A 55907-nucleotide genomic window follows, 5' to 3' on the forward strand; every position below is an offset into this window, starting at 1 on the left:
CATTCGCGTCACCAAAAATAAAATAGTGTTTTATTTTATTATCCAGAAAGCGCGCGGAATAGCCACCATACAAGGCAAAGATTGTTCAAAGTCGTGATGCAGAAAAGCAAAACGCCGGCACAAGGCCGGCGTCTCGACGCGAACTAAGTAATAAATTACTCAGCTACAACGTTTACAACCAGTTTCGCGAATACTTCGCTGTGAACCTGGAAGTCCACTTCGTGCTCACCGGTGGTGCGCAGAACGCCGTTCGGCAGACGAACTTCGCTCTTAGCGACGGCAACGCCAGCTGCAGTTACAGCGTCAGCGATGTCGCGGGTACCGATGGAACCGAACAGTTTACCTTCGTCGCCTGATTTAGACGCGATGGTAACGTTGCCCAGTGCATTGATTGCTTCAGCACGTGCGTTAGCAGCAGCCAGAACGTCAGCCAGTTTAGCTTCCAGTTCTGCGCGGCGCGCTTCGAAGAATTCAACGTTTTTCTTGGTAGCAGGAACAGCTTTACCCTGCGGTACCAGGAAGTTACGAGCATAACCCGCTTTAACGTTAACCTGATCACCCAGGCTACCCAGGTTTGCTACTTTATCAAGCAGAATAACTTGCATTACCTTATCCTCTTAAAGTCGTTAATAGACGGCGGCCAATTACTGATGACGATCAGTGTATGGCAGCAGGGACAGGTAGCGAGCGCGCTTGATGCAGCGAGCCAGCTGACGCTGGTATTTTGCACGAGTACCGGTGATACGGCTCGGGACAATTTTACCGCTTTCGGTAATGTAGTTTTTCAGCGTAGCGATGTCTTTGTAATCAATCTCTACAACGCCTTCCGCGGTGAAACGGCAGAACTTGCGACGACGGAAATAACGTGCCATTTGGCTAGTCTCCAGAATCTATCAATTCAATCTGCTCGGCATGCAGAACCATTTTGCTCAGGCCGTTCTTTGCCTTGTGGCAAGAAATGAACCCCCGAACGATTACTGCACTACCGACCGTTATACTGTGAGTAATGGCCTGGTTTTGGTGTCCGCTAATAATAACGGGCATTTGGCACCATGCCTGCCGGTGAAAACCGGCTTCCTCCTGCACTGAACGATGCTCAAGCACGAACTGGCAGTGTGGAATTCCTGACGGGCTGACCTTACGAATTGGCGTCCTGCATATAATGCCGGACAGCTCCAGACGATTGGTCATCAGGATTACTCTTCAGAATCCCCAGCTTCGGAATCATCTGCGGTTTCGTTTGCGAAATCTTCGCGACGCTCACGGCGCTCGTCTTTCGCTTTAACCATCGGAGATGCTTCGGTAACAGCGTGCTTAGTACGCATTACCATGCTGCGGATAACGGCGTCGTTGAAGCGGAAGTTTGTTTCCAGCTCATCGATCGCTTCCTGCGGGGCTTCAACGTTCAGCAGAACGTAGTGAGCTTTGTGCAGTTTGTTGATCGGGTAAGCCAGCTGACGGCGGCCCCAGTCTTCCAGACGGTGGATCGTACCTTCTGCTGCAGTGATTGCACCAGTGTAACGTTCGATCATACCCGGAACCTGTTCGCTCTGGTCAGGATGGACCATAAAAACGATTTCGTAATGACGCATCGAATTGCTCCTTACGGATTATTCAGCCTCCTGTCTGGGTCAGCCGCGGCCCATGGAGGCAAGGAACGTGGTTAAAGGGCGGCTGAAAAATTGACGCGTCATAATACGTACGAAAGCCAATTAAGACAAGCAAATTGCGCAAATAATTCGCACTATCCGCAAAGCCGTATTAAGTCAGTGATTTAAAATTAATCAACAACGGTAGCGGCGTTTTTTTGAACAACTCCATCAGAAATGGTCGCGATGCCGCGACAGCCAGAGATTACACTTAAGTCAAAGCCATCGATAACCCAAGAGGATCCCGGATTAACGCCAGCATGGCCGACAGAACGTCAGGAGCGTAGAGTATGAAAAACATCATCATTGCTGCATTGGCTGCTGTCTTACTGAGCGCGAGCGCGCAGGCAGCCATCAAGATCGATGGGCGCCAGGCACGGAATATGGACGATGTGCAGAGCCTTGGCGTTATCTATATCAACCATAATATGGCGACTGAACAAGAAGCCGATCAGGCTCTGAATCAGTTGAGCGATGCGCGAGGCGCAAAATACTTCCAGCCAATCCTGATTCACGAACCGGAAAGCAACGGTCTGATACACGCAGAAGCGGTGATTTACCGCTAACCCCTCTGAATCGTTGACTTCGCCCGGCCACAAGGGCGAAGTCTTAATGCGATTGATAATTATTTTATTTATGACTTATCAGCATCACCGTAACCTGATTTAATCCCCTTTTAATCGCATGATTATCCGGAGTCATTCATGGTTTCGCGTTTTGCCACGCTAAGTCGTATCCCCAAAGGCGTGTGGGTTCTTGGTGGCGTTAGCCTGCTGATGGATGTGTCATCAGAGATGATCCACAGCCTGCTCCCGCTGTTTATGGCCACCACCCTGGGGGCCAGCGTCATTATTATCGGGATTATCGAGGGCGTCGCTGAAGCCACCGCGCTGATGCTGAAAGTCTTTTCCGGCGTCATCAGCGATTATGTGGGCAAACGCAAAGGGCTGGCACTACTCGGCTACGGCCTGGGGGCGCTGAGCAAGCCGCTTTTCGCCATCGCTCCCACCTCCGGCGTGGTGTTTAGCGCCAGGATGATCGACCGTGTCGGCAAAGGCATCCGTGGAGCGCCAAGGGACGCGCTGGTCGCCGACGTCACGCCGCCGGAAATCCGCGGCGCCGCCTACGGGCTGCGTCAGGCGCTGGATACCATTGGCGCGTTTCTGGGGCCGCTGCTTGCCGTCGTGCTGATGTTCCTGTGGGATAACGATTTCCAGTCCATTTTCTGGGTCGCGGTGATCCCCGCCGCACTCTCTATCGCGTTACTGGGCTTTGGGTTAAAAGAGCCAAAAACGCCGGTCGCCAAAAAACGCACGAATCCCCTGCGCCGCGAGAATCTAAAAAAACTGTCCGCCGCCTACTGGTGGGTGGTGGCGATCGGCTCAATCTTTACCCTCGCCCGCTTCAGCGAAGCCTTTCTGGTTCTGCGTGCCCAGCAGATGGAAATCCCGTTGTTCGCCATCCCGTTGGTGATGGTCGCAATGAATCTGGTTTACAGCCTGACCGCCTATCCATTCGGTAAGTTATCGGACAGCATGAGCCACAGCAAAATGCTGCAATGGGGCCTGCTGGTGCTGATCGCCGCCGATATCGTACTGGCGCTCAGCAGCCATTGGAGCACGCTTCTTGCGGGCGTCGCGCTGTGGGGCATTCATATGGGGATGACGCAGGGTCTGCTGGCGGCGATGGTGGCACATACTGCTCCGCCGGAGCTGCGCGGCACCGCCTTTGGGATGTTCAATCTGATGAGCGGCATCGCGCTGCTGCTGGCGAGCGCCGGAGCCGGGGTACTGTGGGAAGTATTTGGCGCCGCCTCGACGTTTTATGCCGGCGCGATAATCTGCGTCCTGACGCTGATTGGTATGCGCTGTATGCCATCCGCTTACCAGCAAAACTAAAAATGGCTCCGGAGCAGACCGGTTAATTCATCATAAAGATGAAACGCTCCGGAGCACATGCTTCACTTTTGACCGTAGTAGGCGTCAGGTCCGTGCTTACGCATAAAATGCTTGCTCATCAGCCAACTATCGATGGGCTTCAGTTGCGGGTTAATACCGCGAGCCATCCACGCCATCCGCGCGACCTCTTCCATCACGACCGCGTTGTGCACCGCATCATGCGCATCTTTTCCCCAGGCAAAAGGCCCGTGCTGATACACCACAACCCCCGGCGTATGCAGCGGCTCTGTCTCACCCAGCGTTTCAACGATCACATGTCCGGTATTCAGCTCGTAAGCTTCTTCGACCTCTCTGGCGCTTAACGCCCTGGTGCAGGGAATATCGCCAAAGAAGTAATCCGCATGAGTCGTTCCAAGTGCGGGAATAGCCAGACCCGCCTGCGCCCAGGCCGTCGCGTGCGTCGAGTGGGTATGCACCACGCCGCCGAGACTCGGATAGCGACGATACAACGCCAGATGCGTGGCGGTATCGGAAGAAGGACGGTACCGCCCTTCCACCACATTACCTTCCAGATCCACAACCACCATATCGTCCGCAGTCATGGTCTCGTAGGTGATGCCGCTCGGCTTAATCGCCACCAGCTCCCGTTCACGGTCGATAGCACTGACATTTCCCCAGGTAAAAGTCACCAGGCCATAACGCGGCAAATCCATATTGGCTTCAAAAACCTGCTGCTTAAGCGTTTGCATTATGCCACCTCCACCAGGCCGGCGCTGACCATCCGCGCCGTCACCCAATCACGTGCTTTTGCTACCTCAGCAGCCGGATCCTCTGTCGTTTCGCTCCACATCTCGATAAGGTATGGCCCGCAGTAGCCGGTTTGTTTGAGGGTTGCGAAACAACGCTCAAAATCGACAACCCCTTCGCCAAACGGCACGTTTTTAAATACGCCGGGTTTCGTGTCTTTTACATGCACCGCGACGATATGCCCCATCCCAGCCTGTAGTTCCATCTGCACGTCGTTATCCCATGCGGACAGGTTGCCGATATCCGGATAGAGCTGGAACCATGGATTATTCAGGTAATGGGCGTAGCCCAGCGCCTTGCTGATCGAGTTCATCAGCGGATAATCCATGATTTCCATCGCCAGCGTCACTTGCGCACGGCTCGCCATTTCCACGCTCTCTTTCAGCCCATCACGGAAACGACGGCGAGTTTCGTTGTTGGCTTTCTGATAGTAAACGTCGTAACCCGCAAGCTGGATAACGCGAATGCCGACATCCTGCGCCAGCTGAATCGCTTTGCGCATAATCTCCAGGCCCTGTGCACGCACCGCGTCGTCTTCACTACCGAGCGGGAAGCGCCGGTGAGCGCTCAGGCACATTGAAGGTACGCGAACACCAGTTTCGGCAATCGCGTTGACCAACGCGAAACGCTGCTCCCGACTCCAGTCGAGCCGTGCCAGGCGAACGTCTGTTTCATCCACAGACATTTCAACAAAATCAAAACCGAGTGTTTTTGCCAGTTGGAGACGATCCAGCCAGCACTCCCCAGCGGGGAGCGCTTTTTCATAGATGCCGAGCGGTATTTGTTTCGACAACATAGCCGCTCCTTAGCCCCACAACTGGGCAATAGAACGCTTAAACTGCCGTGCAGCCTCTACCGGAGAATCTGCGTCACGAATGCTGCGGCCAGCGATGAAGACGTGAATCGGAATCTGCCGGAACAGCGGCAGATCTTCCAGCGCCAGTCCGCCGGTGACGGTGACTTTAAAGCCCATATCGCACAGGCGTTTGATAGCGCTGATGTCTGACTCACCCCACGCGACGCCAGCGGCCTGGGCATCGCGGCTGCGGTGATAAACCACCTGTTGAATGCCCGCTTCACGCCACTCGCTCGCCTGCTCCCATGTCCAGTAGCCGGTCAGTTCGATCTGTACGTCGCCGTTAAACTCTTTCGCAACATCCAACGCACCTTTGGTGGTGTTGATATCCGCGCAGCAAATCACGGTTACCCAGTCGGCGTTGGCTTCAAAACACATGCGGGAGAGAATTTTACCGGCATCGGCAATTTTAGCGTCCGCCAGCACAATCTTATGTGGATAGAGCGCCTTAAGGTCACGGACGGCGCGTACACCTTCGGCCACGCAAAGAATGGTGCCAACTTCAATAATGTCCACTTCATCGGCGATCAGGCGCGTGGTTTCATAGGCGGAAGACATTGACTGGTTATCCAGCGCAACCTGCAACATTGGTAATGACATTTGATGTTCCTTTTAATAAGCAGCTGCCGCAGTGGCGTTATCAATTAAATCCAGCACTTCCTGCACGGTGCGGCAGGCGCGTAAACGGTCAAAATTGGCTTCATCTTCAAACAGATTGACGATCTGCATGATGCCGACTTCCTGGTGGGTATTGGCATCCACGGCCGCCATGGTGATCAGAATATCGACCGGGTCGTTATCCTCATGATTGAAAACCAGCGGCGTTTTCAGCGTGACCAACGCAAAGCCCGTTTTCTTCACCCCCTCTTCCGGGCGACCGTGCGGCATCGCCAGACCGGGAGCAATCACAAAGTAGGGACCGTGCTGGGCAACGCCATCCAGAATGGCCTGGTAGTAGCGCGGCTCCACCACATCAGCCTTCACCAGTAAATCTACGCCTAGCTGTACCGCCTCCTGCCAGCTGCTGGCGTCGGCCTGAAGAAGAATGGCGTTATTCTCGACAAGCGAATCACGTAATTTCATGCGGTGTCCTTACTTCACGTCCTGCGGGAAATGCGCTTTGATCACTTCCAGCAGTTTTGGGCCAAAATCAGCGGGTGATAGCATGTTGCGCACGCCAACCACGTGTTTGTTGCCGGAAACCGTAATCTCACCGGCGATATGGGTGGAAGCGATGATAATATCCGCGCCGCTTAGCTCACTTTTGTATTCACCTACCGCGCAACTGTTCACCGTGTGATCAATATTTGACTGGGTCAAAAACTGGTCCACTTTCATCTTCATGATCATGGAACTCCCCTGTCCGTTACCACATACAGCCAGAATACGTACCGTCATAGTCAAAACTCCTTATTGCGCAGAAGCATCTGCCAGTTGTTTTTCCGCGTCCTCTTCAGCACGCAACGTGCGTCCTGCGAAGAACATGTAAGCCAGTGAAATAACGATGATGACGGCCATAAACGCGATGCCAATAGAGACAAATCCCTGCATCATCGGCGGTGCCAGAATTGACCAGTCCGCCATGCCCATCCAGGCGCTCATGCCGGTCAGTTTCACCGCCCAGACGCAACCAAAGATTTCAATCATCCCCATCACCAAACAAATCTTGAGCGCCGCGCGCCAACCACCAAAGTGGTTAGCAAAGACACCGATGGTGGCGTTCGAGAAAAACATCGGAATAAAACCCGGAATAATCAGAATGGAAGACCCGACACCCACCAAAATACCCACCGCAATCAGTTGGCCGATGGTCCCCCACATAAAGCCCCAGACCACGGCGTTTGGTGCAAAGCTATATATTGCTGCGCAGTCGATCGCCAGTACGGCACCGGGGATCAGTCGCTGGGAGATACCGTTGAACGCTTCAGAGAGTTCGGCGACAAACATGCGAACGCCTTGGGTAATAATGAAAATAGCGACGGCGAACGAGAAACCAGTCTGCAGGATATAGACCGTCCAGTGGGTGTTGCCCGCCATCGCCTGTACGGTGTCGATGCCGAAGGAGAGCAGAATCGCACCGAAGAAAATGGTCATCACAATGGCCGTGGAGACGATATTGTCATGGAAGATATTCAGCCAGCCCGGCAGCTTAAGATCCTCAACGCTCTCTTCTTTTTTCCCCAGAAACGGCGCAACTTTGTAAGCCATCCATGAAGCAAACTGCTGTTGGTGCCCGATGGAAAAACCGCAGCCGTCGGTCACTTCCTGGGTCGGCTTGTACATCATGTTGGAGGTAATACCCCAATAGAGCGACACCAGCACCGCCGTGCAAATAATGGTCGTCCACATCGGGTAACCGAAGATATAGAAAGAAACCGCAATCAGCCCCGCCTGCTGGAACATGATGTGCCCGGTCAGCATGATGGTGCGAATCCCGGTAATACGCCGCAGCAGGACATAGCAGATGTTCAGTGCCAGCGCTAACAGCACGGCATACCCCACCCAACTGTAGGCATCCTCCATCCGCTCTATGGTCGCCATCATGGAGGCATAGGTATCGGAGATAGCACCGTTAATGCCGTAAACCTCAGACATCTTCGCGACCACCGGTTTAAACGTGCTGGTCAGGATGCCGGATCCGGCCTGCAACAGCATAAAACCGATAATCGTTTTAATCGTACCTTTCACAATAACGCTGACGCTTTTGCGCAGCAGGATATAGCCAAAGCACGTCACAATACCCAGCAGCAATGGCGCGTTAGTCATCACCTGATTGAAGAAAACGGTAAAGATGTTGTAGAGAATCTCCATAACACACTCCAGAAAGTGGAAGATCTGAACGCACACTGCGCCCAGACTTTGTTGCCGGGACCACTCTAATAATCAAAAATAATCACAACAAGATTGAATTTGATTAAATGTGACGCGCGCCGCAAATAATCATTTAATCCCTTATTGTATTAATTCTCATTTTCACAAAACATAAAATAATCAATGTAAATCAATGAAATAATTAAATTTAAGTATCATAAATCAAGCATATACCTCTTTTTTATCCTCTACGCACGCCCTATTGCGGATAAAATTCAGGATTGCAATCCTGAAAAAACGATGCCAACATCCATCAAAACAAATCACCATATGATTATTTTTGATAAAACATGAGGGCGAGTTAAATGAATAAAGTACAAACCATCACCAGGGAGTCATGGATCCTGAACACGTTTCCAGAATGGGGTAACTGGCTGAATGAAGAAATTGAACAAGAGCAGGTTGCGCCGGGCACCTTTGCCATGTGGTGGTTGGGGTGTACGGGTATCTGGTTGAAATCAGAAGGTGGCGCCAATATCTGCATCGATTTCTGGTGCGGTACCGGCAAACAAAGTCACGGGAACCCGCTGATGAAAACAGGCCATCAGATGCAACGGATGGCCGGTGTGAAAAAGCTCCAGCCAAATTTGCGCACGACGCCTTTTGTTCTGGATCCCTTCGCCATTCGCCAGATCGATGCGGTGCTGTCCACACACGATCATAACGATCACATCGATGTGAACGTCGCAGCCGCCGTCATGCAGAACTGTGCTGATGACGTACCGTTTATCGGCCCGCAAACCTGCGTCGACCTGTGGATTGGTTGGGGCGTACCGAAAGAGCGCTGCATCGTCGTGAAGCCAGGCGATGTCATCAAGATTAAAGATATTGAAATCCACGCGCTCGATGCTTTTGACCGTACCGCCTTGATTACCTTGCCTGCGGATCAAAAAGCCGCTGGCGTGCTGCCGGATGGAATGGATCAGCGCGCCGTTAACTACTTATTCAAAACGCCAGCAGGCAATCTGTATCATAGCGGCGATTCTCACTACTCCAACTACTACGCCAAACACGGCAATGAGCACCAGATAGACGTAGCGCTGGGTTCCTATGGCGAGAACCCGCGTGGTATCACCGACAAAATGACCAGCGCCGACATTCTGCGTATGGCCGAGTCGCTGAATACTAAAGTGGTCATCCCATTCCATCACGATATCTGGTCAAACTTCCAGGCTGACCCGCAGGAAATTCGTGTTCTGTGGGAGATGAAGAAAGACCGACTGAAGTATGGCTTTAAGCCTTTCATCTGGCAGGTGGGCGGGAAATTCACCTGGCCGCAGGATAAAGATAACTTCGAATACCACTATCCACGCGGATTCGACGACTGCTTCACCATCGAACCGGACCTGCCCTTCAAGTCCTTCCTGTAAGAGGTCTCCGGCGAGCGGTATACGTTGACTCCTCGCCGGAAATTATCCCTGTCAGCATTAGTATTTTCACCTGATTTCAAATATCATCTTTGCTTATCACTTTTAATCGGATTTGCTCATGACGGAAGCGCAAAGACATCAAATTTTACTGGATTTGCTGGCACAAACGGGATTTGTCACCGTTGAGCAGGTGATTTCCCGACTGGGAATTTCTCCGGCGACGGCACGACGCGATATCAATAAACTCGACGAAAGCGGCAAGCTAAAAAAAGTCCGCAATGGGGCAGAAGCTATCAGCGAACAGCGCCCTCGCTGGTCGCCGATGAATATTCACCAGGCGCAAAACCACGATGAGAAGGTACGCATTGCACGTGCGGCTTCGCAGCTGGTTACCCCAGGTGAAAGTATTGTCATCAACTGCGGTTCTACAGCATTCCTGCTTGGGCAGGAGCTATGCGGTAAACCGGTACAAATCATTACTAACTATCTGCCACTGGCCAATTACCTGATCGATCAGGAACACGACAGCGTCATTATTATGGGCGGGCAGTACAACCGTAGCCATTCCATCACCCTTAGCCCCCAGGGAAGCGAAAATAGCCTGTATGCGGGGCACTGGATGTTCACCAGCGGCAAAGGTCTGACCGCCGAGGGGCTCTATAAAACCGATATGCTGACGGCGATGGCGGAGCAAAAAATGCTGAATGTCGTTGGGAAACTCGCCGTGCTGGTCGATAGCAGTAAAGTTGGCGAACGGGCCGGAATGCTATTCAGCCAGGCCGGGCAAATCGACCTGGTGATCACCGGAAAGCTGGCGGATGAAACGATCCTCAAGCAACTTGAGGATCAGGGTGTCCAGGTGATTCGCGTTTAAAGATGACGCTGGAAAAATTCCACCGTTGCCGTTAACGCTTCCGGCGTGATCCGATGGCCCACGCCTTTCTGCCAGACGCAGGTCAGATCCGCGCTGTGCTGCAGCGCCTGCTGCAGGCGGAACGTCCCTTCAGGGGGCACAATATCGTCCTCCTCACCGTGCCACAGCAGCAGCGGTCTGTCAGCCACCGAGCTGAGATCGTGGTCAACGTCCCATTCCGCTAGCTGCTCAACATCAAATTCCGGAGACGGAAACAGGCTCTGCGAGAGCGAGGTAAAGTAGCCGGATCCCATCAGACAGGCCACGCTTTTCAGCTCCCGATGATGGGTCATGATCCCCAGTGCCGCCATTCCGCCCATCGACGCCCCACCGACACCCAGCCGCTCGCCCTCGACCCAGCCTTGTGCGAAAACCGCCTCGCGCAGCGCAGGAAACTCGCTAAAGCTTTGCAGCAGAATCGGCCAGAAACGCTGCATCCGCCCGCGTTCATCCCCATCGTAACGCGCACCATGCTCCGCAGCATCAGGCATGATCACCCGAAAACCGGCCTCCGCCAGCGCCACGGCGAAGTAGCTATATACCCACTTCGAGGAGGTAAAACCATGATAAAATATGATGCAGGGCAACGGTTTATCCAGCGCATCCTGCGGGCAGGCGTGCAGCACTTCTCCCCCCGCGAGCTGACGTACTTCAAGAGCAATCATTGACCATCTCCTTTCACTCAAGGGGTGACATGCCCGGAAGCGACATATTCACCAGAAAACCAGGTTCACGGTGATTCATAATGTTGAGAACCAGATTACGCTTTCACGATATTTTCATTCGAAATTCGCGTTCGAGATAACACTTCGGGAACATTCCCCGGAAATGACATTCAGGCTACCACTACACTATGACTATCAGGAAACGAGATATGGTTATGCGTAGGTTTACACCGTGGTTACTGGTTCTCGCCTTAACTGGCTGTAGTGCCCTACAGGGAACGCCAGAAGCGCCGCCACCCGCAACCGACCATCCGCAAGAGATCCAGCGTAATCAGACGCAGGGTCTACAGAAGATAGGTACAGTGAGCGTCTTACTGTATGGCTCACCGATGGATGTAGAAGCTGCGCTAAAAGTCAAAGCAGAGACAGCGAAAGCGGATTACTACGTCATCATTATGATTGATGACACCATGGTTCCCGGCCAGTGGTATTCGCAGGCGATTTTATACCGTAAGTAACGGTTAAAATCTAACCCAGGTTTACACTGCTTTGCATCCATTCACGTTCTCCTGTGCATAATAACGTTCGGACAGCCAGACCCTGGCAGAACGTTAGCAACGGACTGCCCTCAGGACTACGTGAAATGGAGCTGACGATGAAACGATCTTTTACCCTACCCAGTCTGCTGCTAAGCACAGCAACTGCCAACACCACGGCACAATCAGCGGAATTCGCCAGTGCGGATTGCGTCACTGGCCTGAATGAAATTGGCCTGATTTCCGTGAATAATATTGCCGGCAGCCAGCAGGACGTTGAACACGCCATCGCCGTGAAGGCCGATGAGCAAGGCGCGTCGTGGTACCGCATCGTACAGATGTACGAAGAGCAGCAGCCGGATAACTGGCGGGTACAGGCGATTCTCTACGCCTGAGGCGCCTGACGCCCACGTCCCATCGCACGTAGCAATAAATCGTCCAGCGTCGGCGCATCCAGACGCATACCGCCGCGCGTGTCGAGCATCATCCGACACCAGGCTTCCGCCAGCGGCGGTGAGGCGTAACGCAGCATCTGCGCTCCGACACCGAGCATATACACCAGACGGGTAATCTCTCTGCCCTGCTCTTCAGCGGGCCGCCGTAACAGCTGCTGCAGCTGCCGCCAGGCGCGGTCAAAGTGACGATTCCGCCCTTTCACCTCCGCACACTCTGCCGCCAGCAGCTCCAGCGCCGCCGGATGCTTGCTCAACACCCGCATCACGTCCAGGCACATAATATTGCCGGAGCCTTCCCAGATGCTGTTGACCGGCATCTCGCGATACAGACGCGGTAGCTCACTCTCTTCGCAGTAGCCAATGCCGCCCAGCACCTCCATCGCCTCCGCAACAAACGGCATCCCGGCTTTACAGATGGCAAACTTCGCCGCCGGCGTCCACAACCGGGCCCACAGCACCTCGTTAACATCATCACGGCGATCCCACGCCCGCGCCAGGCGGAACAACAAGGCGGTTTGCCCCTCCAGACGCAGCGCCATCTGACCCAGCACCTGACGCATCATCGGCTGATCGACCAGGTGCTTACCGAAGGCCTGGCGTTGCAGCGCATGATACAGCGCCACCGAGTACGCCCGGCGCATTAAGGCGTGGCTACCCAGCGCACAGTCGAAACGGGTCAGGCCGCCCATTTTCAGGATCTGCCGCACACCATCACCTTCATCGCCAATCAGCCAGCCATGGGCCTCACACAGCTCCACTTCGCTGCTGGCGTTAGAGCGATTCCCCAGCTTATCTTTTAGCCGTTCGAGGTGTAGCGCATTACGCTGCCCGTCGGGAAGCAGGCGGGGCACGAAAAAGCAGGAGAGACCTTCCGGCGCCTGGGCCAGCACCAGATGCGCATCGCTTTGCGGAACCGAGAAAAACCACTTATGTCCGGTCAGAAGGTAAAAACCTTCCGCCGTTTTTTCTGCCCGGGTGGTGTTAATCAGAACGTCAGATCCCCCCTGCTTTTCCGTCATTCCCATACCAATTAACACCCCACGTTTCTGCTGGCCTGGGGCAAGATGCGGATCGTAGCGGTCGCTTAGCAGCGGTGACAGCCAGTCGCTGAACGGTTCAGGCACCGCGCGCTGCAACAGCGGCGTGGCGGCGAAGGTCATGGTTATCGGGCACAATGTCCCTGCCTCCACCTGAGCGTGGAGCAAAAAGCGGGCGGCACGCGCGACAAACGCCCCGCTGCGGACCTCGTCCTGCCAGGCGAAGTTATGAACCTGGTTTGCGCAAAGCCCCTGCATCAACAGGTGCCAGGCAGGGTGAAAACGGACATCATCCAGCCGGTTGCCGCTGGCATCGTAACGTAGCAACTCCGGCGGATTACTGTTCGCCAGCCTCCCCAGCTCCAGCGATTCCGCGGTCCCCAACTGCTGGCCGATACTGGCCAGTAAATCGCTATCCCATCCCGCGCCTTCGCGCCCTACCGCTTCGCGCAGGGCGGTATCCGACAGGAACAGGTTGCTATTGCACAGCGGCGTGGGTTGGTTAAAGACGGTGTGCGTCTGCCAGTGCATGGTGTTTCCCTCCCTCAATGGCGTTGCCATTAAGTATGGTCACCCTGAACCAACCTCGCCCGCGAAAGCAGTCACAAAAAAACCATCCCGAGGGATGGTTTTGCATTTTTGCGGTTAGCGAGACAAGGTGTTTAGCTACGCTGGCGCACCGCTTCAAACAGGCAAATGCCGGTCGCAACCGAGACGTTCAGCGAAGAAACGCTGCCGGCCATCGGGATGCTGATCAGCTCATCACAATGTTCGCGGGTCAGACGACGCATGCCTTCGCCTTCTGCACCCATCACCAGCGCCATCGGGCCGGTCATTTTGCTCTGGAACAGCGTGTGGTCAGCTTCACCGGCGGTTCCGACGATCCAGACGTTCTCTTCCTGCAGCAAACGCATGGTGCGTGCCAGGTTTGTCACGCGGATAAGCGGGACATTCTCTGCCGCGCCACAGGCAACTTTTTTCGCCGTCGCGTTGAGCTGTGCAGAGCGATCTCTCGGCACAATCACCGCATGAACGCCGGCGGCATCCGCGCTACGCAGGCAGGCGCCCAGGTTGTGCGGGTCGGTGACGCCATCCAGAATCAGCAGGAACGGCTGATCGAGGGAGGCCAGCAGGTCCGGCAGATCGTTCTCCTGGTACTGCCGTCCTGGTTTCACGCGGGCGATGATCCCCTGATGTACTGCCCCTTCGCTTTTCTCGTCAAGGAACTGACGGTTAGCGACCTGAATCACCACACCCTGCGCTTCCAGGGCGTGAATCAACGGCAGCAGACGTTTATCTTCACGACCTTTCAGAATATAAACTTCCTGAAAACGCTCTGGAGCGCGTTCAAGCAGGGCCTGCACCGCGTGGATGCCGTAAATCATTTCACTCATTGATGTACTCGTTACGTGTTGGTATTGCCGTTTCGGCTTTGCAGACCGGGCGCCCCGGCCTGCAACATTGATCGATGCTTATTCAGCGACTTTTTTCTTCGCCGCGCGCTTCGCCTTGGTCGCCGCCGCGATTTTCTGCGTCTTGGTTGACGGCTTTTTAGCGCTCTTGTCTTTCTTCGCTTTCGCCGGCTTCGGTTTACCCTTGTCACCACGGAAAGCACTGTCTGGCTCGAAGTTCACCTGCTTGCCCGCCTGGCGACGACGGCCGGAAGGTTTGCCTGCGGTGTTCGCCTTTTTGGTCTTCTCCCGTGCGGTCTTACCGACGTTGCGCGGACCGCGCTCGCTGGAGATCAGTGAGAAGTCGATCTTGCGCTCGTCCATATTGACTGCTTCCACGCGGACTTCCACGCGATCGCCCAGACGGTAAGTCTGGCCACCGGATTCGCCAATCAAGCGTTGCCCGACCTGATCGAAACGATAGTAGTCATTATCGAGGGAAGAAACATGAACCAGGCCATCGATAAACAGTTCATCAAGACGCACGAAGAAACCAAAACCGGTGACGCTGGCTATCACGCCTTTGAAGACGTTGCCCACCTGATCCAACATGAAATCACATTTCAGCCAGTCAGACACTTCACGGGTGGCCTCGTCGGCACGACGCTCTGTCATCGAACAGTGCGCGCCCAGCTGCAGCATTTCATCCATGCTGTAGTGCCAGCCACCGGTTTCGGTGCTGTTGCCCTTATGACCCTGCTCTTTCGCCAACAGATACTTGATCGCCCGGTGCAGCGACAGATCCGGGTAACGACGAATCGGTGAAGTGAAGTGGGCATAGGATTGCAGCGCCAGGCCAAAGTGACCACGGTTTTCCGGATCGTATACCGCCTGCTTCATGGAGCGCAGCAGCATCGTCTGCAGCATTTCATGATCCGGACGGTCAGCAATCGAAATTAGCAGCTCGGCATAGTCTCGCGGTTCTGGCTTATTCCCGCCAGGCAGCTCCAGCCCCAGCTCCGCCAGCACGGAGCGGAACGCGGTGATCGCTTCGGTGCTCGGCTTATCGTGAATACGGAACAGCGCGGGCTCCAGCGCCTTCTCAACGAAGCGCGCGGCGGAGATGTTCGCCAGAATCATGCACTCTTCAATCAGCTTGTGCGCATCGTTACGCTGCGTCTGCTCAATGCGTTCGATACGACGTTCAGCGTTGAAGATGAACTTCGCTTCTTCACTCTCAAATGAGATCCCACCGCGTTCTTCACGGGCGCTATCCAGCACTTTATAGAGAGTGTGAAGTTCTTCAATATGCTTCACCAGCGGCGCATAGTGCTCACGCAGTTCCTGATCGCCCTGCAGCATATGCCACACTTTGGTATAGGTCAGGCGCGCGTGTGAACTCATCACCGCTTCATAGAATTTATATCCGGTCAGGCGCCCTTTGGAGGAGATGGTCATCTCACACACCATGCACAGGCGATCGACCTGCGGGTTCAGGGAGCACAGGCCGTTGGAAAGCACTTCCGGCAGCATCGGGACAACCTGAGACGGGAAGTAGACCGACGTTCCGCGGCTACGCGCTTCCGCATCCAGCGGCGTGCCGGGGCGGACGTAGTAGCTGACATCGGCAATAGCAACCCACAGGCGCCAGCCGCCACCGCGTTTTTTCTCGCAGTAGACCGCATCATCGAAATCGCGGGCATCTTCGCCATCGATCGTTACCAGCGGCAGGTCACGTAAGTCTACGCGGCCCACTTTGGCTTCTTCCGGTACCTGTTCTTTCAGCACCGAGACCTGTTTTTCCACCGCCGGTGGCCAGGTATAAGGGATTTCGTGGGTACGCAGCGCCATATCGACCGCCATGCCGGTGCCCATGTTATCACCCAGCACTTCAACGATTTTGCCGATGGCTTTGGTACGACGGGTCGGGCGTTGGGTCAGTTCAACCACCACCACAAAGCCCATCCGCGCGCCCATTACCTCTTCCGGCGGAATTAAGATATCAAAGCTCAGACGGCTGTCGTCGGGCACGACGAAACCGACGCCGGCGTCAGTGAAGTAGCGGCCGACAATCTGGCTGGTTTTCGGCACCAGAATACGCACCACGCGCGCTTCACGGCGGCCTTTACGATCGGCACCCAGCGGCTGCGCCAGGATCTGATCGCCATGAATACACATTTTCATCTGCTCGGAAGAGAGATAAAGGTCGTCTTTGCGTCCTTCGACGCGCAGGAAGCCGTAGCCATCGCGGTGGCCGATAACGGTGCCTTTAAGCAGGTCAAGACGTTCCGGCAGCGCGTAGCACTGGCGGCGGGTAAAGACCAGTTGTCCGTCACGCTCCATCGCGCGCAAACGACGACGCAGCCCTTCGAGCTGCTCTTCTCCTTCGATATTCAGTTCTATCGCCAGCTCTTCGCGGCTGGCCGGTTTTTCACGTTTTGTTAAATGATCGAGGATAAATTCCCGGCTTGGGATTGGATTCGCATACTTTTCAGCTTCGCGGTCCTGGAAAGGATCTTGTGACATGTCGGTTCCTCCGTTGTCATCTCTGATGTGAGTTTACGTCACTCCACCAGTAATAATTTATAAAGCGGTTGATTTTCTTCAACCAAATCAGCAAGCGTGTAGTTATCTAGTTCCTTAAGAAAACTTTGCGCAGCTTCAGCAAGCGCCTTTTTCAGGCGGCAGGCGGGAGTAATATGGCAAAATTCGCTGCTGCAATTGACCAGCGATAACGGCTCCAGATCGCGGACAACATCACCAACACGAATAGCTTGCGCTGGTTTACCCAGGCGAATCCCCCCGTTTTTCCCCCGCACGGCCATAACGTAACCAGCACGGCTTAACTGATTGATTATTTTAACCATATGATTACGGGAAACGCCGTAAACCTCCGTCACTTCGGAGATACTCGTCATTCTTCCATCCGGCAACGACGCCATGTAGATCAGCGCACGTAATCCGTAATCCGTAAAACTCGTTAACTGCACATCAACCTCAGGGTAAGGGGGAACGGTCAGCACTCTGGCTTCAGTTGCTGCGCGAACTGGCGCATCCTGAATGCTTTAGAGCATTGATCCTCGGGTAAAAACGATATTGATACTGTATTGATGATAAACCAGCCAGCGCTCAGGCCGCTAATTTATTTGAAATGGGGCGGGTGAACAGCAAAAACAAGGGCGCCTGAACGGCGCCCCAGGTTATTGATTATGCGTCGAACGGGTCGCGCAGAATCATCGTCTCAGAACGGTCAGGACCGGTAGAGATGATATCAACCGGTACACCGGTCAGCTCTTCAATGCGAGCGATATAGTTCAGCGCCGTCTGCGGCAGGCCGCTACGTGCTTTCACACCGAAGGTGGTTTCAGACCAGCCCGGCATGATTTCATAGATTGGCTCAATGCCTTCCCAGTTATCAGCAGCCAGCGGCGTGGTAGTCACTTCGCGGCCATCTGGCATACGGTAACCGACGCAGATTTTCACTTCTTTCAGGCCGTCCAGCACGTCCAGCTTGGTCAGGCAGAAGCCAGACAGGGAGTTGATCTGCACCGCACGACGGATCGCCACGATATCCAGCCAGCCGGTACGACGACGGCGGCCAGTGGTGGCGCCGAACTCGTTACCCTGCTTGCACAGGAACTCGCCGGTTTCATCGAACAGTTCTGTCGGGAACGGACCTGCACCAACGCGAGTTGAGTAGGCTTTGATGATCCCCAGAACGTAATCGACATAACGCGGACCCAGACCGGAACCTGTCGCCACGCCACCAGCAGTGGTGTTGGACGAGGTCACGTACGGATAGGTACCGTGGTCGATATCCAGCAGAGTACCCTGCGCGCCTTCGAACATCACGAAGTCGCCACGCTTGCGCGCCTGGTCCAGCAGATCGGACACATCAACAACCATCGCCGTCAGGATGTCGGCAATCGCCATCACATCATCCAGCACTTTCTGATAGTCAACCGCTTCTGCTTTGTAGAAATTCACCAGCTGGAAGTTGTGATATTCCATCACTTCTTTCAGCTTGTCAGCAAAGGTGGCTTTATCAAATAGATCGCCCACGCGCAGACCGCGACGTGCGACTTTATCTTCGTACGCAGGGCCGATACCGCGACCGGTAGTACCGATAGCTTTCGCACCACGTGCTTTCTCACGAGCCACATCAAGTGCTACGTGATAATCGAGGATAAGCGGGCAGGCTTCAGACAGCAGCAGACGCTCACGAACAGGGATACCACGGTCTTCCAGACCTTTCATCTCTTTCATCAGCGCAGCTGGAGACAGCACAACGCCATTACCGATAATGCTGGTAACGTTTTCGCGGAGAATACCTGATGGAATAAGATGGAGGACGGTTTTTTCACCGTTGATTACGAGAGTATGGCCAGCGTTGTGACCACCCTGGTAGCGCACAACATATTTAGCCCGTTCAGTCAGGAGATCGACGATCTTCCCTTTACCTTCGTCACCCCATTGGGTGCCCAGTACGACGACGTTGTTACCCATTTTTCAAAATCACCGTTTGCTTAAAAATGGATTCTACCATCGCTTTTTCAGAGTTACAGCACTTTTTGCAGCCAATATCAGGCAAGTCTGACCACTTTTTGATCAGTTTAACGATTTCGTCAACATGTAGTAGATGACGAACCCAGCGACCACAAGACCACCGCCAAAACGGCGTAATAAATTATCCGGAAGCTGGGTCATTGTCGCAATCATTCGCCGCCAGGCACGTGGATAAAGCAGCGGCCCGAGCCCTTCCAGAACTAAAACCAGCGCCAGTGCCAGCCAGATTGTTGAATTCATTATTGACCCTTATCTGTAAAACGAACCAGCCGCGATGAAGAAGCCCCGCTGCATATCATTGTTGTGTTCACCCTCACTTCATATTGTCTGGTATTTCCTCCATTTTATGAACTGCTTTTATGAAACAAAATTCATAACTCATTGTATTGAAGGTTATTTTCAAAATTGCAACTATGCCATCGCGTATCCATGGGGGTGCGCGCATACCATAACTAATTAGGATGATTAGCATGAGAGAATTAACTGCGATTGAAATCGATGCCGTAACCGGTGCTGGCTGGCTGCAGGACAATCTGGCTGCTCTGGGTGAACGACTGGGCGATAAGATATGGACTCAGGTTGGCGGCAACGGCATAGTGATCGACGTGCCGGTTATTGGCCCGGTCAACATTTCAGACATTGTGCCAGACCTTGGCAAAACCATCGGCCAGACGGCAGGATCGGCTATCGGCGGCGCCATTGAAAGCGCACTGGGTAGCATACCGGTGATCGGTGGGTTATTTGATCGTATTTTCGGCAACTAATCCGTCGCAAAAATAAAAAAGGCGCCTGTAAAGGCGCCTTTTCATCATATCATCCGCGAATCAACGAGTAGTCGCCGCTGGTGATTTCATATAGCGGAAGAAATCGCTATCCGGGCTGAGCACCATCACATCCTGGTTGCTCTGGAAGCTGTTCTCATAGGCACGCAGGCTACGGATAAACGCATAGAAACCTGGATCCTGGCTGAATGCATCAGCAAACAGCTTAGCGGCATCTGCATCACCTTCACCACGCATGATACGGCCCTGACGCTCCGCTTCTGCCAGCGTCTTGGTGACTTCATAGTCCGCGGTAGCACGCAGCTTCTCAGCCTCTTCCTGACCTTGTGAACGGTGGCGACGAGCAACCGCTTCACGCTCGGCGCGCATACGGTTGTAAATCGCTTCAGACACTTCCGCCGGCAGGTTGATCTGCTTGATACGCACGTCAACGACTTCAATACCCAGTGCCGCCATACTGTTCGGGTTAACAACCGGGACTTTACCGTTGGTTTCTGTCGCCACGCGCTCCGCCGCTTTGGCGATAGCATCGTCGGCAGCCGGGGTGCTGACTTCATCTTCAGTCCCTGCAGAACCGGAGTTCAGGGCATCGCGTACTTCCAGGGTCAGACGACCACGGGAGTCGGTCACGATATCTTTCACGTCCAGGCGACCAATTTCAGAACGCAGACGGTCAGAGAACTTACGCTTCAGCAGTACCTCGGCCTGGGAGACGTCGCCGCCGCCGGTTGCCAGGTAGTAGCGGCTGAAGTCGCTGATACGCCATTTAATATAGGAGTCAACGATCAGGTCTTTCTTCTCTTTAGTAACAAAGCGATCGGCCTGGTTGTCCATGGTCTGAATACGCGCATCCAGCGTTTTCACTGATTCAATGAACGGGATCTTGAAGTGCAGACCCGGCGCATAGACCAGCGGTTTATTTTCGCTATCGCGCAGGACTTTACCAAAGCGCAGCGTAATACCACGCTCGCCTTCTTTGACAACAAAGACAGACATGTAAAGCACGACCAGCACGATAACAACTATCGCAATAACAGGTTTACGCATCGTTATTCCCCCTGACGCTGGTAGTCGTTACGCTGCGCGTTAGCGCGGCGTTGGTCCATGATATTGCCGTCCGTAGTGGTCGACGTCGTGCTGGCGCTGCTTGAACTTGACGCAGGCGGCAAGCGCAGCAGATCGCTGGCACCACTGCTACTGTTCTTTGCCGCTGGGGTACCAGCGCCTTTCAGCATCTGGTCCAGAGGAAGAACCATCAGGTTGCCGCCTTTATCGTTAACCAGCACTTTGCGGGTGTGGCTGAGCACTTTTTCCATGCTTTCGATATACAGACGTTCACGGGTAATTTCCGGCGCAGCTTTATACTCTGGCAGGATTTTCGCAAAGCGAGCAACTTCACCCTGCGCTTCGAGTACGGTCTGAGTCTTGTACGCACGCGCCTCTTCGAGGATACGCTGCGCCTGACCATTGGCTCGCGGCTGCACTTCGTTGGTGTACGCTTCAGCTTCACGGATGTACTGCTGTTCGTTCTCACGCGCGGCAATCGCATCATCAAATGCGGCTTTCACCTCTTCCGGCGGACGAGCCGTCTGGAAGTTGACGTCCAGCAGAGTGATACCCATGTTGTACGGACGAATCGTCTCTTCCAGCTCGCGCTGGGTATCGCTACGAATAACGGTACGACCTTCGGTCAGAATACGGTCCATCGTGTACTTACCAATAACACCACGCAGGGCGCTGTCGGTCGCCTGACGCAGGCTGTCGTCTGCGCTGGCTACGCTAAACAGGTAGCGCTCAGGATCTGTCACACGATACTGCACGTTCATCTCAACGCGTACGACGTTTTCATCGGACGTCAGCATGACGCCAGAAGCCGCCAGTTCACGTACTGATTCAACGTTAACGGCCTGCACGTTATCGATAAAGGTCGGCTTCCAGTTAAGACCAGGCTCAACCAGATGACTGAATTTACCAAAGCGTGTTACCACACCACGTTCCGCTTCCTTGATGGTATAGAAACCGCTGGCTGCCCAGATAATTACCGCAGCGGCGGCAACGATGCCGACAATGCGTCCGCCCATCGGGCCGCGTGGTCCTTGAGAGCTGCTACCGCCCCCCTGGCCCCCTTTGCCGCCACCGAGACCGCCAAGTTTTTTACTTAACTTGCGGAAGATATCATCCAGATCGGGCGGCCCCTGCTCGCGACCACCTTTATTGCCATTTCCCCCGGAGTTGCCGCCTTGGTTATTGCTGCTCCCCCACGGGTCGCGGTCCTGTCCGTTATTACCGGGCTGATTCCACGCCATGTATATGCTCCATATTTGTTTTTGATATCCCCACAGGGGTTAATATCTTCAGGCAAGCTGCAAGGTCAAATCACGTAATCAACCAGCGCTGGCTCTTGTTTACAGAGGCGACGCCAGTCAACGATCGGCATGCGCACCTGCAGACTCACGCTGCCGTCATCCTCCATCCACTCTTTTTCTATCGCCTGAAGCTGATAGAACCGACTTCTCAGCCGCCCTTCCTGTGGCGGTAGACGCAGCGTGTGCTGTGCCACTTCACCGGAAAGTCGTTCCGTCAAAGCCTGAAAAAGCAGTGGTACGCCAACTCCGGTCTGCGCGGAGAGCCAGACCCGAATCGGTTTATTCTCTTCATCCCGATCGATACGCGGTTCAAAATCATCCAGCATGTCGATTTTGTTCATTACCAGCAGCATCGGAATTTCATCGGCCTCGATTTCAGCGAGTACCGTATTAACTGCATCAATGTTTTCCTGCACGCGGACATCTGCTGCATCAATCACATGCAGCAGCAGGGTCGCCTGACGCGTCTCCTGCAGGGTGGCTTTAAACGCGGCAACCAGATCGTGCGGCAGATGGCGAATAAAGCCGACGGTGTCCGCCAGCACGGTCTCGCCAACATCGGCGACATCAATGCGACGAAGCGTTGGATCCAGCGTTGCGAACAGCTGGTTCGCAGCATAGACCTCGGCTTCGGTTATCTGATTGAACAACGTTGATTTTCCGGCGTTGGTGTAACCCACCAGCGAGACGGTTGGAATATCGGCTTTGGCTCGAGACCGCCGTCCTTGTTCACGCTGTTTTGACACCTTTTCCAGCCGCCCCAGGATCTGCATGATCCGGTTACGCAGCAGTCGGCGGTCAGTTTCGAGCTGGGTTTCACCCGGGCCGCGCAAACCAATCCCGCCTTTTTGTCTTTCAAGGTGGGTCCAGCCACGAACCAGGCGCGTGGCCATATGGCGTAGCTGTGCCAGCTCAACCTGCAGTTTCCCTTCATGGGTACGTGCGCGCTGGGCAAAAATATCTAAAATAAGACCTGTGCGATCGATAACCCGGCATTCGCATAAGCGTTCCAGGTTTCGTTCCTGAGCCGGGCTCAGAGCATGATCGAACAGCACGACTGACGCGCCGGTCGCTTTTACGGCTTCCGCAATTTCGACAGCCTTACCTTCACCAACAAAATATTTTGGGTGCGGTGCTTTACGGCTACCGGTAATCACCTGCATTGCTTCGACACCGGCAGAGGAGACCAGGGATTCAAACTCCTGAAGGTCTTCCATATCTTTGTCTTGCGAAAAATAGATGTGTACCAGCACCGCCTGCTCACCGGCATCATAACGGTCAAACAAGCATAAACCCCTTATCAAATACCAGCGGAGAACCCAGTTACCCGTCGTCTTTCAGGTCGCATGCGTTGGTGCTCTGACCCATACGGGTCACCAAACACCGCTTTCAATATGCGTCTGACAAATGTGTTGTACCCAGTCATTCACTGACGTAAATGACTGGGGAGTCACTACATGCCGCTTACCTGAAACCTGAAATGCATCGGTAAAACCTGGCTCCCCGGCATGGAAAAACAGCGAAACCTTACTCGCTGTCTTCGCTGTCTTGCTGCGGCGCAGAAGAACCCTGCGCGCTACCACCATGGTGATAGTTGCTTGTACCGCCGCCAGCATTATTGCTGTGGTGAGACACCGGGCGAGACGGGACAACAGTAGAAATTGCGTGCTTGTAGACCATCTGGCTGACCGTGTTTTTCAACAGGATCACGAACTGATCGAAAGACTCAATTTGCCCTTGCAGCTTAATACCATTCACCAAATAAATAGAAACCGGAACACGTTCCCGACGCAAAGCGTTCAGGAACGGATCTTGTAAAGATTGCCCCTTAGCCATTCTCTCTTTTCCTTATATGTATGCTTGTTTTGTACTCAGAACCTTACGATTCTTAAAAAAAATTACGCACGATACCGTTTAATTGTACACGTTCAGTCCTGGCTCGCACCAACTACCTGTAATACTTTGTTGAGCGCCTGTTCAGGGTGTTCACTATCTAACCAGTGAATATCTTCCCAGCCACGCAACCAGGTGATCTGACGTTTAGCTAACTGTCTCGTCGCGCAAACACCTCGATAAACCATTTCATCATACGAGATCTCGCCTTCAAGGTATGACCACATCTGGCGGTATCCAACACAACGAATGGAAGGCATGTCCGTATGCAAATCTCCGCGGGCAAAAAGCGCCCGTACTTCTGCTTCAAAACCCGAAGCCAACATCTGATGAAAACGCTGTTCAATGCGCTGATGGAGCAGTTCACGGCTCGCCGGGGCGATGGCGAACTGATGCACCTGGTAAGGCAGAGCGTCTCCTGACGTTTGCGTCAGTTCCGTTAAAGTTTTACCCGAAATGAAAAAAACTTCCAGTGCTCGGGAAAGTCTTTGCGGATCATTTGGATGAATACGCGCGGCGGCAACGGGATCGATCTCCTGTAGCTGCCGGTGCAATGCGTGCCACCCCTGCTCTGCTGCCTGCTGCTCAATGTTGGCCCTGACCTGAGGGTCCGCCGACGGTAGCGGCGATAAACCTTCCAACAACGCTTTGAAATACAACATGGTTCCGCCAACCAGTAGCGGAATACGCCCGGCAGCGACGATATCCGCCATTTCTGCCAGCGCATCGCGGCGAAAATCAGCCGCGGAATAAGCCTCTGCTGGATCGCGAATATCCAGCAACCGATGCGGCGCTGCACTCTGCTCCGCGGCATCCGGCTTGGCAGTGCCGATATCCATTCCTCGATAGATAAGGGCGGAATCAACACTAATCAACTCTATCGGTAAAATTTTACGCAACGCAATCGCTAATGCGGTTTTACCGGAGGCCGTTGGGCCCATTAAAAATATTGCCTTAGGCAGGCTCGCCGTAGTGACATCACTCATCTTTCAGGGCATTCATCGCCGAATGTAAATCAACAGGTTGTAACAGACCACCCGGCGGCGCTTTTACCAGTTGCGGGCACAAACGTTCAACGTCTGCCAGAACAGTAATCGCCTGCGCCATATTCCATTGCGCATGCTCGCTCGCCAGATTACACGCAATCCACTGCGCGATGTTGCCGACGTCGAATGCCTTTTGCTGCGCCAGGTAGCCTATCAGTTCAGGAATCAAGATTTGTAAATTTTGTTGTCTTAAGGGTAAAGGCACGGCGCGCACCGTTAAATGTTGCGCGTCCGGTTGCACATCGATACCCAGCACAGCCAGGGCCGATTGGGCCTTACCCAGCGCCTCTTTTTCCGCCGCGGAAGCCTTCAGACGCAGCGGGATCAACAGAGGCTGCGCGCAAACCGGCTCGACCTCCGGCGTCAGTTGCGCCTGCCGCAACCAGCGCTCCGCCACCGGCAACGATAGCAGCGCCAGCTTGCCGTCGCGCTCCAGCAGCGCGCAATCGCCGCCGACAATAGTCAGCACGCGGCCAAAGCTCTGGCTGTGGCCAGATAACCCTTCCGCCGCCAGCGTCGGCACGACGTTTTTACGCTCCGCCGCGGGAGTATCCAACAGTTGGCGATAGAGCGCGCCCTGCTGTTTCTGGTAGCCCGGCTGCGCATGTGGCCAGTTGGCCGCCCCTGCGGCTGCAGGATTTGTGGGAGTGCGTGGCGTATCGCTGGAATAACGAGTCGCGGCAGGCTCACGCGCCACCGCAGGTTGTGCGAAATGGTTACCTCCCGCAGCCACCCGGTTTTCCGGAATCTGCGGCCGCGACGGTGCCATCTCGTCATCGTCCTCCACCAGCGGCGCCTGAAGCTGCTGCTGGAGCACGCTCAATACGCCCTGGTAGATAAAATCATGCACCAGACGCGACTGATGGAAACGGACTTCATGCTTCGCCGGATGGACGTTCACATCCACCTGGTGCGGGTCGATCTCAAGATAGAGGACAAACGCCGGTTGCTGATCCGCCCCGAGTTTATCTTCGCAGGCCTGACGAATCGCGTGATTAATTAACCGATCGCGCATCATGCGGCCATTCACATAGCAGTACTGAATTTCCGCCAGTGCCGGGTTGGTATGCAGCGGATCCGCCACCCAGCCGCGCAGCGTCAGATCGCCATGCTGCCACTCAATCGCCAGGGCATGCTCCAGAAACGGCATACCGCAGATCGCCCCTAGCCGCCGCTCGCGCTGCCCACCTTCTGGTACTGCACGATACTGACGCACCGCTTTGCCGTTGTGGCTGAGATTAATCGTGACGTCGAAGCGCGCCAGTGCGATGCGTCTGACGATCTCATCGATATGGCCAAATTCGGTCTTTTCGGTACGCATAAACTTGCGTCGTGCCGGGGTGTTATAGAACAGATCCAGCACTTCGAGAGTGGTGCCAACCGGGTGTGCCGCCGGTTTGATCGTCACCTCCTGATCGCGCCCTTCGGCATACGCCTGCCACGCTTCCTGCTGCTCCGCGGTACGAGAGGTGAGCGTCAGCCGGGCAACCGAGCTGATACTGGCCAGCGCTTCACCGCGAAAACCAAGGCTGATAATGGCTTCCAGATCGTCGAGGGAGGTTATTTTACTGGTGGCGTGACGAGCCAGCGCCAACGCCAGCTCATCCTTTTTGATACCGCTGCCGTTATCACGAATGCGGATAAGTTTTGCGCCTCCGCGTTCGATATCAATATCAATCCGCGTGGCGCCAGCATCGAGACTGTTTTCTACCAGCTCCTTCACCACCGACGCCGGACGTTCCACCACCTCACCTGCGGCAATCTGGTTGGCGAGCTGCGGCGGTAGAACCTGAATCGGCATGACTGACTCCTTAATTGATCAACGTCCTGCCAGGCGACGTGGCGCTGGCGGTTTGCGCTGGCTCACCGTGGGGGGCCGATTGTAGCGGGTGCTGCATAAAGTAGTTACGCAGGCCGTTATAAATGGCTTCGGCAATCTGCTGCTGATAATTATCGCTGCCTAACAAACGCTCTTCCCCGTTGTTACTGATAAAGCCGGTTTCCACGAGGATCGACGGGATATCCGGCGAGCGCAAAACGCCCAGGCTAGCGTGTTCAGGACGACGTTTGTGCAGATCGCCCACCCGCTGCAGCTGGCTTAATACGTTTGTCGCGACATCATAACCGACGCGCTGAGAATGGCCGAACTGTAAATCCAGGACCGCCTGGCTGAGGTAAGGGTCTGACTGGCTGTTTGCCAGCACATCCCCCGCCCCACCGAGTAGTTCAGACTGCTTCTCGTGCTGTTCAAGCCAGCCCGCCATTTCGCTGTTTGCACGGCGGTTGGACAGCACCCACACCGATGCACCGGTGGCATCGCGGTTCGGCGCCGCATCGGCGTGAATCGACACCAGGAAGTTCGCATTCTGCTTACGCGCGACGTCTGAGCGGCCCATTACCGAAATAAAATAGTCGCCATCGCGGGTCAGCACCGGCTTAAACAGCGGGTCGGCATTGAGCAGCGTGCGCAGCTTGCGGGCAATCGCGATGGTGACATTTTTCTCTTTGGTACCATTCGGTCCGATAGCGCCAGGATCCTGGCCACCGTGACCGGCATCGATCGCAATAATGACCTTTTCATCCGTGGCCACCGCGCGTGTCACCGGGCGCGTCGTGCTCTGGTTGTTGGTCATCGCGGTGGGTCGTTCACTCCCCGATGCGCTGAATGGGTTACGTGCCGGCGCTGTCGGACGTACAGGCACTATCGGTGCTTCCACCCGCTTAGCGACCACCGGTGGTGGCGGTGGAGGTGGTGGTGGCACATCGGCATTAATAGTAAAGACGACGGTATAGTTAGAGCCATTTTGCTGTTTCACGGCACGCGTTTTGCCATTTTCGGTCAGATCGACCAGCAGGCGCAGCGTCTGTGTATCCGCCGCCGTCCCTGCACGAATGCTTTTCACCAGATTGTTGCCGCTAAACAGCAGCGGTAGCCCCTGAAGCGCGCCGCTCTGCTTAATATCCAGCGCCACGGTACGCTTCCCCTGCGCGCTGAACGAGTATTCGGGATCGCCAATAAAGCTGATGGTGATACGGGCTTGTTGATCGCCATTGGAGACCTGGATATCGGACAGACTTGCCGCAGTAGCCTGAATGCTTAACAGCATTAGCGCAGCGGCCAGCCAACTGGTTATACGATGGATCATCCCGTTATCCCTCAGGCTAAACGCGTCAATACAGACTCACCTAATGAGGAGACCGCCGTCACGCGCGCCTCACGCCCTTGTGCCTGATACTCAAGATGGATTTCGACATCCGGTTCAGGCAGTACACCCGCACCTTGTTGAGGCCATTCCACCAGGCAGATGGCATCGTTTGCAAAATAATCGCGGATCCCCATAAATTCGAGCTCTTCAGGATCCGCCAGACGATAGAGATCAAAGTGGTACACCATCAGATTTTCGAGGGTGTAAGGCTCTACCAGCGTATACGTCGGGCTTTTGACATTGCCGCGATGGCCGAGGGCGTGGAGAAAACCGCGACTAAAGGTCGTTTTACCCGCGCCTAAATCGCCATACAGATAGATGACCGTGGCGCCGGAACAGGCCTGCGCAAGGCGGTCACCAAGGTCTAAAGTTGCCTGCTCGTCGGGTAAAGGAATCACTCGGTTAATCATGGTCTAGGTCAATCACATCCGGGTTAACAACACGCCTGAGCGTGGAAAAAAGATCGGTCGCCAGCATCCCACGACTGCCATCACGGGCAGCCAGCCGGTCAGCGGCTTCGCCATGCGCAACACATCCGGCGCAGGCAGCATCATACGGCGTCAGTCGTTGTCCTGATAGCGCGGCGATAATGCCGGTCAGCACATCGCCCATGCCGCCGCTGGCCATGCCCGCGTTGCCAGCATCGATAATACCCATCTCACCTGCTTCGCTGGCCACCACCGTACCCGCGCCTTTCAGCACGACCACGCCCCCGTACTGTTTTACCAGACGTTGCGCAGAAAGTAAGCGATCGCTTTCAATTTCTGCCACGCTGCAGTTCAACAGACGGGCGGCTTCACCGGGGTGTGGCGTCAGCACACGATTGTGACGTTTATCGGGAGTGATTGCCAGCAGGTTCAACGCATCCGCATCCCAGACCATTGGTTTAGGAAAGTGCGCCACCTGACGCAGCGCCTGGGCGCCCCATTCTCGCTGCCCGAGCCCGGGGCCAATCGCCACCACATCGGCCCATTGCAGACTCTCATCGAGGCTCTGGGTTGTCAGTTCATGGACCATCAGCTCAGGTCGGGCCGAAACAATGGGAATAATATTATCTTTGTGAGTAAGCACTCGCACCAGACCGGCGCCAGCCCGCAACGCCGCTTCACCGGCCATGCGAATGGCGCCTCCGGTGCCACAATCACCACCGATAATCACCAGCTTACCGTGATCGCCTTTGTGCGATGTCGGGCGTCTTGGCGGGAGCCAGTCGGCCAGTTGCGAGGCGTCGAAACGCCGTAGCGGCACCGTCTGGCCCGCCAGCCAACTTTCCAGTCCCAGGGCATGGTAATAAAGCCGACCAACCACATCCCGGGCTTTCCCCGTCAGTAGCCCTGGTTTGAGGCCAATAAACGTGACCGTACAGGCAGCGTCGATCGCCGCCCCAGGGGTCGCCCCCGTTTGCGCGTGAAGTCCGGATGGAATATCCAGCGCCACCACAGGGGCCGGGTGGGCATTCGCACGCAGGATCTGCGTGGCGACATTTTCCCGCGGCGCACTCTGTAACCCGGTACCGAGAAGCCCGTCGATAATCAGATCGATATCCTGCGGCCAGGGGATCTCCGCCGCATGAATAGTCCCGCCGGCATCCAGCCAGGCTTCACGGGCGGCGGCGGCCTCTTCTGGCAGCGGCTTATCACTCTCTACTGCCAGCAGCGTTACGCGAATGCCGTCGGCCTGCGCCAGACGTGCCACTACATAACCATCGCCGCCGTTATTGCCGTGGCCGCAGAGAATTAGCCAGTGCTGGCTGGCAGGATAGTCGGTCCGGGCATGTTGATAAGCGGCCTCACCGGCTCGCTGCATCAGTTCAAACAGCGTCAGGCCGAGGCTGTCCGCCGCCGCTTTTTCGGCGCGTCGCAGCACATCTGCAGGCCAAATGAAGTGTGGTATACTGACAGGGTTTTTTGTCATTGTATGGTCCATCATGTCTCAGCCCCTCGATCTCAATACGTTAGCGCAGCAAATCAAGCAATGGGGCACTGAACTAGGGTTCCAGCAGGTCGGCATTACCGACACCGATCTCAGCGCCAGCGAACCTAAACTGCAGGCATGGCTGGACAAACAATACCACGGCGAGATGGAATGGATGGCGCGTCACGGTATGATGCGCGCCCGTCCCCATGAGCTCCAGCCCGGTACGTTACGCGTGATCAGCGTGCGGATGAACTATCTCCCCGCCAACGCCGCTTTCGCCCGCACTCTGAAAGATCCCTCGCTGGGTTACGTCAGCCGTTATGCCCTCGGGCGTGATTATCATAAGCTGCTACGTAACCGCCTGAAAAAACTCGGTGAGATGATTCAGGAACAGTGTACTTCGCTCAATTTTAGACCGTTTGTCGATTCTGCGCCCATTCTGGAGCGCCCGTTAGCGGAAAAAGCCGGTCTGGGCTGGACAGGTAAGCATTCGCTTATCCTTAATCGCGATGCCGGGTCGTTCTTTTTCCTCGGCGAACTTTTGGTCGATATCCCTCTTCCCATCGATAGCCCGGTAGAGGAAGCGTGCGGGCGCTGCGTAGCCTGCATGACGATCTGCCCGACCGGGGCGATCGTTGAGCCGTATACCGTCGATGCCCGCCGCTGTATCTCCTATCTGACCATCGAACTCGAAGGGGCAATACCAGAAGAGTTTCGTCCGCTCATTGGCAACCGTATCTATGGCTGTGACGACTGCCAGCTCATCTGCCCGTGGAACCGCTTCTCGCAGCTAACCGATGAAGAAGATTTCAGCCCGCGTAAAGCGCTGCACGCCCCGCCGCTGGTAGAGCTGTTTGCCTGGAGCGAAGCGCATTTTCTGAAAGTTACCGAAGGGTCCGCGATTCGCCGCATTGGTCATCTGCGCTGGCTGCGTAATATTGCCGTTGCGCTGGGCAATGCCGCCTGGGATGACGCGCATCTCACCGCGCTGGAGAGTCGCCGAGGTGAGCACCCACTACTCGATGAACACATTGAGTGGGCGGTCGCCCAGCAAATCGAGAAGCGAAATACTGACGTCATTGAAGTGCAGTTGCCGAAAAAACAACGGCTGGTTCGGGTGATTGAAAAAGGACTGCCAAGGGATGCCTGATTCATTCACAGGCTGTGAATAAAAACAAAAACACATTGCGTTTCAACATACAGACGTTCGTCAAGTGATCGCGATAACACTTTGAAATGAATTTTTATTATTAAATTTCAATACGATGGGCTGATATTATTTACAAAATGAAGTTATTCATCTGGAAATGCGCAGACGCTAACCTGTGGATAACTCTGTTTACAGTATTTTTGATGTGATGCGGAAAAGCATCGCAGATGCGATTTGCACTGTGGATAAACTGAAGATGAGAAGAAAACTTGGAGCGGGAAACGAGACTCGAACTCGCGACCCCGACCTTGGCAAGGTCGTGCTCTACCAACTGAGCTATTCCCGCTTGGGTATGGTGACTTTCAAATTTTGGAGCGGGAAACGAGACTCGAACTCGCGACCCCGACCTTGGCAAGGTCGTGCTCTACCAACTGAGCTATTCCCGCTTGGGTATGGTACTTTTCAAATTTTGGAGCGGGAAACGAGACTCGAACTCGCGACCCCGACCTTGGCAAGGTCGTGCTCTACCAACTGAGCTATTCCCGCGTACTTCTGGGTATTTCTGACCATATTTCTACGGCGTCGTGATTTGCATTTCTGCTTCGTCACGGGAGGCGCATTATACGAGAATTCGATGGAGCTGCAACCCCCCGGCGAACACTTTTTTGCGATTTTTGTCTGAATGGACACTTTATCACCAACCGCAGCGTCAAATTGTACAAATAAGCGCCGAACAAGGCAAAATAACTTTTTCCGGCCCCGCTAAGGGCGCAAAATCGCTCAGATTTGTGGGTCGCGATACCCGCAGACGGTCAACCACAATGACAAACAGGGAATTAACATGAAAAGAGCGCTTTCGGTCCTGCTGCTGACCACGCTTGCTGCAGGAACAGCATCCGCGACGACGCTGCATTTTGGTACCACTACGGCCAATCCGCCCTTTGAAACCGTCAACGCCAAAAACCAACCCTCAGGTTTTGATATCGACCTGGCCAAAGCACTGTGCAAACAGATGCAGGCCGAGTGCAAATTCACCCCGCAGCACTTCGATACGCTGATCCCGGCGCTCCGCTTTAAAAAGTTCGACGCCATCATCGCCGGTATCGAGGTGATTCCGATGCGTGAGAAACAGGTGGCATTCACTCAGCCCTATCGTCAGGCGCTCTCTGGCGTGGTGGTCACCGTGAAAGGTGCCGCCCATCATTTCACTGACCTGAAAGGCAAAACGCTCGGCGTCGTCAAAGGCACCATTCATCAGCATTATCTGCAGGACAAACAAAAAGGGGTGAACGTGCAAATGTACGCCAATAGCGACGCCGCCCTCGGAGCCCTGAAAGCAGGAAGCGTGGATGGCGTGATGGGTGACCAGACGACCCTCGACCAGTGGCTGCCGGATAATCCTGACTACGCGATGATGGATGAACGAGCCACCGACCCGAACTATTACGGTAAGCAATACGCCATTGCGGTGCGTAAAGACGACCCGGAATTACTTAATACGATGAATGCCGCGCTGGAGGCAGTGAAAGCCTCGCCGGGCTTCCAGGCCATGGAACAGAAGTGGTTTAAATAGAGGTTCTGCGCCGGGGCCAGCTGGCCCCAGCGTTGGGATTACAGTTGAATAAAGTGTTCGCGATAGTAGGCCAGCTCAGCCACCGACTCGCGGATATCATCCATCGCCTGATGGGTGCCCTGCTTTTTAAAGCCATCGAGGATTTCCGGCTTCCAGCGGCGCGCCAGCTCTTTCAGAGTGCTGACGTCAAGGTAGCGGTAATGGAAATAGGCTTCCAGCTCCGGCATATATTTGAACAGGAAGCGGCGATCCTGACCAATGCTGTTCCCGCAGATCGGTGATTTACCTGCCGGCACCCACTGTTTAAGAAATTCGATTGTAGCCAGCTCGGCTTCGCGGTCACCCTGAGTGCTGGCCTTCACGCGCTCGACCAGACCGCTCCCGGTGTGGGTACGCACGTTCCAGTCATCCATCAGCGCCAGCTGCGCGTCGGACTGGTGTACCGCAATCGTCGGCCCTTCTGCCAGGATATTAAGATGCGCATCGGTCACCAGGGTGGCGATTTCAATAATGCGATCGCGCTCTGGATCCAGCCCTGTCATTTCAAGATCAATCCAAATCAGGTTGTTTTCATCTGCACTCATGCTATTTTCCACCCATAATTTTACCATTCTGGCCCGTAAAATTTCAGGATGCAGGCGGAACAATGCACCAGCATCTTGCAAGATGACGGGTCGATATTCATCTTAGATCGCGTGTATCATAGAGGTTTTGCCCACTAAGGGCGACCAGGAGCCAGTTCGATTGAGTAAAAATAAGCTCTCCAAAGGCCAACAGCGCCGCGTGAAGGCCAATCATCAGCGCCGCCTGAAAACGACTTCGGAGAAGGCCGATTACGATGACAACCTGTTTGGCGAAACGTCCGAAGGTATCGTTATCAGCCGGTTTGGTATGCATGCCGATGTCGAATCCGCCGACGGTAGCGTTCACCGCTGCAACATTCGCCGTACTATCCGTTCGCTGGTGACCGGCGACCGCGTGGTCTGGAGACCCGGCAAAGATGCCGCTGACGGCGTCAACGTCAAAGGGATTGTTGAGGCGGTACACGACCGAACCTCCGTCCTGACACGCCCGGACTTCTACGACGGCGTCAAACCTATCGCTGCCAACATCGATCAAATCGTGATCGTTTCCGCTATCTTGCCCGAGCTGTCATTAAACATTATTGACCGCTATCTGGTGGCCTGCGAAACGCTGGATGTTGAACCCCTGATTGTGCTCAACAAAACCGATCTGCTGGATGCCGACGGCATGGCCTTCGTTAACGAGCAGATGGATATCTATCGCGGTATCGGCTACCGCGTGCTGATGGTTTCAAGCCGCACGCAGGATGGCCTGAAACCGCTTGAAGACGCGCTCACCGACCGCATCAGTATTTTTGCCGGGCAGTCCGGGGTGGGGAAATCCAGCCTGCTGAACGCATTGCTGGGTCTGCATGAAGATCAGATCCTGACCAACGATGTGTCTGACAACTCAGGGCTGGGCCAGCACACCACCACCGCAGCACGCCTCTATCACTTCCCGCACGGGGGCGATGTGATCGACTCCCCTGGCGTACGTGAATTCGGTTTATGGCACCTGGAAGCGGAACAAATTACCCACGGCTTTGTCGAATTCCACGATTATTTAGGCCGTTGCAAATATCGCGACTGCAAGCACGATACCGATCCGGGCTGCGCGCTGCGCGAAGCGGTGGAAAATGGCCAAATAGCTGAGAGCCGTTTTGCAAACTATCACCGCATCCTGGAAAGCATGACGCAGGTACAGGTAAAAACGCGTAAAAGCTTTTCATCATCCGATGACTGACAATTAAGCTGAGCATCGTTAGAATCGTCCCCCTTTTTTTCAGGTCCCCGCACGTTTGCGGGGTCAGGAACGACAAATCATGGCCTGGAGGCTACCTTGTTAAACGATCTTAAACTTTCACTGCAATACATTCTGCCTAAACTGTGGCTCACCCGCCTCGCAGGCTGGGGTGCGAGCAAGCGAGCGGGCTGGCTGACGAAACTGGTCATCGACCTGTTTGTGAAATGCTACAAGGTCGATATGAAAGAGGCGCAGAAGCCAGATACCGCCAGCTACCGCACCTTTAACGACTTCTTCGTGCGCCCGCTGCGTGAAGAAGTGCGTCCCGTTAACACGGATCCTAACGTGCTGGTCATGCCTGCCGACGGCGCCATCAGTCAGCTTGGTGCCATCGAAGACGATAAAATCCTGCAGGCCAAAGGCCACAACTACACCCTGGAAGCCCTACTGGCAGGCAACTACCAGATGGCCGACCTGTTCCGTAACGGCAACTTCGCCACCACCTACCTGTCACCGCGCGACTATCACCGCGTGCACATGCCATGCAACGGCATCCTGCGTGAAATGATCTATGTGCCAGGCGATCTGTTCTCCGTGAACCACCTGACCGCCCGGAACGTGCCGAATCTGTTTGCCCGTAACGAACGCGTTATCTGCCTGTTTGATACGGAATTTGGCCCGATGGCACAAATCCTGGTGGGCGCAACGATTGTCGGCAGCATTGAAACCGTGTGGTCCGGTACGGTCACCCCACCGCGTGAAGGCATCATCAAACGCTGGACCTGGCCGGCAGGCGACAGCGAAGGTTCTATTGCGCTGCTGAAAGGCCAGGAGATGGGCCGCTTTAAGCTCGGTTCTACCGTTATCAACCTGTTCGCGCCGGGTAAAGTGAAGCTGGTTGAGCAGTTGCAAAGCCTCTCCGTCACGCAGCTCGGTCAGCCGCTGGCGACTGCCGTCGAGACGCTGTCCGCGGTCGAAGACGACGCCACCCCACTGAACGATGCCACACAAGACGAAGGTTAATTCCTGACTAAAAAGGGTTATGCCGTGCGCCTGATATCTATTTTTCTGCTGGCCTGGAGCCTCAGTTTCGGGGCGTACGCAGCGACAGCTCCCGACGCGAAACAAATCGCTCAGGAACTTGAACAGGCCAAGGCGGCAAAACCTGCCCAGCCTGGTACCGTTGAAGCGTTACAGGCTGCACTGAACGCGCTTGAGGAACGAAGTGCTTCCCTCGAGCGCGCGCGTCAGTATCAGCAGGTTATCGACAACTTCCCCAAGCTTTTCCAGACGCTGCGCTCGCAGCTCAATAATCTGTCCGACGAACCGCGTCAGGTCTCAACCAGCCTCTCTTCCGATGCGCTGAACCAGGAGATCCTGCAGGTCAGCAGCCAGCTGCTCGAAGCCAGCCGTCAGGCACAGCAAGAGCAGGAGCGCGCGCGCGATATCGCCGACTCCCTGAACCAGCTTCCGCAACAGCAAACCGACGCACGCCGTCAGCTCAACGAAGTGGAGCGCCGGGTCGGCGCGCAGACCAGCAATACGCCGCTGGCACAGGCGCAGAATCTTGGTCTGCAGGCGGAATCCGCGCGCCTGAAAGCACTGGTGAACGAACTGGATCTGGCGCAGCTTTCGGCGAACAATCGTCAGGAACTGTCGCGCATGCGCGGCGAGTTAGCGCAAAAGCAGAGCAAGCTCCTCGACGGCTACCTGCAGGCGCTACGCAATCAGCTCAATAGCCAGCGCCAACGCGAGGCGGAAAAAGCGCTGGAAAGTACCGAGCTGCTGGCGGAGAACAGCGAAAACCTGCCGCCGGAGCTTGTAGAGCAGTTTAAGGTTAACCGTGAACTCTCTCAGGCGTTGAATCAGCAGGCCCAGCGTATGGACCTGGTGGCCTCACAGCAACGCCAGGCCACCAATCAGACGCTCCAGGTACGTCAGGCGTTGAATACCCTGCGCGAGCAATCTCAGTGGCTCGGGTCGTCTAATCTGCTGGGTGAAGCCTTACGTGCCCAGGTGGCTCGCCTGCCGGAAATGCCAAAACCGCAGCAGCTGGATACCGAGATGGCACAGCTGCGGGTACAGCGCCTGCACTTTGAAGATCTGCTCGGCAACCAGCCGCAGCTGCGGCTCATACGCCAGGCCGACGGTGAGCCACTCACCAGCGAACAAAACCGTATTCTTGAAGCGCAGCTGCGCACGCAGAACGAACTGCTTAATTCACTGCTGCAGGGTGGCGACACGCTGATTCTGGAACTGACCAAGCTGAAAGTTTCCAATAGTCAGCTGGAAGATGCGCTGAAAGAGATCAACGAAGCGACCCACCGCTATCTGTTCTGGACCTCGGACGTCAGCCCTATCGGTTTCTCATGGCCGCTGGAAATCGTCCACGACCTGCGCCGTCTGGTGTCTCTCGATACCGTCAGCCAGCTTGGCAAAGCCAGCGCCATGATGTTGACCAGCAAAGAGACGCTGCTCCCGCTGTTTGGTGCTTTGATTCTGGTGGGCTTCAGCATCAGCTCTCGTCGCCATTTCACCCGTTTTCTGGAGCGTTCCAGCGCCCGGGTTGGCAAAGTCACTCAGGATCACTTCTGGCTGACGCTGCGTACCGTGTTCTGGTCGATTCTGGTGGCGTCTCCCCTTCCGGTACTGTGGATGACCCTGGGCTTTGGTCTGCAATCCGCCTGGCCCTATCCGCTGGCGGTGGCGATCGGCGATAGCGTCACGGCGACGGTCCCGCTGTTGTGGGTGGTGATGATTTGCGCCACCTTCGCCCGGCCGAACGGCCTGTTTATCGCCCACTTTGGCTGGCCGCGTAGTCGGGTCACCAAAGCCATGCGCTACTACCTGATGAGCATCGGGCTGATCGTGCCGCTGATTATCGCGCTGATTATGTTTGATAATCTTAACGACCGTGAGTTTTCCGCTTCGCTCGGGCGTCTCTGCTTCCTGTTGATTTGCGGGGCGCTGGCGCTGGTAACGTGGAGCCTGAAACACGCCGGGATCCCGCTGTATCTCGATAAATCCGGGAGCGGCGAGAACATGATCAACCGCATGCTGTGGAACCTGCTGCTTGGCGCACCATTAATCGCCATGCTGGCGGCGGCGATCGGCTATCTGGCTACCGCCCAGGCGCTGCTGGCGAGGCTGGAAACCTCGGTGGCTATCTGGTTCCTGCTGTTGGTGGTGTACCACATTATCCGCCGCTGGATGCTGATTCAGCGCCGCCGGCTGGCCTTCGACCGTGCAAAACACCGGCGGGCGGAAATTCTCGCTCAACGTGCTCGCGGGGAAGATGACGTGGTTCATACCAGCAGTCCGGAAGGGTCTGCGGAGAACGAAGTCAGCGAGATCGATCTCGACGCCATCAGTACCCAGTCTCTGCGCCTGGTGCGTTCGCTGCTGATGCTCATCGCGCTGGTGTCGGTGATCGTGCTGTGGTCAGAAATTCATTCCGCGTTCGGCTTCCTCGAGAACATCTCGTTATGGGATGTCACCTCTACGGTACAGGGCGTTGAGAGCCTGGAGCCGATTACCCTCGGCGCGGTATTGATCGCCATTCTGGTGATAATCATCACCACTCAGCTGGTGAGAAATTTCCCGGCATTGCTGGAGCTGGCGGTGCTGCAGCACCTCGATCTCACGCCGGGTACCGGCTATGCCATCACCACCATCACCAAATATCTGCTGATGCTGATCGGTGGCCTGATGGGCTTCTCGATGATCGGGATTGAATGGGCGAAACTACAATGGCTGGTTGCCGCGCTGGGTGTCGGGCTTGGTTTTGGTCTTCAGGAAATTTTTGCCAACTTTATCTCTGGCCTGATTATTCTGTTTGAAAAGCCGATACGTATTGGCGATACGGTGACAATCCGCGATCTGACCGGCAGCGTGACCCGAATCAATACCCGCGCCACCACCATCAGTGACTGGGACCGCAAAGAGATTATTGTGCCTAACAAGGCCTTTATCACCGAGCAGTTCATCAACTGGTCGCTTTCCGACTCCGTCACCCGCGTGGTGTTAACCATTCCGGCGCCGGCAGATGCGAACACCGAAGAGGTTACGCAGATCCTGATCGCCGCGGCACACCGTTGTTCGCTGGTGATCGATACACCTGCGCCAGAGGCGTTCCTTGTCGATCTGCAGCAGGGTATTCAGATTTTCGAACTGCGTATTTACGCCGCCGAGATGGGGCACCGGATGCCGCTGCGCCACGAAATCCACCAGCTGATTCTGGCGGGCTATCGTGAACACGGTATCGACATGCCGTTCCCGCCGTTCCAGATGCGTCTGGAAAGCATCGACGGCCTCAAAACCAGTAAGTCGCTGACCTCAGCGGGGAAATCCGGCCGGGCGCCGGGAGGTCTGTAAAGCCATCCGGGGGAGCTATCCCCCGGTACTTTCTCTCACCACCAGCGTGACAGGACCTAGGCGCGATCGACGGTAAAGGCAATGACTTCGCTGATGCTTTCCGCGCCCAGCGCTAGCATCACGACACGATCGACCCCTAACGCCACGCCGGAGCAGTCTGGCAGACCGGCCTGCAGCGCACCCAGCAGGTTGGTATCAATCGGCTGCTGCGGCAGACCGCGCGCCGCGCGCTTGCGGTTATCCTGTTCAAAACGCTGCTGCTGTTCCCGCGCGTCGGTCAGTTCATGGAAACCATTCGCCAGTTCAATTCCCTTGTAGTAGACCTCAAAGCGCTCAGCAACGCGGTGATCTTCCGTGCTGATCTGCGCCAGAGAAGCCTGGCTTGCCGGGAAGTGATACACAAAGGTCGGGCGATCTTTACCAATATGCGGCTCAACGCCCATTGTAAACAGCAGCTGCAATAAGGTGTCCCGGTCTTCTTCCGTATCGGCAATATTGCTTAGATCGAGCTTCGCCGCCGCTTCACGCAGCTGCGTTTTATCTGCCGACAGAGGATCCAGTTCAAGATGGCGCAGGAACGCCTGCTGATAAGAGAGGCTTTCCGCTGGCTGGCACTCTAGCACTTGTTGAAGTAAATCATCGACTTCATTAATCAGTCGGTACATGTCGTAGCACGGACGATACCACTCCAGCATCGTGAATTCAGGATTGTGATGACGCCCCATCTCTTCATTACGGAAGCTACGACACAGCTGGAATACCGGACCACAGCCTGCCGCCAGCAGACGCTTCATGTGGTATTCCGGGCTGGTCATCAGATAAAGATCCATCCCCTGCGAATAGCCAGGGCCAACGAAACGGGTCTGGAACGGGAACAGGTGAATATCTGTCACCGTTGCCTGGCTCATGCAAGGCGTCTCCACCTCCAGCACGCCACGGTCGCTGAAGAAACGGCGAATTTCCGCCATTATCGCCGCACGTTTTAACAGGTTTGGAATGGACGCGCTCGGCTGCCAGGTTGCCGTTTCGCTCATGTTACTTTCTCCGATTTCATACAAGGGCACGAAGTCTACTCGTAACCGTCGGGTGAAACAAATTTTGTGCAAACTGGCCGCCGCAATACATTCAGATAATTTATTTTTGACCAAAATTCATAACCGCAGCTAATAATCCGGCGCACATATTGATAAAAAAATCGAACACATCAATTTTCCCCATCAACCCTACGGCTATACTCCTTTACCTATAAAGGAGCAGTGATACATTTTCGCCAGTCCGGCGGCGAAATAAACAAAAACTGGAGGAATGTCGTGCAAACTTTTCAAGCCGATCTTGCCGTAATTGGCGCTGGCGGAGCAGGTCTTCGCGCAGCCATTGCCGCGGCGCAGGCAAATCCAAATGCCAAAATCGCACTGATTTCAAAAGTCTATCCCATGCGTAGCCATACCGTGGCAGCAGAAGGCGGTTCCGCCGCCGTCGCGCAGGATCATGACAGCTTTGAGTACCATTTTCACGACACCGTCGCCGGCGGCGACTGGCTCTGCGAGCAGGATGTCGTCGACTATTTTGTCCACCATTGCCCAACGGAAATGGCCCAGCTTGAGCAGTGGGGATGTCCGTGGAGCCGCCGTCCGGACGGCAGCGTCAACGTACGCCGCTTCGGGGGAATGAAAATCGAACGCACGTGGTTCGCCGCCGATAAGACCGGCTTCCATATGCTGCACACCCTGTTCCAGACCTCCCTCCAGTTCCCACAAATTCAACGCTTCGACGAACACTTCGTCCTCGACATTCTGGTCGATGATGGCCAGGCGCGTGGCCTGGTAGCGATGAATATGATGGAAGGAACTCTGGTGCAAATCCGCGCCAACGCGGTGGTCATGGCCACCGGCGGGGCAGGACGCGTCTATCGTTATAACACTAACGGCGGCATCGTCACCGGCGACGGCATGGGCATGGCGCTGAGCCACGGCGTGCCGCTGCGCGATATGGAGTTTGTACAGTATCACCCCACCGGCCTGCCGGGCTCCGGCATCCTGATGACTGAAGGCTGCCGCGGCGAAGGCGGTATTCTGGTCAACAAAAACGGCTACCGCTATCTGCAGGATTACGGCATGGGCCCGGAAACGCCGCTGGGCGAGCCGAAAAACAAATATATGGAACTCGGCCCGCGCGACAAAGTGTCTCAGGCCTTCTGGCATGAGTGGCGTAAAGGTAACACCATCCCCACGCCGCGTGGCGACGTGGTGTATCTCGACCTGCGCCATCTGGGCGAGAAAAAGCTGCTTGAGCGCCTGCCGTTTATCTGTGAGCTGGCGAAGGCCTATGTCGGCGTAGACCCGGTTAAAGAACCGATCCCGGTTCGCCCGACCGCCCACTACACCATGGGCGGTATTGATACCGACCAGCAGTGTGAAACCCGCATTAAGGGCCTGTTTGCGGTGGGCGAATGCTCGTCCGTCGGCTTGCATGGTGCGAACCGTCTTGGCTCTAACTCGCTGGCGGAACTGGTGGTATTTGGTCGCCTCGCCGGTGAGCAAGCCATGAAGCGCGCCGCTGAAGCCGGGGAAGCTAACGGCACAGCGCTGGATGCCCAGGCTGCCGACGTGGAAAAACGCCTTAAAACGCTCGTCAATCAGCAAGGTAACGAGAACTGGGCGAAAATTCGCGATGAGATGGGACTGTCGATGGAAGAAGGCTGCGGCATCTACCGTACGCCGGAGCTGATGCAGAAAACCATCGATAAGCTGGCGGAACTGCAGGAGCGCTTCAAACGCGTGCGCATCACCGATAACTCCAGCGTCTTCAACACCGATTTGCTTTACACCATTGAACTGGGCCACGGCCTGAACGTCGCTGAATGCATGGCGCACTCCGCCATCGCCCGTAAAGAGTCGCGCGGCGCGCATCAGCGCCTCGACGAAGGCTGCACCGAACGTGATGACGTCAATTTCCTCAAACACACGCTCGCCTTCCGCGATGCCGATGGCACCACACGTCTGGAATATGGCGATGTGAAAATCACCACTCTGCCGCCAGCAAAACGCGTCTATGGTGCAGAAGCAGAAGCAGCCGAGAAGAAGGAGCCGGCAAATGGCTGAGATGAAAAACCTCAAAATTGAAGTGGTGCGCTACAACCCGGAAGTGGACACCGCACCGCATAGCGCGTTTTATGAAGTCCCGTATGATGAGCAAACCTCGCTACTTGATGCGCTGGGCTACATCAAAGACAACCTGGCACCGGACCTGAGCTACCGCTGGTCCTGCCGCATGGCGATTTGCGGCTCCTGCGGGATGATGGTCAACAAGGTGCCGAAACTGGCGTGTAAAACCTTCCTGCGTGAATACACCAAGGGCATTAAAGTTGAGGCGCTGGCTAACTTCCCGATCGAGCGCGATCTGGTCGTCGATATGACCCACTTTATCGAAAGCCTGGAAGCCATTAAGCCCTATATTATCGGCAACCCGCGGACCCCGGACCAGGGACCAAACAAGCAAACCCCGGCGCAGATGGCGAAATACCATCAGTTCTCCGGCTGCATCAACTGCGGCCTGTGCTATGCCGCCTGCCCGCAGTTTGGTCTGAATCCGGAGTTTATCGGCCCGGCGGCGATCACCCTCGCCCATCGCTACAACGAAGACAGCCGCGACCACGGTAAGAAGGAACGTATGGCGCAGTTGAACGGTCAGAATGGCGTCTGGACCTGCACCTTCGTGGGCTACTGCTCAGAAGTGTGTCCGAAGCATGTCGACCCGGCAGCTGCCATTCAGCAGGGCAAAGTAGAAAGCTCGAAAGACTTTCTTATCGCCACCCTGAAACCACGCTAAGGAGTGCATGATGACGACAAAACGCAAACCCTATGTGCGGCCGATGACCTCCACCTGGTGGAAAAAGCTGCCGTTTTATCGCTTCTATATGGTGCGTGAAGGCACCGCCGTACCGACGGTATGGTTCAGTATTGTGCTGATTTACGGTCTGTTTGCCCTGAAGCACGGCGCAGAAAGCTGGGCGGGCTATGTGGGTTTCCTGCAAAACCCGGTCGTGGTGATCCTGAATCTGATCACCCTGGCAGGCGCGTTGCTGCACACCAAAACCTGGTTTGAGCTGGCGCCGAAAGCCGCCAATATCATTCTTAAAGGTGAAAAAATGGGGCCGGAGCCAGTGATTAAGGGGCTTTGGGTGGTAACCGCGCTGGTGACCGTGGTGATCCTGTTTGTTGCCCTGTTCTGGTAAGGAGACTGAAATGATCAATCCCAATCCGAAACGTTCAGATGAGCCGGTATTCTGGGGACTGTTTGGTGCCGGCGGCATGTGGGGCGCGATTGTCGCGCCGGTGATGGTGCTGCTGGTAGGTATCCTGCTGCCATTAGGTCTGGCGCCAGGCGATGCCTTCAGCTACGAGCGCGTGCTGGGCTTTGCGCAGAGCTTTGTCGGGCGCGCCTTCATCTTCCTGATGATCGTCCTGCCGCTGTGGTGCGGGTTACACCGTATCCATCACGCCATGCATGACCTGAAAATCCACGTCCCGAACGGTAAATGGGTCTTCTACGGTCTGGCGGCCATTCTGACGGTCGTAACGCTGATCGGCGTATTATTTATTTAACCACCCTGATGCCCGGTAGCATTCTGTTACCGGGCTCTCTTTTGCAGAAAATATCCCCGCTTTTTTCCAGGCAGAATCTACACTTAGCTAAAAAGCCAGCAAGGAAAATGCTATGCGTGTGCTGCCCATTATTGCGGTTATTGCCGCGTCGTTTCTGGTTGTCGCCTGTAGCACGCCGACACCGCCGCAAGGCGTGACGGTGGTCAGCCCGTTTGACACTCAGCGCTATCTTGGCACCTGGTATGAGATTGCCCGCCTCGACCACTCGTTTGAAAGCGGTCTCGAGAAAGTCACCGCCACCTACAGCCTGCGTGGCGATGGCGGGTTGGACGTCGTGAATAAAGGCTATAACCCCGACCGGGAGATGTGGCAGAAAACCGATGGCGTGGCTTACTTCACCGGCTCACCGACCCGCGCGGCGTTAAAAGTCTCCTTCTTTGGCCCTTTCTATGGCGGCTACAACGTTATCGCGCTGGATAAAGAGTATCGCCATGCGCTGGTCTGCGGACCAGACCACGATTATCTGTGGCTGCTGGCCCGCTCGCCGCAAATCTCACCGGAGGTTAAACAGCAGATGCTGGACATTGCTACCCGGCAAGGTTTCGACGTCAGTAAACTTATCTGGGTGAATCAGCACTATTAATCAGTGTGCGCTGATCTTTAGCCCGATAATGCCGACAACGATGCACGCCAGGCTGGCAATACGCATAGCGCTGGCGGATTCGCCCAGCAGGACGATACCGGTGATGGCGGCACCCACCGCGCCAATCCCCGTCCAGACCGCATAGGCGGTGCCGACAGGCAGCGTCTTCATCGCCCACGATAGCATCGCCATGCTGACCACCATGGCGACAATAGTGATAACGCTTGGCACCAGGCGACTAAAACCGTGGGTATATTTCAGACCAACCGCCCAGACCACTTCCAGCAGACCGGCGATAAACAGAACGAACCAGGACACAGAACCCCCTTGATGGGGCCGTCCCCGGATGCGATACGCTTACGGGTCGTCCCGCAAGGTGTGTGAAAATCGCAGGTATTATAAGCAACTACGTCGCAGAGAGGAAGAACGGTACGGCCGATAAACCGTACCGTCGAGGTCTATTGCTGAGCTTTAGTCGCAGCCCCAGAGATGGCACTACCACCTTCTGAAATATCCTGACCAACACCACGTGTTGTATTACATGCGGTCAACACAGAAGAAAGGGCCAAAACCGTAAAGAACGCTGCAATCGCTTTTTTCACCATAATGTCATCCTTATTACCAGTTTTAGTTATCGTGCCCTATAAGCATAGACAACCTGGCCCGGGATGGCGGGATCTCAGCGTTTTTTAAGAGAAAAGGAGAGATGAAACAACAGAAGGAAGTACAGCGGAACAACAGATGCGATGATGAATCACGTAGTCTGACAAAAGCGCCTAGCTGACGGCACGGGAAATGGCATGGCCCAGACCCTGAATATCTTCACCAAAGCCGCGAGCAGTATTACAGCCGGTCAGCAAAACCGCGCTCAGGGAGAGCAATATCAGAAGCTTAATCGAGTTATTCATCTTCCCCTGCTTGTCCGTTCCTTGCTTACGATACCCTGACTTGCAATAGCAGGCGCAGCACGCCGCTGCGCCAACCATCTCAGAACATGAATTACTTCACGCGGGATACGTATTCGCCAGAGCGAGTATCCACTTTGATGACTTCACCAATCTGAACGAACAGCGGAACTTTAACCACAGCGCCAGTAGACAGCGTTGCTGGTTTACCGCCGGTACCTGCGGTATCGCCTTTCAGACCTGGATCGGTTTCAACGATTTCCAGTTCAACAAAGTTCGGCGGAGTCACGGAGATAGGCTGACCATTCCACAGGGTCACGATGCACTCAGCCTGATCCAGCAGCCATTTAGCGTTATCGCCTACTGCTTTCTCGTCGGCAGCCAGCTGCTCGAAAGTAGAGTTGTTCATGAAGTGGAAGAACTCACCGTCGTTGTACAGGTAAGTCAGGTTCATATCGACAACGTCTGCGCCTTCAGCGGAATCGGTAGATTTGAAGGTTTTCTCTACGCGGGTACCGGTCAGCAGACGGCGCAGCTTAACGCGAGCAAAAGCCTGACCTTTACCTGGTTTCACGAATTCACTCGCTTCAACCGCATAAGGTTCGCCGTCCATCATGATTTTAAGACCGGCACGAAAATCGTTGCTATAGTAAGTCGCCATAAGGCCCTCTGAAATTGTTAATTGGTAGCTAAGCCACAAAATGGCGCATATTGTAACCCTAAATACCCCATCCAGAGAAGATTGGTTAACGCAACTTGCCGATGTTGTGACCAGTCCTGATGAACTGCTGCATCTTTTAAATGTAGACGTTGATGCAAACTTATTGGCGGGGCGTGATGCGAAGCGCCTGTTTGCACTGCGTGTTCCACGGGCATTTATCGCTCGCATGGAGCCAGGAAACCCCAATGATCCTCTTCTTCGTCAGGTACTTACCTCGCAGGAAGAGTTTGTCTCTGCCCCTGGATACTCCACCGATCCACTGGAAGAACAGCACAGCGTAGTGCCAGGCTTGTTGCATAAATACCGCAACCGGGCACTGCTTCTGGTGAAAGGCGGCTGCGCGGTAAATTGTCGATATTGTTTCCGTCGGCACTTCCCCTATGCTGAAAACCAGGGCAATAAACGCAACTGGCAGGCCGCACTGGAGTATATCGCCGCCCATCCGCAGCTCGATGAGATCATTTTTTCCGGCGGCGACCCGCTGATGGCGAAAGATCATGAACTCGACTGGCTGCTGACGCAGCTGGAAGGTATCCCGCACATCAAGCGTCTGCGCATCCACAGCCGTCTGCCAATTGTCATTCCGGCGCGCATCACCGCTACGCTGGTGTCGCGGTTTGAACAATCGTCGCTGCAGATACTGCTGGTGAACCACATTAACCATGCCAATGAGATCGATAACGACTTTCGTGAAGCGATGACACGCTTACGTAAAGCGGGCGTCACGCTCCTGAATCAGAGCGTCCTGCTACGCGGTGTTAACGATAATGCGCAAACGCTGGCGAATCTCAGCAACGCTCTGTTTGATGCTGGCGTCATCCCCTACTACCTGCACGTGCTGGATAAGGTCCAGGGCGCGGCCCATTTTATGGTCGATGATGAGGAGGCCCGGGCGATTATGCGCGAACTGTTGACCCTGGTGTCAGGCTATATGGTGCCAAAACTGGCGCGTGAAATTGGCGGAGAACCCAGCAAGACGCCGCTGGATTTAGGCTTGAAACAACATTCGTGAAAAGGTCTGCCGGGGATAAACTGGCAGACCCTCAACGTGCAGGCCGCTTTCTCACCGGCGGTGAGAAAGGCACGACCTCACATCAGTTCGGGCACTTATAGACCTGACCGTTCATTTCGCTGTCGGTCGGTACAAAGCTCGACAGCAGATTCTGCGTCGGGCTGCTGACGCCATAAATCACGTTGCCACCCATTGCCGCGGCCTGGTTACGCAGCGCATTAGCTGCGCCACGCATGGAGCCGCCTTCATCCCCGTTCTGGCCGGACAACCAGTTGCTCTGCTTGCCAGTCGCGGTCCCCAACAGCTGGCAATCCGCACCCGGCTTGTCTTCAACAAAGCGTACGCTCTGTCCGCCTGAGCTCAGTTCGTTGCTGGAACTGCAACCCGCTAACAATAGTGCTGCGCCGACAATCCCTGCTAAATATCTTACCTGCATGTTATTCCCCATGATCAATGAGCTGGACGCGCTGGCCCGGATGTACACCTTATACTAAAAAGAGGAGAAAAAGAAAAACCCCCGAGCATTTCTGCCCGGGGGTTTCTTTGTTTCTAAGGGGTATAGCGCACGATTACATCATGCCGCCCATACCACCCATGCCGCCCATACCGCCAGCAGCACCTAAATCAGGCGCATCGCTTTTCGGCAGGTCGGTGACCATGCACTCGGTGGTGATCATCAGACCAGCAACGGATGCCGCGTACTGCAGAGCAGAACGGGTCACTTTAGTTGGGTCCAGGATACCGAAGTCGATCATGTTGCCGTATTCTTCAGTTGCCGCGTTGTAACCGTAGTTACCTTCGCCCGCTTTCACGTTGTTAGTCACTACAGACGGCTCTTCACCGGCGTTGGAAACGATCTGACGCAGCGGAGCTTCCATTGCGCGCAGCGCAACTTTGATACCGACGTTCTGATCTTCGTTCTGGGCAGTCAGGTTAGCCAGTTTAGCGGCAACGCGAACCAGCGCCACACCACCACCAGCAACAACACCTTCTTCTACCGCAGCACGGGTCGCGTGCAGCGCATCGTCAACGCGTGCTTTCTTCTCTTTCATTTCAACTTCGGTAGCTGCACCGACTTTGATTACCGCAACGCCGCCTGCCAGTTTAGCAACGCGTTCCTGCAGTTTTTCACGGTCGTAGTCAGAAGTTGCTTCTTCGATCTGCTTACGGATCTGAGCAACACGGCCCTGGATAGCGCCTTCTTCACCCACGCCATCGATGATGGTGGTGGTGTCTTTGTTGATCACAACGCGTTTCGCCTGACCCAGGTCTTCCAGAGTCGCTTTTTCCAGCTCCATACCGATCTCTTCAGAGATAACGGTACCGCCAGTCAGGGTAGCGATGTCCTGCAGCATAGCTTTACGACGGTCGCCGAAGCCCGGAGCTTTAACCGCAGCCACTTTCACGATACCACGCATGGTGTTGACCACCAGAGTAGCCAGCGCTTCACCTTCAACGTCTTCAGCGATGATAACCAGCGGTTTGCCTGCTTTCGCAACGGCTTCCAGCACTGGCAGCATTTCGCGGATGTTGGAGACTTTTTTGTCAGCCAGCAGGATGAACGGGCTTTCCAGCTCAACAGCGCCAGTTTCCGGCTTGTTGATGAAGTATGGGGACAGGTAACCGCGGTCGAACTGCATACCTTCAACCACGTCCAGTTCGTCTTCCAGACCGGTACCGTCTTCAACGGTGATCACGCCTTCTTTACCGACTTTATCCATCGCTTCAGCGATCAGTTTACCTACGGTTTCGTCGGAGTTAGCGGAGATGGTACCAACCTGAGCAATAGCTTTAGAGTCGGAGCACGGTACGGACAGCGTTTTCAGTTCTTCAACAGCAGCAACGACAGCTTTGTCGATACCACGTTTCAGATCCATCGGGTTCATGCCAGCAGCAACGGCTTTCAGGCCTTCTGCAATGATCGCCTGAGCCAGTACGGTTGCGGTGGTAGTACCGTCGCCTGCAGCGTCGTTCGCTTTAGAGGCAACTTCTTTAACCATCTGTGCACCCATGTTTTCGAACTTGTCTTCCAGCTCGATTTCACGTGCAACGGACACGCCGTCTTTGGTGATGGTCGGTGCACCGAAGGATTTATCCAGTACCACGTTACGGCCTTTCGGACCCAGGGTCACTTTCACTGCATCTGCCAGTACGTTCACGCCGCGCAGCATTTTTACACGAGCGTCGTTACCGAATTTTACGTCTTTAGCTGCCATTTTTTCTATTCCTCAAATTCGTTCAGTTTCGCGCGCGAATTACGCTTCAACAATTGCCAGAATGTCGCTTTCAGACATGATCAGCACTTCTTCATTGTCGATTTTTTCCGACTTCACACCGTAGCCGTCGTTAAAAATAACGATGTCGCCAACTTTAACGTCCAGCGGCTGTACAGTGCCGTTCTCCAGGATGCGGCCCTTACCGACAGCGATGATTTCGCCACGAGTTGATTTGGCTGCTGCAGAACCAGTCAGAACGATGCCGCCTGCAGATTTGGTTTCAACTTCTTTACGTTTGACGATCACACGATCATGTAACGGACGAATACTCATTGATAGCTCTCCTTCGAGAAAGTCATTATCAGTTATGGGTGACACCGGCCCGTATAAGGTTTTCCGGCTAGTGCCTGAGAGATGGGGGTAGGTTTTCCCGCTTCAAGGGGCAAAGTTAAAAAAAAATTTTTCCGCGTGCGCTGACGCACAAAAACGGCCGTCGTCATAAGTAAAAACGATTGTGATACCATCGATTTTTTCAGGGACAGGATTGCATCATGAGTGGTTTGAAGCAGGAGTTAGGTCTGGCTCAGGGAGTGGGGCTGCTTTCGACGTCGCTACTTGGTACCGGGGTCTTCGCGGTTCCCGCACTGGCGGCCCTGGTGGCGGGAGACAACAGCCTGTGGGCCTGGCCTGCGCTGATTTTGCTGGTCTTCCCGATTGCCATTGTTTTTGCCGTTCTGGGCCGCCATTTCCCCAGCGCCGGCGGCGTCGCGCACTTCGTCAATATGGCGTTCGGTTCCCGTATGGAACGCGTCACCGGCTGGCTGTTCCTGTCGGTCATTCCAGTGGGGCTACCTGCCGCCCTGCATATCGCTACCGGCTTCGGGCAGGCCCTGTTTGGCTGGCACGACAGCCAGCTGCTGCTGGCAGAGCTGGGCACTCTGGCCATCGTCTGGTGGGTCGGCTCGCGGGGCGCCAGCTCCAGCGCTAACCTGCAAACGCTGGTCGCGATCCTTATCGTAGCGCTGATCGCCGCCATCTGGTGGCGCGGTGGGATTAACCTTGCGCACATCCCCTTTCCGGCGGCGACGGAAATCGACCGCTCCCAGCTTTTCTCTGCGCTGTCGGTGATGTTCTGGTGCTTTGTCGGTCTCGAAGCCTTTGCCCATCTGGCATCGGAATTTAAACGCCCGGAGCGCGACTTCCCCCGCGCACTGATGATCGGTCTGTTACTGGCCGGGTCGGTGTACTGGGCCTGTACCGTACTGGTTCTGCATTTTCATGCCTTCGGTGACGACATGGCCGCAGCCGCGTCGCTGCCGACCATCGTGGTGCACTTATTTGGCGTGCAGGCACTGTGGGTCGCCTGCGTAATTGGCTATCTCGCCTGCTTCGCCAGCCTCAATATTTATATCCAGAGCTTTGCCCGCCTGGTCTGGTCCCAGGCGCAGTACAAGCCCGAAAGCTACCTCGCGCAACTCTCGCCGCAGCGTATTCCCCGCAATGCACTTAATGCGGTACTGGGCTGCTGCGTCATCAGCACGCTGTGCATCTACTGGCTTGATATCAATCTCGACGCGCTGATCGTCTATGCCAACGGCATCTTTATTATGATTTATCTGCTGTGCATGCTGGCAGGCTGCCGCTTGTTACAGGGGCGCTATCGGGTGCTGGCGATCGTCGGGAGCGGACTTTGCCTGCTGCTGTTGACGATGGTTGGCTGGAAAAGTCTGTATGCCCTGGTCGTGATGGCCGCCCTTTGGTTGTGGCTGCCGAAGCGCCGCCCACCTGCCGGGACGCCTTCATCTGCGATAAAAAACCGATAAAAAAAGCCGGACCGCGCAACGCGTATCCGGCTCATTAACTGCTGTGCCCGGCAATGGATGACCGGGCTGAACAGCTTAGCGGTCGTCTTTGTGATCCAGACGGTCACGCTCTTCATCTTTGCGCTGGTATTCGCCGTCAAAGGTCTCACCGCCCCCGGTTCCGGCACTAAAACCGCCGCCCGGCATCCGGTTAAAGCGCAAATGCGGCATCAGCTTCAGGGTCAGGTGCTTTTGCACCGGCGGCAACAGCAGCAGCAGGCCGAGGAAATCGGTAAAGAACCCCGGCAGCAGCAGCAACAGACCGGCAATGATCAGCGAGACGCTTTTGATCATTTCGGCGGCCGGGCTTTCTCCTGCCGCCATCTTCTGCTGCATCAGCATCAAGTTTTTGAAGCCCTGGTTACGCACCAGCGACATCCCGACCACCGAGCTAAAGATCACCAGAATCAGCGTCATCAGCACGCCAAGCACGTGGGCCACCTGGATGAAGATCGATATCTCGATGTAAACGTATAAAAAAATGGCAATTAACGGAATCCAACGCACCGGCGTCTCCTTCATTAGCGGCGGCCATTATCAGCCCCCGCAGTCATTGGTTTGCTTTTCGCATCACATCAATATTGGGTTAAAACGCCAGATTTCAATCTGTGGAAAGGCTTATTTTGTCATAAATGGCAAAGCGGTGACTCATTTCACAGATTAATAATTCTTATACCCTGCAATACATAATAAGTGATCAAGGTTGCTGACATTCGCTATCATCAGCATATGATCGTGGGCACCGGGCCGATTAAGGAAATAATCTTCGGCAAGAAAATACGCTAAATCTCATAAATTCTGTGTATTTGGTGAATTCATTGGCAGCTTGAAAAAGAAGGTTCACATGTTAAACAACATTCGTATCGAAGAAGATCTGTTGGGTACCAGGGAAGTTCCAGCTGACGCCTACTATGGTGTTCATACTCTGAGAGCGATTGAAAACTTCTACATCAGCAATAGCAAAATCAGTGATATACCTGAGTTTGTGCGCGGTATGGTGATGGTGAAAAAGGCCGCTGCGATGGCCAACAAGGAACTGCAAACCATTCCTAAAAGCGTCGCAAACACCATTATTGCCGCATGTGACGAAGTTCTGAATAACGGTAAATGCATGGACCAGTTCCCGGTTGATGTGTTCCAGGGTGGCGCGGGTACCTCCGTCAACATGAACACCAACGAGGTTCTGGCCAACATTGGCCTTGAGCTGATGGGCCATCAGAAGGGTGAATACCAGTATCTTAACCCCAACGATCACGTTAACAAATGCCAGTCCACCAACGATGCCTACCCGACCGGCTTCCGTATCGCCGTTTATGCCTCACTGCTGAAATTAACCGACGCCATCAACCAACTGGGCGAAGGCTTCCAGCATAAAGCCATTGAATTCCAGGATGTCCTGAAAATGGGCCGCACTCAGCTGCAGGACGCGGTACCGATGACCCTCGGCCAGGAGTTCCACGCCTTTAACGTTCTGCTGAATGAAGAGACCAAATGCATTCTGCGCACCGCTGAGCTGCTGCTTGAAGTGAATCTCGGCGCCACCGCCATCGGTACGCGTCTGAATACCCCGGATGGCTATCAACAGTTGGCAGTGCAAAAACTGGCGGAAGTCAGCGGCCTGCCGGTTATTCCGGCGGAAGACCTGATTGAAGCGACCTCAGACTGTGGCGCCTACGTGATGGTCCACAGCTCGCTGAAACGCCTGGCGGTGAAACTGTCCAAAATCTGTAACGACCTGCGCCTGCTCTCTTCCGGTCCGCGCGCTGGCCTGAACGAAATCAACCTGCCGGAGCTGCAGGCGGGTTCATCCATCATGCCGGCCAAAGTCAACCCGGTGGTGCCAGAAGTGGTTAACCAGGTCTGCTTTAAGGTTATCGGCAACGACACCACGGTCACTATGGCTTCCGAAGCCGGTCAGCTGCAGCTGAACGTCATGGAGCCTGTGATTGGCCAGGCCATGTTCGAGTCTATCCATATCCTGACCAACGCCTGCTACAACCTGCTGGAAAAATGCATCAACGGCATTACCGCCAACAAAGCAGTCTGTGAAGGCTATGTCTATAACTCAATTGGGATTGTCACCTACCTCAACCCGTTTATCGGCCACCACAATGGCGATATCGTCGGCAAGATTTGCGCCGAGACGGGCAAGAGTGTACGCGAAGTCGTACTGGAGCGCGGGCTGCTCACCGAAGCAGAGCTGGACGATATTTTCTCTGCCCAGAACCTGATGCATCCGGCCTATAAAGCGAAGCGATATACCGATGAAAGCGAACAGTAAGCTTTCGGGTTAAACTACCAAAAGGCATGTCAGCAATGACATGCCTTTTTTGCATTCTTAGGTTTACCAAATCACAACAATTCAATATCAACTTGTTAAAAAACAAGGAAGGCGCATATGTTTGGAGCAGAACTCGTGGTTGTCCTGCTGGCTATCTATTTGGGAGCCAGGCTCGGCGGCATCGGCATTGGCTTTGCCGGTGGTCTGGGCGTGCTCGTCCTGACGCTCATCTTTCAAATTAAACCCGGCGCGATCCCTTTCGACGTCATTGAAATCATCATGGCGGTTATCGCCGCGATAGCTGCGATGCAGGTGGCCGGCGGCATGGACTATCTGGTCAGCCTGGCCGAGCGCATGCTCCGGCGCCATCCCAAATACATCACCTTCCTTGCCCCGCTGGTCACCTGGTTTATGACCGTTCTGGCAGGAACCGGACATACCGCATTCTCGACCCTGCCGGTGATTACCGAAGTGGCGAAAGAGCAAGGTATTCGCCCGTCACGCCCGCTGTCTATCGCCGTTGTCGCCTCGCAGATTGCGATTACCGCCTCGCCGATTTCCGCCGCGGTGGTCTTTTTTGCCGGGATCCTCGAACCGCTTGGCGTCAGCTACCTGACGCTGCTGGCGATCTGTATTCCGGTGACGCTGATTGCCGTGATGCTCACCGCCGTGGTCTGTAACTTCCTCGGCTGTGAACTGAAAGACGACCCGATTTATCAGGAGCGCCTGGCAAAAGGTGAAGTGAGACTGCGCGGCAGCCAGGTGTTCGAACTGAAACCTCATGCGAAACGCTCGGTGCTGCTGTTTCTGGTCGGTATTGTCGCGGTGATGTTCTACGCTACGGCGATCAGCGATACCGTCGGGCTGATTCAGAACCCGGTACTGCCGCGTAACGAAGCGATCGTGGTGTTCATGCTGACCATTGCGACGCTTATCAGCATCACCTGTAAAATCGATACAGGCGAAGTGCTTAACGCCAGCACCTTTAAATCCGGGATGAGCGCCTGTGTCTGCGTGCTGGGCGTCGCCTGGCTCGGCGATACCTTCGTCAAAGCGCATATCACCGATATCCAGGCCGTTGCCGGCGACCTGCTGCACAACTATCCGTGGCTGCTGGCGGTGGTGCTGTTCTTCGCGGCAACCCTGCTGTACTCCCAGGCTGCCACCACCAAAGCGTTGATGCCGGCGGCGCTGCTGCTCGGCGTCACCCCTCTGACCGCTATCGCCTCGTTTGCGGCGGTCTCCGCGCTGTTCGTCCTGCCTACCTACCCGACGCTGCTGGCAGCGGTTGAGATGGACGACACCGGTTCAACGCGCATCGGCAAATACGTCTTTAACCACGCGTTCCTGATCCCCGGCGTGATTGCTATTACCCTGTGCGTCATTCTGGGGTTCATCTTTGGCGGCATCATGCTGTAAATCTGTTTAAATTCGGGCCAGTTCCTGGCCCGTTTCATTAATCCCCCACCTTGCGTGCTATAGTGCCTCTTTTCGCTGATACGAGGTTCACGATGACTACGCCTGATGCTGTTGTTGTTCTCTGTACCGCGCCCGATGAAGCCACCGCCCAGGATCTGGCGGCAAAAGTGCTGGCAGAAAAGCTCGCCGCCTGCGCCACCCTCCTGCCTGGTGCAACATCGCTCTACTACTGGGAAGGGAAGCTGGAACAGGAGTATGAAGTTCAAATGCTGCTGAAAACCGACCTGGCTCACCAGCAGGCCTTACTGGAATGTCTGAAGGCTCATCACCCGTATCAAACGCCCGAACTCTTGGTTTTACCCGTCACCCACGGAGACACTGATTACCTCTCATGGCTCAACGCATCATTACGCTGATTCTGCTGCTGTGCAGCACATCCGCTTTCGCCGGGTTATTTGACGCCCCAGGTCATTCTAATTTCGTTCCTGCGGATCAGGCTTTTGCTTTTGATTTCCAGCAGAACCAGCACGACGTCAACCTGAGCTGGCACATCAAGGATGGTTACTACCTCTATCGTCAGCAGATCAAACTGACGGCGGCAGAGGCCACGCTCGTCGCACCAACGCTGCCGCCGGGCACCTGGCATGAAGATGAGTTTTACGGCAAGAGCGAGATCTATCGCCAGAGCCTGAGCGTACCGGTGACCTTCAGCCAGGCGGCAAAAGACGCGACGCTCACCGTCACCTACCAGGGCTGCGCCGACGCCGGTTTTTGCTATCCGCCAGAGACCAAAATCGTCCCGCTTCGCGCGGTGTTGGCGACGTCCGGCAGCGAGTCAACGCCGGCCCAGGCAGCGCTTCCTGCCGTCGGGCAACCGAAATTTAATCCGCCCCTGCCGGTAGAAAAACGTCCGGAGCTGGTCGCCAAAACCGCCCCGCCGGTACAGCCGATTCCGCCACAGGAGAAGCCCGACGCTAGCGATGATCCGGCCAGCCTGCCCTTCACTGCCCTTTGGGCGCTGCTGATCGGCATCGGTATCGCCTTCACGCCGTGCGTCTTACCGATGTACCCGCTGATCTCCGGCATAGTGCTCGGCGGTAAACAGCGGCTGTCCACC

At 55.1% G+C, this 55907-nt stretch carries 60 protein-coding genes and 3 tRNA genes (2 of these 63 running past the window's edge); 23 read left to right on the plus strand and 40 right to left on the minus strand.

Features of this window, described 5'->3' with window-relative positions:
* The 5 genes from ACMYSN_RS12595 to rpsF all read right to left on the minus strand — a co-directional run.
* On the minus strand, nt 1-3 hold the start of the coding sequence (locus tag ACMYSN_RS12595; protein WP_123757860.1) for a DMT family transporter. The gene continues 948 nt to the left of window position 1, outside the view; 3 of the gene's 951 nt are visible here — the first part of the coding sequence; the start codon lies at nt 1-3; its stop codon lies beyond the left edge, outside the window.
* A 152-nt stretch (nt 4-155) separates the two neighbouring features.
* A complete protein-coding gene (rplI, locus tag ACMYSN_RS12600; protein WP_041143727.1) occupies nt 156-605 on the minus strand; it encodes a 50S ribosomal protein L9 in 450 nt (149 codons plus the stop codon).
* Nucleotides 606-644: 39 nt separating this feature from the next.
* The gene (gene rpsR / locus ACMYSN_RS12605) at nt 645-872 is read right to left on the minus strand and encodes a 30S ribosomal protein S18 (RefSeq protein WP_002210155.1); all 228 of its coding nucleotides are present in this window, start codon (nt 870-872) and stop codon (nt 645-647) included.
* Between the two features lie 4 nt (nt 873-876).
* Complete coding sequence (priB, locus tag ACMYSN_RS12610) at nt 877-1191, minus strand: primosomal replication protein N (protein ID WP_041143726.1); 315 nt, start codon at nt 1189-1191, stop codon at nt 877-879.
* Between the two features lie 5 nt (nt 1192-1196).
* Nucleotides 1197-1592, minus strand: coding sequence for a 30S ribosomal protein S6 (gene rpsF, locus ACMYSN_RS12615; protein WP_004098001.1), 396 nt, complete (start codon nt 1590-1592; stop codon nt 1197-1199).
* Between the two features lie 347 nt (nt 1593-1939).
* Between rpsF and ACMYSN_RS12620 the strand changes: the two genes are divergently transcribed.
* Both ACMYSN_RS12620 and ACMYSN_RS12625 read left to right on the plus strand, forming a co-directional pair.
* A complete protein-coding gene (locus ACMYSN_RS12620; RefSeq protein ID WP_462495089.1) occupies nt 1940-2215 on the plus strand; it encodes a YdgH/BhsA/McbA family protein in 276 nt (91 codons plus the stop codon).
* A gap of 138 nt (nt 2216-2353) precedes the next feature.
* On the plus strand, nt 2354-3547 hold the full coding sequence (locus tag ACMYSN_RS12625) for an MFS transporter (protein WP_462495090.1): 1194 nt from the start codon (nt 2354-2356) through the stop codon (nt 3545-3547).
* Nucleotides 3548-3609: 62 nt separating this feature from the next.
* Here the strand turns inward: ACMYSN_RS12625 and ACMYSN_RS12630 are convergent, their stop codons facing one another.
* The 6 genes from ACMYSN_RS12630 to ulaA are packed head-to-tail and all read right to left on the minus strand — an operon-like array spanning nt 3610 to nt 8021.
* A complete protein-coding gene (locus tag ACMYSN_RS12630) occupies nt 3610-4296 on the minus strand; it encodes an L-ribulose-5-phosphate 4-epimerase (protein ID WP_462495091.1) in 687 nt (228 codons plus the stop codon).
* Nucleotides 4296-5150 (minus strand): L-ribulose-5-phosphate 3-epimerase, encoded by an 855-nt coding sequence (locus tag ACMYSN_RS12635; RefSeq protein WP_462495092.1) that lies wholly within the window; start codon nt 5148-5150, stop codon nt 4296-4298. Before ACMYSN_RS12635 ends, ACMYSN_RS12630 begins: the two co-directional genes overlap by 1 nt.
* Nucleotides 5151-5159: 9 nt before the next feature.
* Nucleotides 5160-5810, minus strand: coding sequence for a 3-keto-L-gulonate-6-phosphate decarboxylase UlaD (locus ACMYSN_RS12640; RefSeq protein ID WP_462495093.1), 651 nt, complete (start codon nt 5808-5810; stop codon nt 5160-5162).
* A 12-nt stretch (nt 5811-5822) separates the two neighbouring features.
* A complete protein-coding gene (gene ulaC, locus ACMYSN_RS12645) occupies nt 5823-6293 on the minus strand; it encodes a PTS ascorbate transporter subunit IIA (protein WP_462495094.1) in 471 nt (156 codons plus the stop codon).
* 9 nt (nt 6294-6302) lie between these two features.
* Nucleotides 6303-6608 (minus strand): PTS ascorbate transporter subunit IIB, encoded by a 306-nt coding sequence (ulaB, locus tag ACMYSN_RS12650; protein WP_438342070.1) that lies wholly within the window; start codon nt 6606-6608, stop codon nt 6303-6305.
* A gap of 12 nt (nt 6609-6620) precedes the next feature.
* Complete coding sequence (gene ulaA, locus ACMYSN_RS12655) at nt 6621-8021, minus strand: PTS ascorbate transporter subunit IIC (RefSeq protein WP_462495095.1); 1401 nt, start codon at nt 8019-8021, stop codon at nt 6621-6623.
* Between the two features lie 365 nt (nt 8022-8386).
* Between ulaA and ulaG the strand changes: the two genes are divergently transcribed.
* Nucleotides 8387-9451: an L-ascorbate-6-phosphate lactonase UlaG gene (gene ulaG, locus ACMYSN_RS12660; RefSeq protein WP_462495096.1), complete on the plus strand. Its 1065-nt coding sequence runs from the start codon at nt 8387-8389 to the stop codon at nt 9449-9451.
* Nucleotides 9452-9569: 118 nt separating this feature from the next.
* On the plus strand, nt 9570-10325 hold the full coding sequence (gene ulaR / locus ACMYSN_RS12665; protein WP_462495097.1) for an HTH-type transcriptional regulator UlaR: 756 nt from the start codon (nt 9570-9572) through the stop codon (nt 10323-10325).
* Here ulaR and yjfP read toward each other — a convergent pair.
* On the minus strand, nt 10322-11029 hold the full coding sequence (gene yjfP, locus ACMYSN_RS12670) for an alpha/beta hydrolase family protein (protein WP_462495098.1): 708 nt from the start codon (nt 11027-11029) through the stop codon (nt 10322-10324). The genes ulaR and yjfP overlap by 4 nt on opposite strands.
* A gap of 209 nt (nt 11030-11238) precedes the next feature.
* Here yjfP and bsmA point away from each other — a divergent pair, with 209 nt between their 5' ends.
* Nucleotides 11239-11547 (plus strand): biofilm peroxide resistance protein BsmA, encoded by a 309-nt coding sequence (bsmA, locus tag ACMYSN_RS12675; RefSeq protein WP_222618205.1) that lies wholly within the window; start codon nt 11239-11241, stop codon nt 11545-11547.
* Nucleotides 11548-11684: 137 nt separating this feature from the next.
* Nucleotides 11685-11960: a YdgH/BhsA/McbA family protein gene (yjfN, locus tag ACMYSN_RS12680; RefSeq protein WP_462495099.1), complete on the plus strand. Its 276-nt coding sequence runs from the start codon at nt 11685-11687 to the stop codon at nt 11958-11960.
* Here yjfN and ACMYSN_RS12685 read toward each other — a convergent pair.
* The 6 genes from ACMYSN_RS12685 to ACMYSN_RS12710 form a co-directional block, all read right to left on the minus strand.
* Nucleotides 11951-13588, minus strand: a complete 1638-nt coding sequence (locus ACMYSN_RS12685) for an acyl-CoA dehydrogenase family protein (RefSeq protein WP_462495100.1) — start codon at nt 13586-13588, stop codon at nt 11951-11953. The genes yjfN and ACMYSN_RS12685 overlap by 10 nt on opposite strands.
* A gap of 131 nt (nt 13589-13719) precedes the next feature.
* Complete coding sequence (rlmB, locus tag ACMYSN_RS12690) at nt 13720-14451, minus strand: 23S rRNA (guanosine(2251)-2'-O)-methyltransferase RlmB (RefSeq protein ID WP_123757853.1); 732 nt, start codon at nt 14449-14451, stop codon at nt 13720-13722.
* 78 nt (nt 14452-14529) lie between these two features.
* Nucleotides 14530-16974, minus strand: coding sequence for a ribonuclease R (gene rnr / locus ACMYSN_RS12695; RefSeq protein WP_462495101.1), 2445 nt, complete (start codon nt 16972-16974; stop codon nt 14530-14532).
* Nucleotides 16975-17012: 38 nt separating this feature from the next.
* Nucleotides 17013-17438, minus strand: a complete 426-nt coding sequence (gene nsrR, locus ACMYSN_RS12700) for a nitric oxide-sensing transcriptional repressor NsrR (RefSeq protein WP_123757981.1) — start codon at nt 17436-17438, stop codon at nt 17013-17015.
* A gap of 217 nt (nt 17439-17655) precedes the next feature.
* Nucleotides 17656-18954 carry an adenylosuccinate synthase gene (locus ACMYSN_RS12705; RefSeq protein WP_123757851.1) on the minus strand — a complete coding sequence of 433 codons (1299 nt, stop codon included), beginning with the start codon at nt 18952-18954 and terminating at the stop codon, nt 17656-17658.
* Between the two features lie 102 nt (nt 18955-19056).
* The gene (locus ACMYSN_RS12710) at nt 19057-19254 is read right to left on the minus strand and encodes a DUF2065 domain-containing protein (RefSeq protein WP_154145062.1); all 198 of its coding nucleotides are present in this window, start codon (nt 19252-19254) and stop codon (nt 19057-19059) included.
* Between the two features lie 230 nt (nt 19255-19484).
* Between ACMYSN_RS12710 and ACMYSN_RS12715 the strand changes: the two genes are divergently transcribed.
* Nucleotides 19485-19778: a hypothetical protein gene (locus ACMYSN_RS12715; protein ID WP_462495102.1), complete on the plus strand. Its 294-nt coding sequence runs from the start codon at nt 19485-19487 to the stop codon at nt 19776-19778.
* A 60-nt stretch (nt 19779-19838) separates the two neighbouring features.
* On the opposite strand, the gene hflC is transcribed toward ACMYSN_RS12715, so the two are convergent.
* From hflC to nnr, 9 genes are all read right to left on the minus strand, one after another.
* Nucleotides 19839-20843: a protease modulator HflC gene (gene hflC, locus ACMYSN_RS12720; RefSeq protein ID WP_462495103.1), complete on the minus strand. Its 1005-nt coding sequence runs from the start codon at nt 20841-20843 to the stop codon at nt 19839-19841.
* A 2-nt stretch (nt 20844-20845) separates the two neighbouring features.
* Nucleotides 20846-22102, minus strand: coding sequence for an FtsH protease activity modulator HflK (hflK, locus tag ACMYSN_RS12725; RefSeq protein WP_123757848.1), 1257 nt, complete (start codon nt 22100-22102; stop codon nt 20846-20848).
* 65 nt (nt 22103-22167) lie between these two features.
* Nucleotides 22168-23448, minus strand: a complete 1281-nt coding sequence (gene hflX / locus ACMYSN_RS12730) for a ribosome rescue GTPase HflX (RefSeq protein ID WP_123757847.1) — start codon at nt 23446-23448, stop codon at nt 22168-22170.
* 241 nt (nt 23449-23689) lie between these two features.
* Nucleotides 23690-23998, minus strand: coding sequence for an RNA chaperone Hfq (gene hfq / locus ACMYSN_RS12735; RefSeq protein ID WP_462495104.1), 309 nt, complete (start codon nt 23996-23998; stop codon nt 23690-23692).
* Between the two features lie 92 nt (nt 23999-24090).
* Nucleotides 24091-25041, minus strand: a complete 951-nt coding sequence (gene miaA, locus ACMYSN_RS12740; protein WP_154145063.1) for a tRNA (adenosine(37)-N6)-dimethylallyltransferase MiaA — start codon at nt 25039-25041, stop codon at nt 24091-24093.
* The gene (gene mutL / locus ACMYSN_RS12745) at nt 25034-26902 is read right to left on the minus strand and encodes a DNA mismatch repair endonuclease MutL (protein ID WP_462495105.1); all 1869 of its coding nucleotides are present in this window, start codon (nt 26900-26902) and stop codon (nt 25034-25036) included. The genes miaA and mutL overlap by 8 nt, the downstream gene beginning before the upstream one ends.
* Before the next feature lie 10 nt (nt 26903-26912).
* Nucleotides 26913-28247: an N-acetylmuramoyl-L-alanine amidase gene (gene amiB / locus ACMYSN_RS12750; RefSeq protein WP_462495106.1), complete on the minus strand. Its 1335-nt coding sequence runs from the start codon at nt 28245-28247 to the stop codon at nt 26913-26915.
* Nucleotides 28248-28258: 11 nt separating this feature from the next.
* Nucleotides 28259-28717 (minus strand): tRNA (adenosine(37)-N6)-threonylcarbamoyltransferase complex ATPase subunit type 1 TsaE, encoded by a 459-nt coding sequence (gene tsaE / locus ACMYSN_RS12755; RefSeq protein ID WP_123757843.1) that lies wholly within the window; start codon nt 28715-28717, stop codon nt 28259-28261.
* Entirely contained in the window at nt 28710-30221 is a 1512-nt protein-coding gene (gene nnr / locus ACMYSN_RS12760; RefSeq protein ID WP_462495107.1) for a bifunctional ADP-dependent NAD(P)H-hydrate dehydratase/NAD(P)H-hydrate epimerase, read from the minus strand. Before nnr ends, tsaE begins: the two co-directional genes overlap by 8 nt.
* 13 nt (nt 30222-30234) lie before the next feature.
* On the opposite strand from nnr, the gene queG reads away from it, so the two are divergent.
* Nucleotides 30235-31374, plus strand: a complete 1140-nt coding sequence (gene queG / locus ACMYSN_RS12765; RefSeq protein WP_462495108.1) for an epoxyqueuosine reductase — start codon at nt 30235-30237, stop codon at nt 31372-31374.
* A 270-nt stretch (nt 31375-31644) separates the two neighbouring features.
* On the opposite strand, the gene ACMYSN_RS12770 is transcribed toward queG, so the two are convergent.
* The 3 genes from ACMYSN_RS12770 to ACMYSN_RS12780 form a co-directional block, all read right to left on the minus strand.
* Nucleotides 31645-31720 (minus strand) — tRNA-Gly (locus ACMYSN_RS12770).
* 24 nt (nt 31721-31744) lie between these two features.
* Nucleotides 31745-31820 (minus strand) — tRNA-Gly (locus ACMYSN_RS12775).
* A gap of 24 nt (nt 31821-31844) precedes the next feature.
* Nucleotides 31845-31920: transfer RNA gene (locus ACMYSN_RS12780), tRNA-Gly, on the minus strand.
* A gap of 295 nt (nt 31921-32215) precedes the next feature.
* On the opposite strand from ACMYSN_RS12780, the gene ACMYSN_RS12785 reads away from it, so the two are divergent.
* The gene (locus tag ACMYSN_RS12785) at nt 32216-32947 is read left to right on the plus strand and encodes an arginine ABC transporter substrate-binding protein (protein WP_462495109.1); all 732 of its coding nucleotides are present in this window, start codon (nt 32216-32218) and stop codon (nt 32945-32947) included.
* Between the two features lie 38 nt (nt 32948-32985).
* On the opposite strand, the gene orn is transcribed toward ACMYSN_RS12785, so the two are convergent.
* Complete coding sequence (orn, locus tag ACMYSN_RS12790; RefSeq protein WP_123757839.1) at nt 32986-33531, minus strand: oligoribonuclease; 546 nt, start codon at nt 33529-33531, stop codon at nt 32986-32988.
* A gap of 160 nt (nt 33532-33691) precedes the next feature.
* On the opposite strand from orn, the gene rsgA reads away from it, so the two are divergent.
* From rsgA to mscM, 3 genes are all read left to right on the plus strand, one after another.
* Nucleotides 33692-34753, plus strand: coding sequence for a small ribosomal subunit biogenesis GTPase RsgA (gene rsgA, locus ACMYSN_RS12795; RefSeq protein ID WP_434586670.1), 1062 nt, complete (start codon nt 33692-33694; stop codon nt 34751-34753).
* Between the two features lie 96 nt (nt 34754-34849).
* Nucleotides 34850-35776 (plus strand): archaetidylserine decarboxylase, encoded by a 927-nt coding sequence (gene asd, locus ACMYSN_RS12800; RefSeq protein ID WP_174509897.1) that lies wholly within the window; start codon nt 34850-34852, stop codon nt 35774-35776.
* Nucleotides 35777-35800: 24 nt separating this feature from the next.
* A complete protein-coding gene (mscM, locus tag ACMYSN_RS12805; protein WP_462495110.1) occupies nt 35801-39127 on the plus strand; it encodes a miniconductance mechanosensitive channel MscM in 3327 nt (1108 codons plus the stop codon).
* Nucleotides 39128-39183: 56 nt separating this feature from the next.
* Here mscM and epmA read toward each other — a convergent pair whose 3' ends face one another.
* Entirely contained in the window at nt 39184-40161 is a 978-nt protein-coding gene (gene epmA, locus ACMYSN_RS12810) for an elongation factor P--(R)-beta-lysine ligase (protein ID WP_123757831.1), read from the minus strand.
* Between the two features lie 276 nt (nt 40162-40437).
* Here epmA and frdA point away from each other — a divergent pair, with 276 nt between their 5' ends.
* The 5 genes from frdA (at nt 40438) to ACMYSN_RS12835 (ending at nt 44374) form a co-directional block, all read left to right on the plus strand.
* Entirely contained in the window at nt 40438-42228 is a 1791-nt protein-coding gene (gene frdA / locus ACMYSN_RS12815) for a fumarate reductase (quinol) flavoprotein subunit (protein WP_462495111.1), read from the plus strand.
* On the plus strand, nt 42221-42955 hold the full coding sequence (gene frdB, locus ACMYSN_RS12820; protein ID WP_032689849.1) for a fumarate reductase iron-sulfur protein: 735 nt from the start codon (nt 42221-42223) through the stop codon (nt 42953-42955). The genes frdA and frdB overlap by 8 nt, the downstream gene beginning before the upstream one ends.
* Before the next feature lie 10 nt (nt 42956-42965).
* Nucleotides 42966-43361 (plus strand): fumarate reductase subunit FrdC, encoded by a 396-nt coding sequence (gene frdC / locus ACMYSN_RS12825; protein ID WP_174509932.1) that lies wholly within the window; start codon nt 42966-42968, stop codon nt 43359-43361.
* A gap of 10 nt (nt 43362-43371) precedes the next feature.
* Nucleotides 43372-43731, plus strand: coding sequence for a fumarate reductase subunit FrdD (gene frdD, locus ACMYSN_RS12830; protein ID WP_004856982.1), 360 nt, complete (start codon nt 43372-43374; stop codon nt 43729-43731).
* Between the two features lie 112 nt (nt 43732-43843).
* Complete coding sequence (locus ACMYSN_RS12835; RefSeq protein WP_123757828.1) at nt 43844-44374, plus strand: lipocalin family protein; 531 nt, start codon at nt 43844-43846, stop codon at nt 44372-44374.
* Here the strand turns inward: ACMYSN_RS12835 and sugE are convergent, their stop codons facing one another.
* From sugE to efp, 4 genes are all read right to left on the minus strand, one after another.
* Entirely contained in the window at nt 44375-44692 is a 318-nt protein-coding gene (sugE, locus tag ACMYSN_RS12840) for a quaternary ammonium compound efflux SMR transporter SugE (protein ID WP_123757827.1), read from the minus strand.
* Nucleotides 44693-44832: 140 nt separating this feature from the next.
* Complete coding sequence (ecnB, locus tag ACMYSN_RS12845; RefSeq protein ID WP_004097935.1) at nt 44833-44979, minus strand: lipoprotein toxin entericidin B; 147 nt, start codon at nt 44977-44979, stop codon at nt 44833-44835.
* Between the two features lie 171 nt (nt 44980-45150).
* Nucleotides 45151-45282 carry an entericidin A/B family lipoprotein gene (locus ACMYSN_RS12850; protein WP_154145071.1) on the minus strand — a complete coding sequence of 44 codons (132 nt, stop codon included), beginning with the start codon at nt 45280-45282 and terminating at the stop codon, nt 45151-45153.
* A gap of 91 nt (nt 45283-45373) precedes the next feature.
* A complete protein-coding gene (gene efp / locus ACMYSN_RS12855) occupies nt 45374-45940 on the minus strand; it encodes an elongation factor P (RefSeq protein ID WP_123757826.1) in 567 nt (188 codons plus the stop codon).
* A gap of 40 nt (nt 45941-45980) precedes the next feature.
* Here efp and epmB point away from each other — a divergent pair, with 40 nt between their 5' ends.
* Nucleotides 45981-47012, plus strand: coding sequence for an EF-P beta-lysylation protein EpmB (epmB, locus tag ACMYSN_RS12860; RefSeq protein ID WP_462495112.1), 1032 nt, complete (start codon nt 45981-45983; stop codon nt 47010-47012).
* Nucleotides 47013-47094: 82 nt separating this feature from the next.
* Here epmB and ACMYSN_RS12865 read toward each other — a convergent pair whose 3' ends face one another.
* The 3 genes from ACMYSN_RS12865 to ACMYSN_RS12875 form a co-directional block, all read right to left on the minus strand.
* Nucleotides 47095-47448, minus strand: a complete 354-nt coding sequence (locus tag ACMYSN_RS12865; RefSeq protein ID WP_004856962.1) for a DUF4156 domain-containing protein — start codon at nt 47446-47448, stop codon at nt 47095-47097.
* Nucleotides 47449-47581: 133 nt separating this feature from the next.
* Complete coding sequence (gene groL, locus ACMYSN_RS12870; RefSeq protein WP_462495113.1) at nt 47582-49228, minus strand: chaperonin GroEL; 1647 nt, start codon at nt 49226-49228, stop codon at nt 47582-47584.
* Nucleotides 49229-49267: 39 nt separating this feature from the next.
* Complete coding sequence (locus ACMYSN_RS12875; RefSeq protein ID WP_003855929.1) at nt 49268-49561, minus strand: co-chaperone GroES; 294 nt, start codon at nt 49559-49561, stop codon at nt 49268-49270.
* 218 nt (nt 49562-49779) lie between these two features.
* Between ACMYSN_RS12875 and yjeH the strand changes: the two genes are divergently transcribed.
* Nucleotides 49780-51051: an L-methionine/branched-chain amino acid transporter gene (gene yjeH / locus ACMYSN_RS12880; protein ID WP_462495114.1), complete on the plus strand. Its 1272-nt coding sequence runs from the start codon at nt 49780-49782 to the stop codon at nt 51049-51051.
* Nucleotides 51052-51126: 75 nt separating this feature from the next.
* Here the strand turns inward: yjeH and ACMYSN_RS12885 are convergent, their stop codons facing one another.
* On the minus strand, nt 51127-51597 hold the full coding sequence (locus ACMYSN_RS12885) for an FxsA family protein (RefSeq protein ID WP_462495115.1): 471 nt from the start codon (nt 51595-51597) through the stop codon (nt 51127-51129).
* Between the two features lie 337 nt (nt 51598-51934).
* Here ACMYSN_RS12885 and aspA point away from each other — a divergent pair, with 337 nt between their 5' ends.
* From aspA to ACMYSN_RS12905, 4 genes are all read left to right on the plus strand, one after another.
* Nucleotides 51935-53371, plus strand: coding sequence for an aspartate ammonia-lyase (aspA, locus tag ACMYSN_RS12890; RefSeq protein ID WP_462495116.1), 1437 nt, complete (start codon nt 51935-51937; stop codon nt 53369-53371).
* Nucleotides 53372-53488: 117 nt separating this feature from the next.
* A complete protein-coding gene (locus ACMYSN_RS12895) occupies nt 53489-54790 on the plus strand; it encodes an anaerobic C4-dicarboxylate transporter (protein ID WP_154145074.1) in 1302 nt (433 codons plus the stop codon).
* A 92-nt stretch (nt 54791-54882) separates the two neighbouring features.
* Nucleotides 54883-55206, plus strand: a complete 324-nt coding sequence (gene cutA, locus ACMYSN_RS12900) for a divalent cation tolerance protein CutA (protein ID WP_123757819.1) — start codon at nt 54883-54885, stop codon at nt 55204-55206.
* Nucleotides 55182-55907: the start of a protein-disulfide reductase DsbD gene (locus ACMYSN_RS12905; protein WP_462495117.1), read on the plus strand. It continues 1086 nt past the right edge of the window; the window shows 726 of its 1812 coding nt (coding positions 1-726); it begins with the start codon at nt 55182-55184; the stop codon falls past the right edge of the window. The genes cutA and ACMYSN_RS12905 overlap by 25 nt, the downstream gene beginning before the upstream one ends.

It is taken from the genome of Klebsiella sp. R445 (assembly GCF_051131755.1).
Taxonomy (GTDB): Bacteria; Pseudomonadota; Gammaproteobacteria; order Enterobacterales; family Enterobacteriaceae; genus Klebsiella; species Klebsiella lignicola.

Bases quoted from the DNA above. Each gene is read 5' to 3' on its own strand.
- rplI (WP_041143727.1), bottom strand. From the start codon at position 605: ATGCAAGTTATTCTGCTTGATAAAGTAGCAAACCTGGGTAGCCTGGGT.
- rpsR (WP_002210155.1), bottom strand. From the start codon at position 872: ATGGCACGTTATTTCCGTCGTCGCAAGTTCTGCCGTTTCACCGCGGAA.
- priB (WP_041143726.1), bottom strand. From the start codon at position 1,191: ATGACCAATCGTCTGGAGCTGTCCGGCATTATATGCAGGACGCCAATT.
- rpsF (WP_004098001.1), bottom strand. From the start codon at position 1,592: ATGCGTCATTACGAAATCGTTTTTATGGTCCATCCTGACCAGAGCGAA.
- ACMYSN_RS12620 (WP_462495089.1), top strand. From the start codon at position 1,940: ATGAAAAACATCATCATTGCTGCATTGGCTGCTGTCTTACTGAGCGCG.
- ACMYSN_RS12625 (WP_462495090.1), top strand. From the start codon at position 2,354: ATGGTTTCGCGTTTTGCCACGCTAAGTCGTATCCCCAAAGGCGTGTGG.
- ACMYSN_RS12630 (WP_462495091.1), bottom strand. From the start codon at position 4,296: ATGCAAACGCTTAAGCAGCAGGTTTTTGAAGCCAATATGGATTTGCCG.
- ACMYSN_RS12635 (WP_462495092.1), bottom strand. From the start codon at position 5,150: ATGTTGTCGAAACAAATACCGCTCGGCATCTATGAAAAAGCGCTCCCC.
- ACMYSN_RS12640 (WP_462495093.1), bottom strand. From the start codon at position 5,810: ATGTCATTACCAATGTTGCAGGTTGCGCTGGATAACCAGTCAATGTCT.
- ulaC (WP_462495094.1), bottom strand. From the start codon at position 6,293: ATGAAATTACGTGATTCGCTTGTCGAGAATAACGCCATTCTTCTTCAG.
- ulaB (WP_438342070.1), bottom strand. From the start codon at position 6,608: ATGACGGTACGTATTCTGGCTGTATGTGGTAACGGACAGGGGAGTTCC.
- ulaA (WP_462495095.1), bottom strand. From the start codon at position 8,021: ATGGAGATTCTCTACAACATCTTTACCGTTTTCTTCAATCAGGTGATG.
- ulaG (WP_462495096.1), top strand. From the start codon at position 8,387: ATGAATAAAGTACAAACCATCACCAGGGAGTCATGGATCCTGAACACG.
- ulaR (WP_462495097.1), top strand. From the start codon at position 9,570: ATGACGGAAGCGCAAAGACATCAAATTTTACTGGATTTGCTGGCACAA.
- yjfP (WP_462495098.1), bottom strand. From the start codon at position 11,029: ATGATTGCTCTTGAAGTACGTCAGCTCGCGGGGGGAGAAGTGCTGCAC.
- bsmA (WP_222618205.1), top strand. From the start codon at position 11,239: ATGGTTATGCGTAGGTTTACACCGTGGTTACTGGTTCTCGCCTTAACT.
- yjfN (WP_462495099.1), top strand. From the start codon at position 11,685: ATGAAACGATCTTTTACCCTACCCAGTCTGCTGCTAAGCACAGCAACT.
- ACMYSN_RS12685 (WP_462495100.1), bottom strand. From the start codon at position 13,588: ATGCACTGGCAGACGCACACCGTCTTTAACCAACCCACGCCGCTGTGC.
- rlmB (WP_123757853.1), bottom strand. From the start codon at position 14,451: ATGAGTGAAATGATTTACGGCATCCACGCGGTGCAGGCCCTGCTTGAA.
- rnr (WP_462495101.1), bottom strand. From the start codon at position 16,974: ATGTCACAAGATCCTTTCCAGGACCGCGAAGCTGAAAAGTATGCGAAT.
- ACMYSN_RS12705 (WP_123757851.1), bottom strand. From the start codon at position 18,954: ATGGGTAACAACGTCGTCGTACTGGGCACCCAATGGGGTGACGAAGGT.
- ACMYSN_RS12710 (WP_154145062.1), bottom strand. From the start codon at position 19,254: ATGAATTCAACAATCTGGCTGGCACTGGCGCTGGTTTTAGTTCTGGAA.
- ACMYSN_RS12715 (WP_462495102.1), top strand. From the start codon at position 19,485: ATGAGAGAATTAACTGCGATTGAAATCGATGCCGTAACCGGTGCTGGC.
- hflC (WP_462495103.1), bottom strand. From the start codon at position 20,843: ATGCGTAAACCTGTTATTGCGATAGTTGTTATCGTGCTGGTCGTGCTT.
- hflK (WP_123757848.1), bottom strand. From the start codon at position 22,102: ATGGCGTGGAATCAGCCCGGTAATAACGGACAGGACCGCGACCCGTGG.
- hfq (WP_462495104.1), bottom strand. From the start codon at position 23,998: ATGGCTAAGGGGCAATCTTTACAAGATCCGTTCCTGAACGCTTTGCGT.
- miaA (WP_154145063.1), bottom strand. From the start codon at position 25,041: ATGAGTGATGTCACTACGGCGAGCCTGCCTAAGGCAATATTTTTAATG.
- mutL (WP_462495105.1), bottom strand. From the start codon at position 26,902: ATGCCGATTCAGGTTCTACCGCCGCAGCTCGCCAACCAGATTGCCGCA.
- amiB (WP_462495106.1), bottom strand. From the start codon at position 28,247: ATGATCCATCGTATAACCAGTTGGCTGGCCGCTGCGCTAATGCTGTTA.
- tsaE (WP_123757843.1), bottom strand. From the start codon at position 28,717: ATGATTAACCGAGTGATTCCTTTACCCGACGAGCAGGCAACTTTAGAC.
- nnr (WP_462495107.1), bottom strand. From the start codon at position 30,221: ATGACAAAAAACCCTGTCAGTATACCACACTTCATTTGGCCTGCAGAT.
- queG (WP_462495108.1), top strand. From the start codon at position 30,235: ATGTCTCAGCCCCTCGATCTCAATACGTTAGCGCAGCAAATCAAGCAA.
- ACMYSN_RS12785 (WP_462495109.1), top strand. From the start codon at position 32,216: ATGAAAAGAGCGCTTTCGGTCCTGCTGCTGACCACGCTTGCTGCAGGA.
- orn (WP_123757839.1), bottom strand. From the start codon at position 33,531: ATGAGTGCAGATGAAAACAACCTGATTTGGATTGATCTTGAAATGACA.
- epmA (WP_123757831.1), bottom strand. From the start codon at position 40,161: ATGAGCGAAACGGCAACCTGGCAGCCGAGCGCGTCCATTCCAAACCTG.
- frdB (WP_032689849.1), top strand. From the start codon at position 42,221: ATGGCTGAGATGAAAAACCTCAAAATTGAAGTGGTGCGCTACAACCCG.
- frdC (WP_174509932.1), top strand. From the start codon at position 42,966: ATGACGACAAAACGCAAACCCTATGTGCGGCCGATGACCTCCACCTGG.
- frdD (WP_004856982.1), top strand. From the start codon at position 43,372: ATGATCAATCCCAATCCGAAACGTTCAGATGAGCCGGTATTCTGGGGA.
- ACMYSN_RS12835 (WP_123757828.1), top strand. From the start codon at position 43,844: ATGCGTGTGCTGCCCATTATTGCGGTTATTGCCGCGTCGTTTCTGGTT.
- ecnB (WP_004097935.1), bottom strand. From the start codon at position 44,979: ATGGTGAAAAAAGCGATTGCAGCGTTCTTTACGGTTTTGGCCCTTTCT.
- ACMYSN_RS12850 (WP_154145071.1), bottom strand. From the start codon at position 45,282: ATGAATAACTCGATTAAGCTTCTGATATTGCTCTCCCTGAGCGCGGTT.
- efp (WP_123757826.1), bottom strand. From the start codon at position 45,940: ATGGCGACTTACTATAGCAACGATTTTCGTGCCGGTCTTAAAATCATG.
- epmB (WP_462495112.1), top strand. From the start codon at position 45,981: ATGGCGCATATTGTAACCCTAAATACCCCATCCAGAGAAGATTGGTTA.
- ACMYSN_RS12865 (WP_004856962.1), bottom strand. From the start codon at position 47,448: ATGCAGGTAAGATATTTAGCAGGGATTGTCGGCGCAGCACTATTGTTA.
- groL (WP_462495113.1), bottom strand. From the start codon at position 49,228: ATGGCAGCTAAAGACGTAAAATTCGGTAACGACGCTCGTGTAAAAATG.
- ACMYSN_RS12875 (WP_003855929.1), bottom strand. From the start codon at position 49,561: ATGAGTATTCGTCCGTTACATGATCGTGTGATCGTCAAACGTAAAGAA.
- yjeH (WP_462495114.1), top strand. From the start codon at position 49,780: ATGAGTGGTTTGAAGCAGGAGTTAGGTCTGGCTCAGGGAGTGGGGCTG.
- aspA (WP_462495116.1), top strand. From the start codon at position 51,935: ATGTTAAACAACATTCGTATCGAAGAAGATCTGTTGGGTACCAGGGAA.
- ACMYSN_RS12895 (WP_154145074.1), top strand. From the start codon at position 53,489: ATGTTTGGAGCAGAACTCGTGGTTGTCCTGCTGGCTATCTATTTGGGA.
- cutA (WP_123757819.1), top strand. From the start codon at position 54,883: ATGACTACGCCTGATGCTGTTGTTGTTCTCTGTACCGCGCCCGATGAA.